A 57,083-nucleotide genomic window follows, 5' to 3' on the forward strand; every position below is an offset into this window, starting at 1 on the left:
ATGCAGGCAAGACCATCATGCTGCCCATGCAACACCACCGTGAACCGGGCGCCCGGCTTGCCAGAGCGGCGGTGCGCTCCGACTGGATACTGAGGAAACATGCTATGCAATCCGAAAAAGTCGTGGTCAGAAACCTGTTCAAGGTATTCGGTTCACAACCCCAGGCCGCAGTCGAACGTTTCAAGCAGGGCTGGAGCAAGGAACGCCTGCTCGCCGAGCGAAACGCGGTGGTCGGCGTCGGCGATGTCTCGTTCAGCGTCATGAAAGGCGAGATATTCGTACTGATGGGGCTCTCCGGCTCCGGCAAATCCACGCTTATCCGGCTGATCAACCGGCTGATCGAGCCGAGCGCCGGCGATGTCTTCATCGATGGCCAGAACGTCGCCAAGCTGTCCAGGGAAAAACTCATCGAGCTGCGCCGCCGCGACATGAGCATGGTATTCCAGTCGTTCGCCCTGATGCCTTCGCGCACCATCCTGGAAAACGCCAGCTTCGGCCTGGAAGTGGCCGGCGATGGGCGCAAACTGCGCGAGAAGGTCGCCATGCAGGTGCTCGAACAGGTCGGCCTGGCCAGCTTCGCCCACAAGTACCCGCATGAGTTGTCCGGCGGCATGCAACAGCGGGTCGGCCTGGCCCGGGCGCTGGCCGTGGACCCTTCGCTGATGATCATGGACGAGGCCTTCTCCGCGCTCGACCCGCTCAAGCGCCGGGAAATGCAGGATGTCCTCCTGCAACTGCAGAGGAAGGACCGCCGTACCATCATCTTCGTCTCCCACGACATCGAGGAGGCAATGCGCATCGGCAGCCGCATCGGCATCATGGAAGGCGGCCGGCTGATCCAGGTCGGCACCCCGCAGGAACTGATCGAAAACCCCGCCAACGAATACGTGCGCAACTTCTTCGACACGGTCGATACCAGCCGCTACCTCACCGCCGGCCAGCTCAAGAGCGACAGCGTGCCGGTCTACGTGCACAACGGCAAGGCGCCGGACGCCGGGCAGGTCTGTCGGGAACTGCTGGCCAACGACAAGCACTACGCGTTCATCGTCGACCAGCGGAACAACTTCCAGGGCTCCATCAGCCTCGAGAGGATCGCCCTGCTGGTGAAAGGCAACGACCAACTGCGCCTGGAGGCGGACCTGCTCAAGCAAATCGAACCGGTACCCGAAGACCTGCCGCTGGACCAGGTGATCCAGCGTCTGGTGAACAACGAGGGGCCGATCCCGGTGGTCGACCACCAAGGCCTCTATACCGGCGCAATCAGCAAAGGCCGGCTGCTGAGCCGCCTGCAGGAGGAATAAGGCGATGAGTGAAAAACTGGACCTCGGCAACTGGGTCAACGAAACCGTGAACCACCTGCTGGAAAACCATAGTGCGGTATTCGATAACATCGGCGGCCTGGTCAGCGGCTTCTCCAATGGCGTCGAGACACTTCTGCTGCTACCACCCGCCTGGCTGCTGATCGGCCTGTTCACCGCCCTCGGCCTGTGGCGCATAGGCATAGGCTTCGCACTGTTCACCGCCATCGCCTTCGTGCTGATCGTGCTCACCGGCTTCTGGGAACAGACCGTGGTGACCCTCGGCCTGACCTTCTCCTCGACCCTGATCAGCCTGCTGCTCGGCATACCTCTGGGTATCTGGTCGGCCCGGCGAGAACGGGTGGCCATGGTCATCCGGCCGATCCTCGACTTCATGCAGACCATGCCGGCGTTCGTCTACCTGATTCCCGCCGCCATGCTGTTCGGCCTCGGCCGGGTGCCAGGGATCATCGCCACGGTGATCTTCGCCATGCCACCGGCCGTGCGCCTGACCAGCCTGGGCATCCGCCAGGTCAACAAGGAACTGGTCGAGGCCGGCCAATCGTTCGGCTGCGACAACTGGCAACTGCTGTTCAAGGTGCAGTTGCCCAACGCGATGCCATCGATCATGGCCGGCGTCAACCAGACCATCATGATGGCCCTGTCGATGGTCATCATCGCCTCGATGGTCGGTGCGGGCGGCCTGGGCAACGACGTACTGGCCAGTATCCAGCGGCTGGACATCGGCCTCGGCTTCGAGAGCGGCATGGCCGTGGTACTGCTGGCGATCATCCTCGACCGCATCACCGAAAGCTTCGGCACCCCGCTGACGGCCAGGCGCGGCCTGCTCGCCTGGTTCAGCGGCAAACTGCAAAACCAGTAAGTCACTGTCTCGCCCATGAGGACCCGTAGATGAAAATGATCAAGATCATAACCGCAGTCGGCTTGCTCTCCTGCGCACTCATGCAGGGTGCCCAGGCCCAGGAGCCTGCCAGTTGCAAACAGGTGCGTTTCGCCGTGATCGGCTGGGCCGACATAACCGCCACCACCGGTGTGGCCATGACCCTGGTCGAAGGCCTGGGCTACCGAACACGCCAGATCATGGCCTCGGTACCGATCGCCTTCACCGGCATAAAGAATGGCCAGGTCGACGTTTTCCTCGGTTACTGGGCACCTTCCATGGATTCGGTGATCGAGCCCTTCCTCGCCAACAACGGCGTCAAGGTGCTGGAGAAACCCAACCTGGAAAACGCCAAGTACACCCTTGCGGTGCCCACCTACAGCGCCGAGGCCGGGCTGAAGAGCTTCCAGGACATCGCCAGGTTCAAAGAGCAGCTCGGTGGCCAGATCTACGGCATCGAGCCGGGCAACGACGGCAACCTGCTGATCGCCGACATGATCAAGAACGACCAGTTCGACCTCGGCGACTTCAAGATGGTCGAGTCCAGCGAGGCCGGCATGCTGGTGCAGGTGTCCCGCGCGATCAGGCGCCAGGAGCCGGTGGTATTCCTCGGCTGGGCCCCGCACCCGATGAACACCCAGTTCGACATAACCTACCTGAGCGGCGGCGACGACGTATTCGGCCCCGACTACGGTGCCGCCAAGGTCTACACCGTGGTGCCGCCGGACTACGAGGCGCGTTGCCACAACGTCGGCAAACTGCTGCACAACCTGCAGTTCACCATCGAGCAGGAAAGCCAGTTGATGGAAAAGGTACTGAACAATGAAAACCCGCAAACCGTGGCCAGGAACTGGCTCAAGACCAATCCGGAAATCCTCGACCAGTGGCTGAGCGGCGTGACCACCTTCGACGGCCAGGACGGCGTGCTCGCGGTGAAGAAACACATCGGGCTTTAAAGCCCAAGCCTTGCAACGTGCTATCGGGCAACAACGGCCATAAAGCCGAGAACACAGGACCACATTCGAAGCGAACCAGGAACATCAATCGACCTACGGAGCAACCAATGCACAGACTCAAAAGCATCCGCCTGGGCCTCGCCGCCCTGGCCCTCGGCATGGGCACCGCCTTCGCCGCCGACAAACCCAGCCTGAAGATCGGCTACGTCAATGGCTGGGACGATAGCGTCGCCGCCACCCACGTCGCTGGCGAGATCCTGCAGAGCAGGCTCGGCTACCCGATCGAACTGAAACCGGTCGAGCCGGCCATCATGTGGCAGGGCGTGGCCCGCGGCGACCTCGACGCCACCCTCTCCGCATGGCTGCCGGCCACCCATGGCGAATACCACGAGAAGCTCAAGGACCGGATCGAAGTGCTCGGCCCCAACTACGTGGAGGCCAAGATCGGCCTGATCGTGCCCGACTACGTACAGGCCAGGAGCATCGCCGAGCTCGACACCTACGCCAAGGACTTCGGGGGGCAGATCGTCGGCATCGATGCCGGTGCCGGTGTGATGCGCCGCACCGAGGACGCCATCAAGGCCTATGGCCTCAGCGAAATTCGCCTGCTGCCCAGTTCCGGCGCAGGCATGGCCACCGCCCTGGCCCGTGCGGAGAAGGCCGGCAAGCCGATCGTGGTGACCGGCTGGATTCCGCACTGGATGTTCGCCAAATGGAACCTGCGCTTCCTCGAAGACCCACAGAAAGTCTTCGGCGAAGCCGAGCACATCGACACGGTGATCAACCCCGGCCTAAGACCCAAGGCCGCCGATGCCGTCGCCTTCCTCGGCAAGTTCTCCTGGGGCGCGGCGGACGTCGGCGAAGTGATGCTGGCCATCCACGATGGCGCCAAGCCGGCTGCCGCCGCCAAGGCCTGGGTCGAGAAAAACCCTGAAAAGGTCAATGCCTGGCTGGAATAGCGACACACCCCGGCCAATTGCCCACGGTAGGCGAAGCCCGGCCCCATCGGGTAAGCGGGCGCATGCCTCCCAGCATCGCCGAAAGACCATTATCGGGCAGAAGCATCTGGAAGCCGCTGCAGGGTGCGCCGTGCGCACCGGCAAGCGCCGCGCAGCCCCCGGTGCGCACGGCGTACCCTACGTGGAATTCCGCTTCCGCCCAACCTCCCTCAGGCCGGCATGCTCAATGCCTGGGGCGAGACGATGATGCCGTTGTTGTCAGCGTAGACATATTCGCCCGGGCGGAAGGTGACGCCACAGAAGGTGACCGCCACGTTCAGGTCGCCGATACCACGCTTGTCGGTCTTCAACGGGTGGCTGGCCAGGGCCTGGACACCCAGATCGGTCTGCGCGATCACATCCACGTCGCGCACGCAGCCATACACCAGGATGCCTTCCCAGCCGTTGCGCGCGGCCTTCTCGGCCAGCATGTCGCCCAGCAGCGCCCGGCGCAGCGAACCACCACCGTCGACCACCAGCACCTTGCCCGTGCCGTCTAGCTCGACCTGCTCCTTGACCAGAGAGTTGTCTTCGAAGCACTTGATGGTGACGATCTCGCCACCGAAGGAGTCGCGCCCGCCGAAGTTGCTGAAAATGGGCTCGACCACCTGGATCAGTTCGGGGTAAGCATCACACAGGTCGGGGGTAACGTAATGCATGGTGTATCTCCTTGGTTGAATGTGGAAACCGGCATGCGCCGATTATGCATATTGTTCTCATCGACAGACAAAGATGCCGATATGAAAAACCGGGCGACCGCCCTATGCGCTGGAAAACTGGAGGCTAGACGAAAAACACGGGATAGCCCGTACTTTCATCCAGCGCCCCGGCCTCCAGGATCTTTATCGCGGCGCCTTCGCCGCGGGTAACGGCATGGCGCGTCCGCTCTGAATCGGGTAGGAGGCGGGGTCGCCCCCGCCGTCCTCCCACACCACCGTACGTACGGTTACGTATACGGCGGTTCCCGCCTACTGATAAACCACCTCAGCGGGCTTGGTTCCGTTGATGTGTCGCCTGTGGTATCCAAGCGCCCAGGCCGGCCCTCGGAGTTTCCGACTCCTGCCTCCTGATGGTCTCGACCGCCGCTGTTCACGACGTTTCTGCTTTACGCTCCAACAGAGATCACACCTGACTATCCACTCATGGCAGGTTCAGCCCTTCGCTGCTCCGGTTTCGGGCAACTACTACGGCCTCGGCTGACTTCTGTTCGCCCATCCCGTCATCTCGCGATACCGGTAGCACATGGCAGGCCAAACAGATCTCCCTGGGTAATTCGCGCGACCTTCCTGCTTATGCCTGTCGGATTTACGTCGCAGCGTTCCGTGCAAGTATTGGGCTTTGGCAATCATGGCTACCTTACCCGCTACGCCGCCTCTATCCGCTTCCTGTTCGTCAGGCCAGCATTTTGCCTTCGGCTTCCTTCAGACTCGCAGTCACCCACGACACCCTTGCCGTTCAGCTAACACTCCCCCTTGCCGGGTGTGTAGAGGACTTTCACCTCCAAGTCACCAACGAGGCCACCACAGCCAAGCTGGTTGCGGCTCACGCGCAACGCGCCATGCCTGGCGCACCAAAAAAAAGGGGCAGCCGTCACCGGCCACCCCTTTCCTTGCCTACGGCTCAAGACTCAGTGCGAGACCGCACCTGTAGCGCCCAGCCCGGTTTGCGAACGAACGAACTGCGGGAAGAACCGCGCACGCTCCTCATTGGCAGACTGCGACTTGTCGGTGACCGAGAAGATCCAGATACCGATGAACGCAACCAGGATGGAGAACAGCGCCGGGTAGGAGTACGGGAAGATCGCCTGCTCGTAGCCCAGTACCTGTACCCACACGGTCGGGCTGAGAACGGTCAGCGCCAGCGCGGTGAACAGGCCAAGCGCACCGCCGACCAGCGCACCGCGGGTGGTCAGGCCTTTCCAGTACATGGAGAGGAACAGCACCGGGAAGTTGCAGCTGGCGGCGATGGAGAATGCCAGGCCGACCATGAAGGCGATGTTCTGCTTCTCGAAGGCGACACCCAGCAGGATCGCGACCACACCCAGGGACAGCGTGGTGATCTTGGTCACACGCATCTCGTCCTCTTCCTTGGCCTTGCCCTTCTTGATCACGCAGGCATACAGGTCATGGGAAACCGCGGAGGCGCCCGCCAGGGTCAGGCCGGCGACCACCGCGAGGATGGTGGCGAAGGCCACGGCGGAGATGAAGCCGAGGAACAGGTTGCCACCGACGGCGCTGGCCAGGTGCACGGCCACCATGTTGGTGCCACCGACGATCGCCCCGGTGAGGTCGCGGAAGTCCGGGTTGGTGCTGACCAGCAGGATCGCGCCGAAACCGATGATGAAGGTCAGGATGTAGAAGTAGCCGATGAAGCCGGTCGCGTAGAACACGCTCTTGCGCGCTTCCTTGGCATCGGAGACGGTGAAGAAGCGCATCAGGATGTGCGGCAGGCCGGCGGTACCGAACATCAGCGCCATGCCCAGGGAGATCGCGGAGATCGGGTCGCTGACCAGGCCGCCAGGGCTCATGATCGCGGTACCCTTCTCATGGATGTCGACCGCCTGCGAGAACAGCGCGCCGAAGTTGAAGCCGACGTGCTTCATCACCATGACCGCCATGAAGGTGGCGCCGGACAGCAGCAGGACCGCCTTGATGATCTGCACCCAGGTGGTGGCCAGCATGCCGCCGAACAGCACGTACATGACCATCAGCACGCCGACCAGGATCACCGCGACATAGTAGTCGAGGCCGAACAGCAACTGGATCAGCTTGCCGGCGCCGACCATCTGCGCGATCAGGTAGAAGGCCACCACGGTCAGGCCACCCAGCGCCGAGAGGATGCGGATCTGCGTCTGCCCCAGGCGATAGGACGCCACGTCGGAGAAGCTGAACTTGCCCAGGTTGCGCAGGCGCTCGGCCATCAGGAACAGGATCAGCGGCCAGCCGACCAGGAAGCCGATGGAATAGATCAGGCCATCGTAGCCGCTGGTGTACACCAGCGCGGAAATCCCCAGGAAGGAGGCGGCCGACATGAAGTCACCCGCGATCGCCAGACCGTTCTGGAAACCGGTGATGCTGCCACCAGCCGTGTAGTAGTCGGACGTCGAAGTATTGCGCTTGGCGGCCCACTTGGTAATGCCCATGGTCGCGATGATGAACACCACGAACATGACGATCGCCGTCCAGTTGGTCGGCTGCTTCTGTACGGCGCCAGTCAGCGCATCCGCCATCAGCAAAGGGGATGCAGCCATCAGGGCGGCTGCGGAGAACAGACGAGCGATCATCGCTGCACCTCATCCAGGATTTCTTGGTTGATACGGTCGAACTCGCCGTTGGCGCGATGGACGTAGACACCGGTCAGGATGAAGGCCAGGAAGATCACCCCCAGGCCCAGGGGAATACCCCAGGTAATCACGGTTCCGGAATGCAGGGGAATGCCGAACAGATGCGGCTCGAAAGCGATCACCAGGATAAAGGCCAGGTAGGCCAGCAGCATGATGGCCGACAAGGTCCAGGCAAAGCGATTGCGCTTGCCGACCAGTTCCTTGAAGCGGGGATTCTCGTAGATTTGGCGGTACACATTTTCATTGTTCATTGGATTTTTATGCTCCACACGTTCAGCCCCCCACGTTGCAGGAGAGCAGGAAGCTACTTTAGGGCCACCACCGGGCTTTTCCACACGACCTTAGTCGTCTTTTTTCGACAATTTCTTACCGACACCACACCTTCGGCAGCAACCGCTCTCGCACAATGCTTACAGATCGACGACCATAGGCCGGCAAGTACGCCCGTCATACGGTTTCCGGCCCAATGCGCCCGTTTTCGCCCCCTCTACGCCCCCTCTATTTTGTTACCTGTATTTTCACGAGCCTGCTGATGGCCTGTTTCTGGCATATGTCCGGACGAACGGTACAAATGCCGGATGCCCTGCCGGCCCAGGCAAAACTGCAGTGCGTTTCCTACAGCCCCTTCGACAAGCACCAGTCGCCATTCGAACAGCCCCTGGCACTGCGCCCCGAACGCATGGACGCCGATCTGGCGCTGCTGGCCGAGCGCTTCGACTGCATCCGCACCTATTCGACCAGCGGCCTGGAAGGCATCCCCGAACTGGCCCGCAAACATGGGCTCAAGCTGCTGATGGGCGCCTGGGTCAGCGCCGACCGGCAACAGACCCGGCAGGAGCTGGACACCCTGGTCCGCTTGGCCAACGCCAATAGCGATATCGTCCAGGCCGTGATCGTCGGCAACGAAACCCTGTTGCGCCGGGAAGTCACCGCCAGCCACCTGGCTGACCTGATCGCACAGGTCAGACAGGCGGTCACCGTGCCGGTCACCTATGCCGATGTCTGGGAGTTCTGGCTGAAACATCCCGAGATCGCACCCGCCGTCGACTTCCTGACCATCCACCTGCTGCCCTACTGGGAGGACGAGCCCAGCGCCATCGAGGACGCCTTGCACGAAGTCGAGCAGGTTCGCCGGGTGTTCGGCAACGCCTTCGCGCCCAAGGACATTCTGATCGGCGAAACCGGCTGGCCGAGCGCCGGCCGCCAGCGTGAAAGCGCCGTGGCCGACAGGATCAACCAGGCCGCCTTCATCCGCGGTTTCGTCCAACTGGCCAACGCCAATGGCTGGCGCTACAACCTGATCGAGGCTTTCGACCAACCCTGGAAACGCGCCAGCGAAGGAACCGTGGGCGGCTACTGGGGGCTGTACGACGCCGACCGCCAGGACAAGGGCATCCTGCACGGCCCGCTGTCCAACCAGCCGCTCTGGCCGCTCTGGCTGGCCGGCAGCCTGGGCCTGTGGCTGCTGGCGCTCGCCCTCGGCGGCATGCCCCGGCGCCTGCGCGACATACCCGCCCACTGCCTGATCGGAGCGGTCGGCGCCATCAGCCTGGCGCTCTGGCTGCAGGCACTCATGCAAGACAGCCGCAACCAGGCGGAACTGGCCTGGGCCCTGGCCCTCGCGGCACTCAACCTCGTGGTCTTGCTGCACACCAGCCTGGCCCACGGCAGCCGCCAGGCATGGCGAACCCCGGCCCTCGCCTGGCTCGACGCGCAAGCCCCGCGGCTACTGCTGGCCAGCGGCTTCGCCGGCGCGGTGATGACCCTGGGCCTGGTTTTCGACGCACGCTACCGGGGGTTTCCGAGCACGGCCCTGCTACTGCCGGCCCTCGCCTATGCCTACCGCGCCGTACCCGCCTACCCGCGGCAATCGTCGCTGCTGCTGGCTCTGCTCTGCGCCGGAATTACCCCGCAGCTCTACCAGGAAGGGCTGGCCAACCATCAGGCGGTGGCCTGGGCGCTGGTCAGCCTACTGCTGGCCCTGGCGCTCTGGCGCGGCCTGCGCGCACGGGAGCCTTCGTAGCAGCGCTTTGTGAGCGGCGACGGTCATTCCCAGGCAGGCAATCCCCTGTTTCAGGGGGCGATACAGTGCGAGCGGATTGGCAATCCAGTATGAGGCTCATCGTAGGCCGCTGGCGGTGCCCTGGTGGCCGGGCTCGCGGCGAATACCGAGGTGACGATGGAAAGAGCCGTCAGTGCAGTGCCGAGTCATTCGCAAGGCTTTCGGTTTCGCAGGCTGTTTCTTTCAGGCGCCGCCGAGAGTGGCTGTGCGGATGCCTGGTGGCGGGACGGGGCCTTCGCCGCCATGGATGGCGTGAAGAGCTACAGGGAGGTATTCACGCGTGCCCCGTCACGCCGCCAGGCATTCGCACAGGGACGCTGAGCCCGAGAGCGCACTCCACAATCCTGAAGCCGCACACTATTGACAATCCGCTCGCGACGAGGAGGAAACACACCACTGTGGCGTACGCCTGCTTTCCTCGCGTGCCCCCAGACTCCAGCGCCCAGTCCACCCTGTCTACTACGTGGCTGTCGCCAAAGCGTCAGCGCACCAGGCGCAACCCGGCAAGCACCAGGGCGAACGAGGCCAAGGTGGCGTTATAGAGCACCAAGGCCGGAACGGCGAATACCAGCGCCACGACAGCCAGCCAGCCGCCCATGCGCCCTGGCCAGACGAAGGCCAGCAGCGCCGCCGCCAGCCCGAGCCAGCCGGCCAGGCGCAGATGGATCGCCAGCCCCAGCAGGTCACGCAGGCGGCACGCGAACAGGCCCGGATCATCGCCGCACAGCGCCAGCCATCGGGTATCCTCCATAAGGCCCATGCGTATGCCATAGCTGCCGGCCAGCAATACCCCCACCAACGCACCAATCCATACAAACGCACCAATCCATACAAACGCCCCACCCCATACAAAAGCCGAACGATGCGGCATTCATAAACTCCAAGTAGTCTGAAAATCATCGAGGCCTGCCAATGTCAGGCAATCGCGCCATAGGGTTATGCTGTGCCAGGCGTTTTTTCCGAGCCGTACAGCGCATGACGCATCACCCTGTGGCATCCCACTGGACACCCGACGGCGCCCGGCTAGATAGTACAGCGCGCCCGTAGCCCCCATGGAGAATTAACGCATGCCCCTGTTGTTGTGCATCAGCGTGTTGGCCTCGATGCTGCTGGCCCTCCCGGGCCATGCAGCGGATATTCGCCCGGAACATTACGGATACCCACTGCACAACCCATTCGAGGCGACGATCGCCGGCACCCCCGCAGCCCTGCGTGCCGACCTGCCGGATGACGATGCCATCCGCCAGAAGGATTACAGCCTGAGGCTGCTGCCGGAACGCGAATACCGCCTGCCCGCCAACTTCTGGCCGGTGAAGCGCCTGAGCTATCGCCTGGCCCGGCAATCGGGAGCGGCGCCGCTGATATTCATCATCGCCGGCACCGGCTCCAACTACGCCACCGGCAGCAACGAGCTGCTGAAAAAGATCTTCTACGGCGCCGGCTATCACGTCGTGCAGATTTCCTCCCCCACCAGCTACGACTTCATGGCCGCAGCCTCCCAGAATGCCACCCCCGGCTACAGCCCCGACGACGCCAAGGATATCTACCGGGTGATGCAGGCCATCCGCGCCCAGCAGCACGAACTGCCGGTCACCGACTACTTCCTGGCCGGCTACAGCCTCGGTGCCCTGCACGCCGCATTCGTCAGCCAGCTCGACGAAACCCGGCGCAGCTTCGATTTCAAGCGAGTGCTGCTGCTCAACCCTCCGGTCAACCTGCATACCTCGATCAGCAACATGGACCGACTGGTGCAGGCGCAAGTACCCGACCTGGACCGGCAGACCACCTTCTACGAGCTGATCCTCGACAAACTGGCCAGCTACTACCAGCGCAAAGGCTACATCGACCTCAACGAAGCGATGCTTTTCGACTTCCAGCAGTCCCCGCAGCGCTTGACCGATGAACAGTTGGCCATGCTGATCGGCATCACCTTCCGCTTCTTCTCGGCGGACATGGCCTTCACCTCGGACCTGATCAACCGCCGCGGCCTGATCACCACGCCCGGGCAGAAGATCAGCGAAGGCACCAGCCTCGAACCGCTGTTCCGCAAGGCGCTGCAATGCAATTTCGGCTGCTACATGGAAGAACAACTGATGCCCTTCTGGCGCAAGCGGCACAACGGTGGCGACCTGCAGCAACTGGTCAGCCAGGTCAGCCTGTATGCACTGCGAGACTATCTGCACGGCAACCGCAAGATCGCCGTCATGCACAATGCCGACGACATCATCCTCGGCCCGGGAGACCTGGGCTTCCTGCGCCAGACCTTCGGCGAGCGCCTGACCCTCTACCCCTACGGCGGGCATTGCGGCAACTTCGGCTACACCGACAACGTCCGCCATATGCTGGAGTTCATGAGCGGCCAGGCACAGCCGCCAGCAACCGACATCGCCGCCGTCCAACCCTCTGCGAAGAGTAATGACCGATGAACCGCCGCCATATCCCGTTTCTCGCGGCCCTGCTGCTCACGCTGCCCTGCGCCCATGCCCACGAGGCGCAACCCGATAGCGACGGATTCAAACAGCCACTGCGCAGCCTGACCTTCAATCCAGGCCTGGACCAGCACGAATTCGAACGGGCGACCCTGCGCGCACTGAAGATTCACGACCCCTTCGAATCGTTCAACCGGCGCATGTACCACTTCAACTATCGCCTCGATCAATGGGTCATGCTGCCCACGGTGCGCGGCTATCAGGCGGTGACTCCTCGCTTCGTGCGGACCGGCGTCAGCAACTTCTTCAATAACCTGGGCGAGATTTCCAACCTGAGCAACAGCCTGCTGCAGGGCAAAGGCGTTCGCGCCATGAATGCCACTGCGCGCCTGCTGTTCAACAGCATCATCGGCGTGGGTGGTGTATGGGACCCGGCAACCCGCATGGGCCTGGTGCGCCAGAGCGAAGACTTCGGCCAGACCCTGGGCTTCTACGGCGTACCGGCCGGCCCCTATCTGATCCTGCCGGCGCTCGGCCCCTCGAATGCCCGCGATACCGGTGGCCGAGTGTTCGACTTCGCCGCCGAACGCCAGATGAACTACCTCGACTATGCCCAGGCCAGCGGCGAAGGCCTGGAACTGACCGCACTGCGTCTGGTGGATATCCGCTACAGCACGCCATTCCGCTATGGCCAGCTCAACTCCCCATTCGAATACGAGAAGCTGCGCTACATCTACAGCAAGGCCAGGGAATTGCAGATACAGGAATAAGCAGTTACAAGCGTAATCAGGGTGGAAGGCGCTCCAGAAACCCTGCCAGGCCCTTTATGGCCTGCCATTCATGGCAGCCACCCTTCGGGCCGTCGCTGCGCGACGTTAAACATGGCTCCAGGCCATTTTTCCTTGCAGCTTGTGGCTTGCCGCTAATAAAGCCCCTCCTCCCCCTCCGGCCGGGTCTTGAAGCGTCGGTGTGCCCACAGGTACTGCTCAGGCAGGGCCGTGACTTCCCGCTCGATCCACTGGTTGATGCGCAGGCAGTCCGCCGCCTCGCTCTCGCCTGGGAAATCCGCCAGGGGCGCATGCAGGGTGAGCCGGTAACCGGAGCCATCGGCGAGGCGTTCCTGGGTAAAAGGCACGACCCTGGCCTTGCCCAGGCGGGCGAACTTGCTGGTGGCGGTCACGGTGGCGGCGCTGATACCGAACAGGGGTACGAACAGACTCTGCTTGCGCCCGTAATCCTGGTCCGGCGCATACCAGATCGCCCGCCCGGCACGCAGCACCTTGAGCATCGTGCGCACGTCCTCGCGCTCGATCGCGGTGGCATCCGGGTTATGCCGCTCGCGACCGCGGCGCTGCACATAGTCGAACAGCGGGTTCTTGTGCTGGCGGTACATGCCGTCGATGGTATGCCGCTGCCCGAGCAGTGCCGCGCCGATCTCCAGCGTGGTGAAGTGCAGCGCCATCAGGATCACACCCTGCCCCTCGGCGGCTGCACGCTGCAAGTGCTCGAGACCTTCGACGTGCGCCAGCCGCTGCAACCGCCGCTGCGGCCACCACCAGCTCATCGCCATCTCGAAGAATGCAATGCCGGTGGAAATGAAATTCGCTTTGAGCAGGCGCTCCCGCTGGCCAGCATCGAGGTGGCCCAGGCACAGTTGCAGATTGCGCCGGGCGATCCGCCGCCGCGCCCCCGCCAGCCGATACATGGCCAGCCCCAGCCCGCGGCCCAGCACCAGCAAGACACGATAGGGCAACTGCACCAGCAGCCACAGCGACCCAAGCCCCAGCCAGAGCGGCCAGAAGCGCGGGTGCAGGAAATAGATACGGAAACGTGGACGCTCCATCGGCAGGCTCGCGTTCGAAAAGCCCGCATTCTAGCACTTGCTTCCCCGCTGAACGCTCTCGCCAGGCTACGCCATCGGGGCAATCGCATGAACGCTCACCTCAGCTCCCGGGCACGCATATGTCCTGCGTCAGGAGGCGAGACGGTGTGACTGGGTTGGCAATCCAGTGTGCGTTTCATCGTACGCCGCTGGCAGTATCCTGGTGTCCGTGGTGTCGCGAACCCGGCCAGTCCCGCTACGAAACACGCATGAACCCGTCGCCCATATGAATAAGGGGGTGCTCTTCGTCGACACCCCTGTCGGCGAAGGTTTCGTAGCGGGGCTGGTCGGGCGCGCGGCAAATACCGGAACGACTATGGAAAAATCCGTCAGCGCACTGCGCGATCATTGGTAGGGCTTTCGGTTTCGCCGGCGCTTTCCCACAGGCGCCGCTGATAGTGGCTGTGCGGATGCCTGGTGGCGGGGCGGGGCCTTCGCCGCCAGGGATGGCGGCGAAGAGCTACAGGGATGTATTCACGCGTGCCCCATCCCGCCACCAGGCATTCGCACAGGGACGATGTGCCCGAGATCACGCTCTACGATCCAGAAACCAGAAACCAGAAACCAGAAACACTATTGCCAATCCAGTCGCAACGAGACAGCTCACAATTACCCGGCTTCCACGGCCATGGAACGGGGTTTCATGCGATCGCCCTGGCCATGCCATCGGGGCGATCGCGCCATACGCGGGAAAGCGTCCAGAAGAACACTGGAAGACTGGATGCAAGAGCGGGGCAACAGTGTTTTTCGTCCAGCGTTCCAGCCCCCAGCGCTTTTACCGAAGCGCATTTATCCTGGATACCGACATGGCGCGCCCCTGGGTGCATCGCCTGCTTTTTGCCTGCCGCCCGAAGCCGCTCGTTGAAAAAACAGGGAACCAGTCGCTCGCGGACGCTTCCAATACCCATGCATTGAAAACGAACATTTCGCGCCTTGGCGATCTATGCTGAAATCGCGATGAATCACCGGGTAGCCATAGAGGAGAAGTACATGAAAATCGATATCGGTATTACAGAAAAGGATCGTTCGGCCATTGCCGATGGCCTCGCACACCTGCTGGCGGACACCTACACCCTGTATCTGAAGACCCATAACTTCCACTGGAACGTCACCGGACCGATGTTCAACACGCTGCACCTGATGTTCGAAACCCAGTACACGGAGCTGGCCCTGGCCGTCGATGCGATCGCCGAGCGGATTCGCGCCCTGGGCTTCCCCGCACCCGGAACCTATTCGGCCTATGCGCGCCTTTCCTCGATCAAGGAGGAAGAAGGCATTCCCAGTGCAGAAGAAATGATTCGCCTGCTGGTTCAGGGGCAGGAAGCGGTTGTCCGCACCGCACGCGGCATATTCCCCCTGCTGGAAAAGGTCAGCGACGAACCGACTGCCGACCTGCTGACGCAACGCATGCAGATTCACGAAAAAACGGCATGGATGCTGCGCAGCCTGCTGGCCAAATGATCCGGCACACCACGGTATAGCGCACCGCGGGGGGCACTTCGCTGCCCCCTGAAACATACCCTCGACAAGCTCATTTGAGCGCCAGCGCCCTTTCCTGTTAAATACGCCGCGCTGCACGCCCCCGAGACGCCTTTCCATCCAGGCCGTTTCTCTCTCGACTGATCGAGCCTCTATATCGCGCACTCGGCGGCGGCGGTCATCATCTGTCGAGTCATCAACCGTGAGTCATTGAAAATGTTGAAAATCGTTCATGTTCTGACGGGCATCGTCGCCCTGCTGCTGTCATTCATCCCCAGCCTGCGCGGGGAAATCCCACTCCTGTTGCAACCCGAAGCACTCTGCCTGTTCCTGCTGGGCCTGCTGAATATCCAGTTCATCACATCAAAACACTTGAATACCGACCGCAGGACCCGCCCGGTCATCGCTGCTGTCTCGGCTCTACTGGTACTTTCAGTCGCTATCCAGGTCCTGATCGTGCTGGTTCCCCTCGGTTTCCTCGCCGGCCAGCCGGCCACGCTCGCCAGCCTGCTGCTGGCGGTGGTCGCGACCCTGTTGCAACTGTGCGCCGACCAGATCAAAGGCCGCCGCGCCAGCGTCAATCGCACTCGCAGCGCCCCCCAGCAGGCAACCGGCAATGCCATCGGCCGGGAGCAAGGCACGGTGAAGTGGTTCAACACCTCCAAGGGCTTCGGCTTCATCTCGCGGGACAGCGGTGATGATGTCTTCGTGCACTTCCGGGCGATCCGCGGGGATGGGCATCGCATCCTCGTCGAAGGGCAACGGGTGGAGTTCACCATCATGATGCGTGACAAGGGCCTGCAGGCCGAGGATGTCAGTATCCTGTGACCGATACAGGGCAGCCCGCCGCCGCGGGCTGTCGCCCTGTCAGTAATGCGGGGGTGGCGCTTCCTCTTCCTCGCCCCCGCCTACTCTGCTCAAGAGCTCTTCCTGCCGTTTGAGCAACAACTCCATCTGTCGCCCCATACGTTCCAGTACGCGCTGCTGAGTGGCAATCACATCGCTCAGTGTCTGGAGGGTGTCGTCCTGAAACGCCAGGCGGCTTTCAAGATCGTCGATGCGGGCCTGCATATCCATTTCAGGCTCCGAAATCGAAATCGGTCAGAACCAGCCGCAACTTGTCCCTGATGCCCCGTATCTGCTCGTCCGTATAGGCGATAGGCGTCTGCCGCCCCCATACCGGGGCAGGCCAGGCGGCATCATCCCGGCGCCGGGCGATGACATGCACATGCAACTGGCTGACGACATTGCCCAGCGTCGCCACATTCATCTTGTCCGCGGCGAAGGTGTCCTTCAGCGTTTCCGCCAGGCGGCCCGCCTCCTGCCACAAGAGCCGCTGATCGGCGACATCCAACTGGAACACTTCGCTGACCTCCTCGCGCCGTGGCACCAGGATAAACCAGGGATAGTGCGCATCGTTCATCAGTAACAGCCGGCACAGGGGGAAATCGCCCAGCGATACGGTATCCCGCTCCAGGCGCGAATCGAGAATGAACATAGGCAAAACTCCTTCGGATAGCGGTGTGACATGGTGTCGCTAAAACCCACGCCAGTCAAAGCGCGGGCCACACCGCAAGACGGATCATCGCGACCAGGGTAGCGCGTCATGGGGCACGGGGCCGTGCGATGTCGTGATCCGCTGGCAAGCTGCTCCGATAAAGGCCTGGGGGCTGGAAAGCTGGACGAAAAACACCGGCGGTGGCGCTCTTTCGTCCAGCCTCCAGCTTTCCAGCGCTGTTTTCGGCGCTTGGCAGCGCATGGCGCGATCGCCCCGGGTCATGGGACGGAAGCGGAGACTAAAGTCGCAGGTATGAATATAATGCCGGCCACCTCCCGGCGTACCGGCACAGACCGACGCAGGGACGGCACACGGAATAGCTCGGACAGGACAAGGCTTTTTTTCATAGAACAAGAGCGATAAACAGAGCTACTGATTTAAACCCAATGGAGCACCCAAGATGAAACTGATGAAATGGAGCGTCATGGCGCTCGCCGTCGCAGCAGGTACCTCGCAAATCGCAATCGCCGGTCAACAATCCGAAGCCCAGGGCTTCGTCGAAGGCGCGAAAGCCGACCTGCTGTTGCGCAACGCCTACTTCCTTCGTGACCATGGCGACAGGGTCAAGGATCAGTCCCGCTGGGGCCAGGGCTTCATCGCCACCTTCGAATCCGGCTTCACCCAGGGCACCGTCGGTGTCGGCGTGGATGCCTACGGCCTGCTCGGCGTCAAGCTCGATACCGGCAAGAGCCGCAATGACGGCGGCATCGGCTTCTTCGCCACCGACAGCGACGGCGATGCACAGAAAGACGTTTCCGAAGCCGGCGCAGCCATCAAGTTCCGTGTATCCAGCAGCGTACTGAAATACGGCAACCAGTTGCCATCGCTGCCGGTACTGTCCCACGACACCACCCGCCTGCTGCCGCAGACCTTCACCGGTACCCTGCTGACCAGCAACGAGATCGACGGCCTGGAAGTCAACGCAGGTCGCTTCACCTCGCAGAACGACAAGAACACCGCAGGCTGGGACAGCAGCAACAGCCTGAAGTCCATCGACGTGATCGGCGGTAGCTACGCCTTCAACGACAACCTGAGCGCGGCGCTGTACTACTCCGACATCGAGGATGTCGCCGAGAAGAAATACGCCAACCTGGCCTATGTCCTGCCGCTGGCCGACCAGCAATCCCTGGGCTTCGACTTCAATATCTACAAGACCGACTACAAAAAAGGCTTCGTAGAGTCTTATACCACCGACGTCGACAACGGCATCCCGGGCGTTCGCGAAAGTCGTAGCAATACTATCTGGAGTCTGGCTGCCAAGTACTCGGTAGGCGCCCATGCATTCATCCTCGCCCACCAGCGTAATACCGGCGACGAAGGCTACAAGTACGACATCGGCGACGGCGGCAATGCCATCTACCTGGCCAACTCCTTCCTGTCCGACTTCAACTCCAAGGACGAGCGCTCCTGGCAGGCCAGCTACGAGCTGGACTTCTCCGGCTACGGCGTACCCGGCCTGTTCTGGAAATCCGCCTATATCCGCGGCAGCAACATCGACCGCGGCGCAGACCGGAGCGCGGGCAGCGAGCGCGAGTTCTTCAACCAGGTTTCCTACGTTATCCAGGACGGCCCGGCCAAGGACCTGTCCTTCAAGGTCCGCAACTCGATCCTGAAAACCAGCAATGGCTACTGGAACGATATGAACGAAGTCCGCGTATTCGTCGAATACCCGCTGAGCATCCTGTAACCCGGGACGCCTGATCGTTCGTAACGAGCAAAACCCGGCATCCGCCGGGTTTTGCCCTTTCAGGGCGGGCGCTTTCCCCGTATCGCCTCCTGTACGCACCCCGAGCGGGGCCGTACAATGCCGTCCATTCCCATCCGCCTTCCTGCAAGGACATCCCGGACAGCCATGCGTACCAGCCAGTTCCTGCTCTCGACCCTGAAAGAAACGCCCTCCGACGCCGTCGTCATCAGCCACCAGTTGATGCTGCGCGCCGGGATGATCCGTAAACTGGCGTCGGGGCTCTATACCTGGATGCCGATGGGCCTGCGCGCCCTGCGCAAGGCCGAAGCCATCGTGCGCGACGAGATGAACAAGGCCGGCGCCCTGGAAGTGCTGATGCCCGCCATCCAGCCCGCCGAACTGTGGCAGGAATCCGGCCGCTGGGAACAATATGGCCCGGAACTGCTGCGCGTGAAGGACCGCCATGACCGCGAGTTCTGCGTCGGCCCGACCCACGAGGAAGTCATCACCGATCTGGCGCGCAACGAACTGAGCAGCTACAAGCAGTTGCCGATCAATTTCTTCCAGATCCAGACCAAGTTCCGCGACGAGATCCGCCCACGCTTCGGCCTGATGCGCGGCCGCGAGTTCCTGATGAAGGATGCCTACTCCTTCCACCTGGACCAGGAATCCCTGCAACAGACCTACGACCGCATGCACCAGGCCTACTGCAACGTGTTCACCCGCCTGGGGCTGAACTTCCGTCCGGTGCAGGCCGATACCGGTTCCATCGGCGGTACCGGCTCCCATGAATTCCACGTCCTGGCCGACTCCGGCGAGGACGATATCGCCTTCAGCGACAGCTCCGACTACGCCGCCAACATCGAAAAGGCCGAAGCCATCCCGCGTGAAAGCGAACGTGGCGCGGCCAGCGAAACGCTGCGCCTGGTCGATACGCCGAATACCAAGACCATCGCCGCGCTGGTCGAGCAGTTCGGCCTGCCGATCGAGAAGACCATCAAGACCCTGGTCGTGCATGGCGTCGAGCAAGGCCAACTGGTTGCCCTGGTGATTCGCGGCGACCACGAACTGAACGAAATCAAAGCCGCCAACCTGGAGCAGGTCGCCAGCCCGCTGGTATTCGCCAGCGAAGCCGAGATACGCGCCGCCATCGGTGCCGGCCCTGGCTCCCTCGGCCCGCTGAACCTGCCGATCCCGGTCATCATCGACCGTTCGGTCGCCCTGATCAGCGACTTCGGCGCCGGCGCCAATATCGAGGACAAGCACTATTTCGGCGTCAACTGGGAGCGTGACCTGCCGCTGCCACAGGTCGCCGACCTGCGCAACGTGGTGGAAGGCGACCCGAGCCCGGATGGCCAGGGCAAGCTGGTGATCAAGCGCGGCATCGAGGTCGGGCATATCTTCCAGCTCGGCACCAAGTACAGCGAAGCCATGAACTGCACCGTCATGGGCGAGAATGGCAAACCGGCCACGCTGACCATGGGCTGCTACGGTATCGGCGTATCCCGTGTGGTCGCGGCGGCCATCGAGCAGAGTCACGACGCGCGCGGCATTATCTGGCCGGATGCCCTGGCGCCCTTCCAGATCGCCCTGGTGCCGATGAAGTACGACAGCGAAGTGGTACGCGAAGCCACCGACAGGCTCTATGCCGAGCTTGCCGGCGCAGGTTACGAAGTCCTGCTCGATGACCGTGACAAAAAGACCAGTCCGGGCGTCAAATTCGCCGACATGGAACTGATCGGCATACCGCATCGCATCGTCGTCAGCGAGCGTGGCCTGGCTGAAGGTGCCCTCGAGTACAAGCACCGCCGCGATGAACAACCCCAGAGCATTGCACTGGCCGATATCCTGTCCTTTATTCAATCGCGAGTTCAACGCTGACAGGAAATCATGCCTACCCGACGTTCCATTGCATCACTCTGCGTGGCGCTGGCCCTGGCCGGTTGCGCCAACCAGTTGCCACAGCGCAGCGAGCTAGAAGCCCGCGCCGAACGGACGCTGGTCGATCACAACCTGCGCATCGAGGTCGGCGAACCGGTGCTGCAGTTGCCGCAGCGGCGTATCCGTATCCAGGACCAGAAGACCTTCGAGGTCACCGACTTCGAGGTCACGCGCCGCTATGACCGCTACACACCCTACCAGGCCTGGCGCGAACTCTACGAAATCCCGCTGGGCGCGGTCGCGGTGGTGGCGGGTGTCGGCGCCAACATCCTCAACGTGCTCCTGCTCGGCAGCCTGCCGGAAAGCGTCACCCGCGGCTGGATCGACTATGGCTTCGCCGGGCTCAATCCATTCATGAACGTGGAGTCCAACGGTCGCTCGCAGCAGAACCTGGCCAGCCTGGAAGAACAACGCCGCGCCGCACGGCTGGAATACTCCAGCCTGCCCTGGGCGGAACGCCCGGTGGCCGTGAGGGCCGCCTCGCAGCACCACGAACTGCTCACCGACCGCAACGGCATCCTGCACCTGAACCTGCTGGACGAAGACCTCGGCAAGGCCGACCGGCTGCACCTGAGCGTCGAGGACCCCCAGGATCACGTCAGGGCCGACGAAGTGCTGCTCGTCAGCCGCGACCTGCAGCAGACACTGCATGAAGCCCACGAGCTGATCTTCGGCGACCTGGAAAGCGACGATGTCGGCCAGTGGGTACAGCGTGTCGAGCGTCTGGAACAACTCGGCCTCGAAGAGGAAGCCAGCGAACTGGAACTGAGCCTGATCGAACTGACCCGCGACGACCCGGAATTGCAGCGGGAACTCCTCGACCGCCTGCAACAGGCGCGCTGAGGCGACAAGCGGCAAAGCATGACAGGTGCTCACTCCATGGATAACGGGGAGGCCACTCGCCTGCTCTGCTTGCCGCTATCGCTCCTCCCGCCAGATACCCAGGATGCCGTCGCGGGTCTGCTCACCGACCAGCGTCCTGCGCAACGCCCCCTTGTCGTCGATCAGGTAGCTCACCGGCAGTACCTCGCTGCGTGGCAGTTGCAGACGTTCTGAAGGGTCATCGCCCAGTACGGTGAACTCGATCCCCAGCACCTGCGCCGCGGCGCTCAGTTCATCGCCTTGCAAACCATCGAAATTCACCCCGAGCACCTGCAACCCGGTATCGGCGGCGGCCAGCTCATTCAGCTCGGGGATCTCGGTCCGGCACGGGCCGCACCACTCGGCCCAGTAGTTGACCAGCAACCAGCGCCCTTCCAGTTCCGACGACTCGACCGTGCGGCCATGCTGGTCAGGCCCCCAGTCCGCGCCACAGGCACTCAACAGCAGTGCGGCGCCAAACCACAGCCCCTTGAAAGCATTTCCAGACATCGACTTCTCCCGTGCCCCGTTCCAATGAAACAAGAACTATCCCGTTGCTTGAAAGCTGTCTCTCGCAGCGTAGGAGCGGGCCTCGGACATAAAGCGCCGGTGCCCAGCGGCACCCCATTGGCGGGCGCCCCTCCTACGGGCTTTCGGCCCTTGTCCATGATCCACCCGACACCTGCATGCCGGGCGATCGCGCGATGCCGTTATTCACTGGCAAGGGGCTTCGATAAAGCGCCGGAGGCTGGAAAGCCGGACGAAAAACAGCGATTGCCACGCTCTTTCATCCGGCCTCAAGCCTTCCAGCGCTGTTTTCGGCTGTTTGCCGTGCATCGCGCGATCGTCCTGCCACCTGCATGGCATGTCATTCAGGCAGCGGCGCATAACGGCTAGAATACCCGCAGAACTGGCCAGAAGTGGACGATATGACCGAACTCATCCTTTATCACAACCCGCGCTGCTCCAAATCCCGCGGCGCGCTCGAACTTCTGCAGGCCCGCGGCCTGCAACCACGCATCGTGCGCTACCTGGAAACCCCGCCAAGCCCGGCTGAGCTGACAGACTTGCTGGCCAGGCTGGGCATCCCCGCCCGCCAGTTGCTGCGCACCTCGGAAGAAGAATACAAGACCCAGGGGCTGGACGACGCAAGCCTGGACGACGAGAAAATCATCGCCGCCATGGCCGCGCATCCCCGCCTGATCGAGCGGCCGATCCTCGTCGTCGGCAAGCGGGCGGTGGTCGGCCGGCCGCCGGAGCGTGTACTGGAGATACTGTCGTGAGCGCGCCCTATGTGCTCGTGCTGTATTACAGCCGCCATGGCGCCACCGCGGAAATGGCCCGCCATATCGCCCGTGGGGTGGAGATGGCCGGCCTGGAAGCGAGGCTGCGCAGCGTGCCGGAAGTCTCCACCGAATGCGAGGCCGTGGCCCCTGCCATTCCCGAACAGGGCGCGGTCTACGTCAGCCCGGATGACCTCAAGCACTGCTCGGCCCTGGCGCTCGGCAGCCCGACACGCTTCGGCAATATGGCCGCGCCGCTCAAATACTTCCTCGATGGCACCAGCAGCCTGTGGCTGACCGGCGAGTTGGTCGGCAAGCCGGCGGGTGTCTTCACCTCTACCGCCAGCCTGCACGGGGGCCAGGAGAGCACCCTGCTGTCGATGCTGCTGCCACTGCTGCACCACGGCATGCTGGTGCTGGGCCTGCCCTACAGTGAAAGCGCCCTGCTGGAAACCCGGGGCGGCGGCACGCCCTATGGGGCCAGCCACCACGCCGGGGCCGACGGCAAGCGCCCACTGGACGAACACGAAATCGCCCTGTGCCGTGCCCTTGGGCAGCGCCTGGCGCGGACCGCCAGAAGCCTGGAGAACGACCTTGGCTAGAAAGCCCCGCCCCCTGCCTTCCCTGCAATGGCTGGCTCCCAGGGTCAGCTTCAGCCGCTGGCTCAGCCTGCTCAGTTTCGCTGCCCTGGCTGTGCTCCTGCTGGCCTGGAACCTGCTGTTCGCGGACCTGCACGGCGCCCGTACCTGGGTCGTCCTGAGCATCCAGTTGCTGCCCCTGTTGCTGATGGCGCCCGGCATCATTGCCGGTAGCCCGAGGGCGCATGCCTGGACCTGCTTCATCGTCAACCTGTACTTCATCCAGGGCGTACTGGCCTGCATCGACCCGGCCCGTCAGTTCTATGGCGCGCTGGAGGTGCTGTTCAGCCTGGCACTGTTCATCGCGGCACTGCTCTACACACGCTGGAGCTACCAGTACCAGCGCAAACTGAGCGGAGAGCTGTAAAGCCTGGCGGGACCACGCAAAACGGCCAGCCTTTTCCGCGCTCAAACCATAGAAAATTGCGCCATATGGAATTTATTGGTCAAAAATACCAATTTTCAAACAGCTATTGCCATGCATATCCGCAAGGCACTAGATTCCGACCATAAATTCTTCACACACCCTCTACCACGACCTTGCCCGCTACGGCACAAGGCCGCCAGGAAATCGACGATGAGCATGCTCAAAGACCCTTCGAAGAAATATCGCCCCTTCACCCGGATCAGCATCCCCGACCGCACCTGGCCGGACCAGGTGATCGACCACGCGCCGATCTGGCTCAGCACCGACCTGCGCGACGGCAACCAATCCTTGATCGAACCGATGGATGCCGAGAAGAAGATGCGCTTCTTCAAGACCCTGGTGCAGGTCGGCCTGAAGGAAATCGAAGTCGGCTTCCCCTCCGCTTCGCAGACCGACTTCGACTTCGTGCGCGAACTGATCGAAGGCGGCCATATCCCCGACGATGTCACCATCCAGGTGCTGACCCAGGCCCGTGACGATCTTATCGAACGGACCTTCGAATCGCTCAAGGGCGCCAGGCAGGCCATCGTCCACTACTACAACGCCTGTGCGCCGAGCTTCCGCAAGATCGTCTTCAACCAGGACCAGGCCGGTGTCAAGGCCATCGCCGTGGCCGCCGGCAAGACCATCAGGCGCCTGGCCGAAGCCGCGCCGGAAACCCGCTGGAGCTTCGAGTACTCGCCGGAGGTGTTCAGCTCCACCGAGACCGATTTCGCCGTCGAGGTGTGCAACGCGGTGATCGACGTGTTCCAGCCGACCCCGGAACGCAAACTGATCCTCAACCTGCCCGCCACCATCGAGTGCGCCACGCCGAACAACTACGCCGACCAGATCGAGTGGTTCGGCCGCCATATCGATCGCCGCGACAGCGTACTGCTCAGCGTGCATACCCATAATGACCGGGGCACCGGCGTCGCCGCCTCGGAACTGGCGCTGATGGCCGGCGCCGACCGCGTCGAAGGCTGCCTGTTCGGCAATGGCGAGCGCACCGGCAACGTCTGCCTGGTGACCCTGGCGCTGAACCTCTACACCCAGGGCGTGGACCCGCAACTGGACTTCTCCGATATCGACGCCGTGCGCAAGGTAGTCGAGGAATGCAACCAGTTGCCGGTGCACCCGCGCCACCCCTATGTCGGTGACCTGGTGCATACCGCCTTCTCCGGCTCGCACCAGGACGCCATCCGCAAGGGCTTCGCCCGCCAGCAGGCGGACGCATTGTGGGAAGTGCCCTACCTGCCGATCGACCCGGCCGACATCGGTCGCGACTACGAGGCGGTGATCCGCGTCAACAGCCAGTCCGGCAAGGGCGGTATCACCTTCCTGCTGGAACAGGAGTACGGCATCAACCTGCCGCGTCGCCTGCAGATCGAGTTCAGCCAGGTGGTGCAGAAGGAAACCGATCGCCTTGGCCTGGAGATGAGCGCCGCGCAGATCCACGCCCTGCTCGACAGCGAATACCTGCAGGCTAGCGCGCCCTATGCGCTCAAGAGCCACCGCCTGCAGGAGGAGAACGGCACCAGTGCGGTCGATGTCGAAGTCATCGGCCAGGGTGAGAGCCAACGCTGGAGCGGTATCGGCAAAGGCCCGCTGGAAGCGCTGGTGGCCGCCCTGCCGGTCAAGGTGGAGATCATGGATTACCATGAACACGCCATCGGCGCCGGCAGCAATGCCAAGGCCGCGGCCTATATCGAGATCCGTGCGGAAGGCGGTCGCCCGCTGTACGGCATCGGTATCGACGAGAACATCACCACCGCCAGCTTCCGCGCCCTGTTCAGCGCGCTCAACCGCACCCTGCGCGAGTCGGCGCAAGCCGCCTGATCGCAGGCGGGGTCCCCCGGCCCCTGGCCGGAGGGGCCTCATCCCTCCGTCGGAGCGGGCTTGCCGGCGAAGCAACCGCCCGCCTCGCGCGCCCAGGGCCGCCACTACGCCCGGGCAAATCGTCCACTTCACGGTCGTACCAATGGCCGTGGCTCAGTCCGCCTCCAGGCCAACCCGCAACACTTTTCCCTGCGCCTCGTCGGTCAGCAGATACAGATAACCGTCAGGCCCCTGGCGTACATCGCGGATGCGCACCTTCAGCTCCTTGAGCAGGCGCTCCTCATGCACGATGCGATCGCCATCGAGTTGCAGGCGGATCAGCGAGCGGTCGGCCAGGGCGCCAACGAACAGGTTGTGCTGCCAGGGTTCGAAACGGCTCGCCTGGTAAAACGCCATGCCGCTGATCGCCGGCGATTTCTCCCAGACGTAGTGTGGCGGCTCGGTACCTTCGAGCGCTTTGCCCTCGGCCTCCGGAATCGGCAGGAAACTGTAGTTGATGCCGTGGGTCGCTTTCGGCCAGCCATAATTGCGCCCGGGCTGGGGAATATTGATCTCATCACCGCCACGCGGACCGTGCTCGTGGGTCCATAGCGCCCCACTCCAGGGGTTGATCGCCGCCCCCTGTTGATTGCGATGCCCATAGGACCAGATTTCCTCCCGCGCCCCGTCCTTTCCGACGAAGGGATTGTCCGCCGGCACCTTGCCATCAGCCTGCAGCCGTACCAACTTGCCCTGTAGCTTGTCCAGATCCTGTGCCGTTGCCCGTTCGTTGTTTTCCCCCAGCGCGATGAACAGCAGGCCATCGGCATCGAAGACCAGGCGTGAGCCGAAGTGCAGCCCCGTGGACAGTTTCGGCGTTTGCCGGAAGATCACCTGAAAGTCCTCCAGAGCGCGCAGATCATCGCTCAGGCGACCACGGCCAACCGTCGTACCGGCCTTGCCATCGCGCCCCTGCTCGGAATAACTGAGATAGACCAAGCGATCCTGGGCGAAAGTGGCCGACAGTTGTACATCCAGCAAGCCGCCCTGCCCCCTGGCGAATACCTCGGGCAGGCCCCGCAGCGGTTCCGACACCCCGCCATCGCCCTGCAACAGCCGCAGGCGCCCCGGCCTCTCCGTCACCAGCAGCCGCGACTCGCCATCCACGGGTACGAAAGCCAGGCCCCAGGGATGCTCCAACCCCACCGACAGCTCCTCGACACTGATGCGCCCCTGCTCGCTGGCGTAATAACGGACCTCGCCCGTACTGGCCAGCCCAGCCGACGACAGGCCAAAACAGCACACAAAAGCCAATGATTGGCGCAGCATGAATCACCTCCATGAGTCAATGGACCAGGCAACGGTACCAGTCCATGTGTCTCAGACAACCCGGGGTTGTTGCCGTTTCCTTCGCGCCCGGCCAGCAGGCATACTGGCGCCACGACAATGGAGGGAACACCGATGAAGAGAGCCTGTCTGGTGGTACTGCTGGCAACCCTTGGCGGATGTGCTTCGCAACCCTGCACCCTCGATGCAGGCGATGCATCCAGCCGGACCGAGCGGCTACTGTTCCAGAACGACCTGATGCAGGCGAAAATACTCGCCTCGCTGGGCGACGAGGAAGGCTACGAACTGGCCCAGGCCCTGCTCGAACGCAGTGCCCGACTAGACCAGCGCGGCGAGGTCGAGTTCTACCGCGCCATCCTGCTGATCCGCCAGGAGGCGTCGGCAGGCGATATCCTCGGCCTTCTGCAACAGGCCGCGGGCAAGGGCCACCCCCACGCGACGGCACTGCTCTACAAGATGCATGAACAGCCCTACCTGTTGGCCGAAGCCGACCCTGACCAGGCAGAACACTACCGTCTGGCCTACAGCCAGTTGGACGTGGCGCGTAGCGGTTACCCCTCCTTCGAAAAGGCACTGGAGCTGGTCAGCCAACTGGTGGTACCGCCCCCCAGCCGCGACCCCAGCCTGGCGCCGCTATGCCTGCAGTATTGCCAGAACGGCATGCCGCAGCCCTGACCTCAGCATGTCTGCCCGCACGCACTCGTGGCGGGCAACGGCCATACGTCTCCTGCGATGAACCAAAAGCGCCTCGTGGCAATCCACCGCAACAGGCGCCTTGCACAAGGCCATCGCCCTGACTCACCCGCCTGGGCTGGGTTCAATGGAGAAAACCGCATGAGAATCTTCACCTGCACGCTGCTCGCCAGCCTTCTGGCCAGCCCACTGGCCCTTGCCTGTACAGTGGATGAGGCAAACGAAAAAGCCGCGCACCTGGCCGAGCGAATCAGCCAGCTCACCCAATCCGATCCGCAACGCGCCAGTGAAATAAACGAAGAAATGCACAAGATGGACCTCGAGCGCAGTGGAGAACAACTGGGCGACGAGTGCCAGGCCTACGATATCCGCCTCAAACACCTGGAAAATGCCGAACGACGGGCCGATATTCCTTCCGTCGGCGAATGACACCAGCCCCTGGCAACCCATACGAGTACAATAGCGGCACTACGCCGGCCATCATCGGCAGAGGACTGCTATCGGCTCGCGAAGATCGTCATGTCGAATACGCAGGGTCAGGATATCCAGTGTTCACCTCGACAGCATGCCAACAGACAATCCAGCGCAAGACTCTCAGCAACAGGAAATCCGCCGCCTGCGCGAACTCATCGCGCACAATTCCGACTGGCTGTGGGAAGTCGACACCCAGGGGCGCTATACCTTTTGTTCCCCCCTGTGCCTGCAACTGCTCGGCTACACCCCCGAGCAGTTGCTCGGGCGCACGCCATTCGACCTGATGCCTGTCGAAGAGGCGCAACGGGTAGGCGCGGAATTCAACGCAATCATCCAGGCCCGCCGCCCTTTCAATGGCCTGGTCAATCGCAACCTGAAAGCCGATGGCAGCCTGATCATACTGGAAACCAGCGGTATTCCGCTCTTCGACGAACGGGGCGAGTTCGCAGGCTACCGGGGAATCGACCGGGATATCTCGCTGCAAGTCGTACCGCTGGGTATCCGCTCAGTGCAACTCGAAGCCCTTTACGCCGCGGCACCTGTCGCGCTGGGCCTGCTGGGCCGCGATGGACGCTTCGTCAATGCCAACCAGGCAATGGCCACCTTGCTGGGGAGCGATCCGGGGCAGTTGATCGGGCAACCCATCGAGCAGTACCTGCCCGCCACCCTGCTCGATAGCCGAACCTGCCTGGAACGCCTGCAGCGGGGAGAGGAGCGTTTCAGCCAGACGCTGGACTGGCGCATGCGCCACTACCAACTCACGCTGCAGCGGGTAACCGACGGGGATGGACAGGTCATCGGCATGACCCTGGCGCTGAGCGACATGACCGAGCAGCACGTCATACGCCAGCAACTGGCGCAGGCCTACCGGCAACTGGAGCAGGCCAACAAGCGCCTCAACGAACTGGTGGAGCGCGACCACCTGACCGACCTGCACAACCGCCGCCGCTTCGACGAAAGCCTGCAACGGGAAGTCGCCCTGGCCTTGCGTGAGCGCCTGCCACTCTCGCTGTTCATGCTGGACATGGATGGCTTCAAGACCTACAACGATCACTACGGACACCAGGCCGGCGACGAATGCCTGCGCCTGCTGGCCGAGATATTGCGCAACGGGCTGCTGCGCCCCGCCGACCTGGTCTGCCGCTATGGCGGTGACGAATTCGCGGTGATCCTGCCGCAGACCGATGCCAGCGCGGCCCTGCTGGTCGCCGAGCGCTTGCGTCAGAGTGTCCAGCAAGCCAATCTGCCCCATGCATTGAACACGTCGGGATGCATCACCATCAGTATCGGTTCCGCCAGCCTGGCAACGGAGACAGAGGGCGCCTCGCTCAACGAACATTGCGTGAACCTTCTACTGGCCGCCGACGCGGCGTTGTACGGGGCCAAGCGCAATGGCCGCAACCAGGTCAAGGGCTCGACCGTGGCATGAAGGGGCTGTATCTCGACACTCGCCAGCGCACCCCTGCGAAGCGGACGACGACACCACCGTGAACCGACCCGGAATCCCGCACCTGCTGATCAAGACCGTCCTGCTGCTGGCCAGCAGCCTGGTGTTGCTGCTGGCCTACCTGTACTGGGCCCAGGACAAGCGCAGCGGCCCCTTGCTGTCGGACCTGCGGCTACGGCCCATCGCCAGCGAGGGCACGCCCGCTCAGGCGGGCAACCTGCTCGCCATCGAGGCCCGCCTGCAGCCCGCCGACTACCAGAGCAGGGAACGCCTGCGGCTGAAATTCTCCACCTACCTGGAGCAGGCCCGGGAAGCCGGCCTGCTCTCCTCCTCCAGCATCGTCGCCCTGCCCGAGCATGTCGGCACCGGGCTGTTCGCCATCGGCGAAAAGGCCGAGGTGCAACAAGCACGGACCTTGCGTGACGCCATGCAGTGGATGGCCCTGAGCAACCCCTGGGACTACCTGCGCGAGCAGTTCGACAACAGCAGCGACGACCGCCGCACCGAAGCCGTACTGCGCAGCAGGGCCAAGGACATGGCCAAGGCCTACCAGGCGATATTCTCCGGCCTGGCCAGGGACTATGGCATCACCCTGGTGGCAGGCTCCATCGTACTGCCCGAACCCTATATCGAACAGGACCGGTTGCGTATCGGCGACGGCCCGCTACGCCAGATCAGCCTGGTATTCGATCCCGAGGGCAAGCTACTGCCGCCCCTGCACCACAAGCAGCGACTGAGCCGCTACGAGCGTCGCTACAGCGAAGCCATTGCACAAGCCCCAAGACAGACCAGCGCCACGCCCGCAGGCCGCCTGAGCGTGACATTCGGTTGCGAGAACGCCGCGCCCGAAGCCGAACTGGTCGTGGCACTGGGGGGGCCGGAGGATGGCTGCCGACGCTCCCGGGATATTCCACTGCTCAGCGTGCGAACGCTCGGCCTGCCCTGGAACCTGGTCGGTTCGCCGCGCCGCGCCGAGCCCGTTGGCCAGCGCATACCGGTCCGCCTGCACAACCTCTGGTTGCCTGGCTCATGAACAGGCAACGCATTCGCCTGGGCGATCTTTCCGTCGGCTTCACGCTCGGCCTGGCCCGGGCGCTGGAAGAAAAGGGGCTGGATGCGCAAGCATTACTGACAGCCTATGGCCTGGATGCGCAACGCCTGGCCGAACCCCGTGCGCGCCTGTCGATCCCGCGCTTCATGCGCCTGGGCCACGCCGCCATCCAGGCCAGCCGGGACCCGGCGCTGGGACTGGCCATGGGGCGGCTGCGCCAGGCCGCCCACCTGGGGCTGGCCGGGGTGACGGCAGCGCTGTCTCCCAACGTACGCGAAGCCGCCCGCACACTGATCCGCTTCGAACCCCTGTACGCCAGCAACTACCGCGGCAACTCCAGCCTGCACGAAGACGCGGGAGGTGCCTGGCTGCGCTTCTACTCCATAAGCCCCTACAACGCCTACAACGAATTCGTCGTCGACAGCGTGCTGGCCGGCTGGCTGACACAACTACGCACCCTGGCCGGAACCCGGCTGTCCCCGCGCCGGGTCGAGATCGAATACCCGCGGCCGGCCCACGCCGAAGAGCACGAAAGACTGTTCGACTGCCCGATCCACTTCGCGGCCACGGACAACCAGTTGTACCTGGACAGGGACAGCCTGGCACTGCGCAACCCCCACCACTGCCCGGGCACATGGCGGGAACTGCTGCAGTTGTGCGAAGAACGGCTTGATCAGTGCCTGCGCGCGCACAGCCTCGGCGAGCGCGTCAGCACCCTGCTGGGTCCACTGCTCAAGGGCGGGGAGCCGGAGCTGGCACAGATCGCCCAGCGCCTGCGCATGCCGGCCTGGACACTCAGGCGCCGCCTGGCCGGCGAAGGCACCAGCTACAGGGCGCTACTCAATGCCACCCGCCAAGACCTGGCAGTGGCCTATATCCGCGATACCGAGGCATCGTTCGGCGAAATCGCCTGGCTGCTCGGTTTTTCCTCCGCCGAAGCCTTCCAGCGGGCCTTCAAACGCTGGGCCGGGCAAACGCCCGGGGAGTTTCGGCGCAATGCCGGATCGTCACCGACATCGGAGCATGGGCACGTCCGCGAGCCCCCTTGAGGCCCTGCACAGACGACGGCCCAGGCCTACAGCTCGAACGCATCCTCGCCCGCCTCCTGGCAGTCCTGCTCCGCCGCGTGCCACTCCAGTACTTCGTCCTGATAGTCATCCATCTTCATAGGCTCTCTATATCGTTCACAAGTACCGTATCGACTGCATATGACAGAAAAAGGTTCGCTTGGCCGCTAAGCCCTTATGCCCAGTAGCCCCTGTTCGCGAACAAGCATATGCCCTGTTTCAGGGTCGGGACAGTGCGACTGGATTGGCAATCAAGTCTGCGGTTTGTCGTACACTGCTGGCGGTGTCCTGGTACCCGTCGTGCCGCCGGCTCTTTCCCACAGGCACCGCCGATAGTGGCTGTGCGGATGCCTGGTGGCGGGACGGGGTCTTCGCCGCCAAGGATGGCGGCGAAGAGCTACAGGGATGTATTCACGCGTGCCCCGTCCCGCCACCAGGCATTCGCACGGAGGCGGTGAGCCCGAGATCGCGCTGTAGCCAAACACTCTATTGCCAATCCGCTCGCAACGACACTGCGCACGACCACCCGGCTTCCAGGAGCGTGGACCAGGATTTCATGCGAGCGCCCCGGGTGGCGAAACGGCTCACTCGCCTCTAAACGCCATATGGCAAAACGCCCGGCGATTGCCGGGCGTTTTGTTTGCCTTGAGACAGGCAGGATCAGTTCTGCGAAAGCACCAGTTGCCCATCCTTGACGGGAATCTGGCCGCCCGGATCACGCTCCATTCGCACACTGCGCGTCTGGCCGTCCAGTTCATAGCGCACGTTATAGCCAACGACCTTGTCATGGGTATCGGTCACCGTGCTGCAACGGGTCTCGGTGGTGGTATAGGTGCTGTTGGCCTGCATGCGCTCCTGCACCTTGTTGCCGGCATAACCACCACCGACAGCTCCCGCGACCGTGGCAATCTTCTTGCCGTTGCCGCCACCGACCTGGTTGCCCAGCAAGCCACCGACCACCGCGCCGACAGCGGTGCCTGCCAACTGGTGCTGGTCCTGCACCGGCTTCTGGCGGGTAACGGTCACATCCTTGCAGACTTCACGCGGCGTCCTGATGGTTTCCTTTATCGGCTCGACACCCACCACCTGCGCGAACCGGGGACCCGAATCGACCAGGCTGTATGTCGCGAAGGCACCGCCCGCGGTAACGACTACAGCACCCAACACACTACCGACCAACATGGACTTGTTCACTGCGACTTCCTCCGACATCCGGGCCTCGGCCCAATCTGTGCCGTTCGACAGGCGGCCATCGCTGGAGTTCCCGCCCGGAAAACGGCACACAGAGGTCTATCAGGGGCGCTCGTCGACTTCGGTGGCCACCGGTGGGATCAGGTCGTCGGAGGTCAGTTTCAGCCAGACCAGCACGGTCGCGCCGATATAGACCGACGAATAGGTACCGACGAAGACCCCGATCAACAACGCCAGGGCGAACGACGCCAGGGTATCTCCACCGAACACCAGCAGCGCGATCAACGCCAGGGCGGTGGAAAGGGACGTGGCGATGGTACGCAGCAGCGTCTGGGTCACCGAGACGTTGATGTTCTCGATCAGGTCGGCCTTGCGCATCACCCGGAAGTTCTCGCGGATACGGTCATAGATGATAATGGTGTCGTTGAGCGAATAACCGATCATCGCCAGCACCGCGGCCAGCACCGTCAGGTCGAAAGGCACCTGCAGGAAGGCCAGGATACCCAGGGTCAGGATGGTATCGTGGGCCAGCGAAGCCACGGCGCCCACGCCGAACTTCCACTGGAAGCGGAACGCCAGGTACAGCAGGATACCCCCCAGCGCCAGCAGCATCGCCAGGCCGCCCTGGTCGCGCAGCTCCTCGCCGACCTGCGGGCCGACGAACTCGACGCGCTTGATCTCGAATGCCGTATCCGGATCGATCTTGCGCAGCGCCTCGCCGACCTGCACGCCCAGTTGCGGATCGTCCCCGGCCATGCGTATCAGCACATCCGTAGTCGCGCCGAAGCTCTGCACCACGGCGTCGGTATAACCCGCCTGGCCCAGCTCCGACTTGATCAGTTCCAGGTCGGCCGCCCGCTCGTATTGCAGCTCGATCAGCGTGCCACCGGTGAAATCCAGGCCGAAGTTCAGCCCCTTGGTGAACAGGCTGACCAGGCCGACCACGGTCAGCAACACAGTGATGGCGAACGCAATATTGCGGATCGCCATGAACGGAATGGTTTTCTTGATCATGGCCTATCCTCAGATCCAGAGTTTCTTGAAGTTGCGGCCACCGAAGATCAGGTTGACCATGCCGCGGGTAAACATGATGGCGGTGAACATGGAAGTGAGGATCCCCAGCGACAGGGTGACGGCGAAACCCTTGATCGGCCCGGTGCCCAGGGCGAACAGGATCACCCCCACCAGCAGGGTGGTCAGGTTACTGTCGATGATCGCCGTATAGGCGCGATCGAAACCCTCATGGATGGCCCGCTGCACCGACAGCCCGCCCTTGAGCTCCTCGCGAATGCGCGAATAGATCAGTACGTTTGCATCCACCGCCATCCCCAGGGTCAGCACGATCCCGGCAATCCCCGGCAAGGTCAGGGTGGCGCCGATCACCGACATCAGGCCGACCAGCAGCACCAGGTTGAAGATCAGCGCCACGGTGGCCAGAACACCGAAGAACTTGTAGATCAGGATCACGAACAGCGACACGAAGATCAGCGCCCACCAGGTCGACTCGACCCCCTTGGCGATGTTCTCGGCACCCAGGCTCGGGCCGATGGTGCGCTCTTCGGCGAAGTACATCGGCGCCGCCAGGCCACCGGCACGCAACAGCAGCGCCAGCTCGGACGACTCGCCCTGGCCATTCAGGCCGGTGATGCGGAACTGGCTGCCCAGCGCGGACTGGATGGTCGCCAGGCTGATCACCTGTTTCTCTTCCTTGAAGCTCTGGATCGCCACTTCCTTCTCGACGCCATCGACTTCCTGGATGACGTAGCGGGTCAGCGGGCGCTGCTCGATGAAGATCACCGCCATGCTGCGCCCGACATTGTTGCGCGTGGCACGGTTCATCAGGTCGCCACCATGTCCATCCAGGCGGATGTTGACCTGCGGGCGGCCATTTTCGTCGTAGCTGGCCTGGGCATCGGTCACCTGGTCACCGGTGATGATCAGGCTGCGCTCCAGCGCCACCGGCGGACGGCCCGGCTCGCGGAACTCGAAGTTCTCGGTGGTCGCGCGCGGCGCATCGGCCTCGGCGGCCAGACGGAACTCCAGGCTCGCGGTCTTGCCGAGGATACGCTTGGCCTCGGCGGTGTCCTGTACGCCCGGCAACTCGACGACGATACGGTTGGCGCCCTGGCGTTGTACCAGCGGCTCGGCGACGCCCAGTTCGTTGACCCGGTTGCGCACCGTGGTCAGGTTCTGGCGGATCGAGTATTCGCGGATCTCGACCAGCTTGGCCTGGCTCAGCGCCAGGGTGAGCACCTGCAATTCGTTGCGGGTCGCGGTGCTCAGCTCGAAATCGGTGAAGTCCTTGCGGATCAGCGCCTGGGCCTTGCGCAGCGACTCTTCGTCGCTGAAGCCGATCTGGAAGGCGTTCTCGCTGCCCGGCAGGCTGCGGTAGCGCACGCGCTCCTTGCGCAGCAGGGTCTTGACCTCGCCTTCGTAGACCTTGAGCCGTGCGCTGACGGCCTTGTCCATATCCACTTCCAGCAGGAAGTGCACGCCGCCGGAAAGGTCCAGCCCCAGCTTCATCGGGCTGGCACCCAGGTTGCGCAGCCATTGCGGCGTGGTCGGGGCCAGGTTGAGGGCAACCACATAGTCATCCCCCATGGCCTTGCGCACGATATCCTTGGCCGGCAACTGGTCCGCCAGCCGGGTCAGGCGGATCAGCCCGCCGCGCTCGCTCAGTTCGCTCGTCTTGACGGCGATACCGGCCTCCGCAAGCGCCTTGCCGGCCTTGTCCAGGGTGCTCTGGTCCAGTTGCAGGGCGGTACTGGCGCCCGTGACCTGGATGGCCGGGTCGTCCGGATAGAGATTGGGTGCGGAATAAACCAGGCCAATGGCCAGGACGACCAGGATCAGCAGGTACTTCCACAGGGGGTATTTGTTCAGCATGGTGCCGCCCACGTAATGACGCGGGGCGCCTTTGCGCCCCGTCGTTGCTATGAAATCGAACCGACTCAGATGGCTTTCAGCGTGCCCTTGGGCAGCGTCGCGACAATCGCCACCTTCTGGAACTTCAGTTCGACGGAATCGGAAACCTCGATCACCACAAAGTCATCGGCCACCTTGACCACCTTGCCGACGATACCGCCGGAAGTGACGATCTCGTCGCCCTTCTGCAGATTGCCGATCAGGTTCTTGTGTTCCTTGGCACGCTTGGCCTGGGGACGCCAGATCATCAGATAGAAGATCGCCAGGAAGCCGACCAGGAAAATCCACTCGAAGCCGGAACCGGCGGGGGCGGCGGCAGGCACATCGGCATAAGCGGCAGGAATCAGAAAACTCATGTAGCACTCCAGTTGCGGAAGGAAAGTGTATGACGGTAACTCATTACGCCAGTGGCGGCGTTGGCAGGCCGCGTCTGGCATAGAAGGCATCGACAAAGGCGGCCAATTTACCCTGTTGAATGGCATCGCGTAAACCGGCCATCAAGCGCTGGTAATAGCGCAGGTTGTGAATTGTATTCAACATGCTGCCCAGCATTTCGCCGCACTTGTCCAAATGATGCAGATAAGCGCGCGAGAAGTGTTTGCAGGTGTAACAATCGCACTCGGCTTCCAGGGGCGAGTCGTCGTGGCGATGGGTCGCGTTGCGAATCTTGATGACACCGTCCGCGGTGAACAGATGGCCGTTGCGCGCATTGCGCGTCGGCATCACGCAGTCGAACATATCGATGCCGCGGCGCACGCCTTCGACCAGGTCTTCCGGCTTGCCTACCCCCATCAGGTAGCGCGGCTTGTCGTCCGGCATGCGCGGCGGCAGGAAATCCAGTACCCGCAGCATTTCCTCCTTCGGCTCGCCGACGGAAAGCCCGCCGATCGCCAGGCCATCGAAACCGATCTCGCACAGGCCCTCCAGGGAGCGCATGCGCAGGTCCTCATGCATGCCACCCTGGACGATACCGAACAACGCCGCCGGGTTATCGCCATGTGCCGTCTTGGAGCGCCCGGCCCAGCGCAGCGACAACTCCATGGAGCGCCGCGCCACCTCCGCATCGGCCGGATACGGAGTGCATTCATCGAAGATCATCACCACGTCCGAACCCAGCTCGCGCTGGACCTGCATCGACTCCTCCGGCCCCATGAACACCTTGGCGCCATCCACCGGGGAGGAAAAGTACACGCCCTCCTCCTTGATCTTGCGCATCGCGCCCAGGCTGAACACCTGGAAACCGCCCGAATCGGTCAGGATAGGCCCCTGCCACTGGATGAAATCATGCAGGTCGCCATGCTCGCGGATCACCTCGGTGCCTGGCCGCAACCACAGGTGGAAGGTATTGCCCAGGATGATCTGCGCACCGATACCCTCGATATCCCGCGGCAGCATGCCTTTGACCGTGCCATAGGTCCCCACCGGCATGAAGGCTGGAGTCTCCACCACACCACGGGGGAAGGTCAGGCGCCCGCGCCGCGCCCTGCCCTCCTGCGCCAGCAGTTCGAAGCTCATGTGGCAGGTGCGACTCATACGGACTCCTCGGGCCCGCGTGCGGCGGGGTTGCGTGTAATGAACATGGCATCGCCATAACTGAAGAAACGATAGCGTTGGGCAACCGCCTCGGCATAGGCCGCCATCGTCTCGGGATAGCCCGCGAATGCCGACACCAGCATCAGCAGGGTCGACTCGGGCAAGTGGAAATTGGTCACCAGGGCATCGACGACATTAAACGCCTTGCCCGGATAGATGAAGATATCGGTGTCGCCACGGAACGGCTCGAGCACGCCGCCACGGGCGGCTGTCTCCAACGAACGCACACTGGTGGTACCGACCGCCACCACACGACCGCCACGTGCCCGGCACGCCGCCACCGCGTCGACCACGTCCTGGCCGACCTCCAGCCACTCGCGGTGCATGACATGCTCTTCGATCCGCTCGACCCGTACCGGCTGGAAGGTGCCGGCCCCCACATGCAAAGTGACGAATGCCGTCTCCACGCCCTTCTCGCGCAAGGCATCCAACAGTGCCTGGTCGAAATGCAGGCCCGCCGTGGGCGCGGCCACGGCGCCAGCGTGCAGTGCATAGACCGTCTGGTAGCGCTCGCGATCGGAGGACTCATCGGCACGGTCTATATAAGGAGGCAAAGGCATATGGCCGATGCGCTCCAGCAGCGGCAGGACATCCTCGGGAAACTGCAGTTCGAACAGGCTATCGTGCCGCGCCAGCATCCCTACTTCGCTGCCGTCGTCAAGGATGATCGTCGTACCTGGCCGCGGCGCCTTGCTGGAGCGCACATGGGCCAGCACATGTCGCTCGTCCAGCAGCCGCTCCACCAGGATCTCCAGCTTACCGCCGCTATCCTTCCGCCCGAACAGGCGTGCGGGAATCACCCGTGTGTTATTGAAGACCAACAGATCAGCGGGCTCGAGCAGATCGAGCAGATCGGCAAAAGAACGGTGCGCCAAACGCCCCGTTTCACCCTCGAGTGTCAACAGGCGGCTTGCCCGACGTTCGGCCAGTGGATGGCGAGCGATCAGCTCATCAGGCAGCTCAAAAGAGAAATCAGCAACTTGCATGTGAAAAAGCCGACACGTGAAAGGTCGCAGAGCTTAGCCGATAGCCCGGAATCTGACCATGACAGAACGATTGACCGCCTGTCCGCCCACCTCTATACTGCGCCGCGCTCAAGCCTCGATGGCGGAATTGGTAGACGCAGCGGATTCAAAATCCGCCGCTGGTAACAGTGTGAGAGTTCGAGTCTCTCTCGAGGCACCAGATCGACAGGTATGGCCATGGCTGTCATACCGAGCGCAACATCGGCGCCCCGCCATATCGGCCGCGCCACGCTTCCAGCGAAGTATCAACAGTCCGCAACGCGGATTGCCACAGGATCGGCGGCAGGCTGCAACGCGACATGCCACGATCGCAGCACCGAACGACAGAACAACAACACAGAAATATCGCGTCAAACATGGCGCCAGATGTGGACAGACTCTATGACTTTCAGGGGTTGGCATTCCCCGGCGAGTTATCGTAGAGTGTGCCCACTGTGTTTGCATGGGTCGCAGTTGATGGTGACCTGATGCGGTAGATCTCTCGATCCGCTGGATTCCCGTTCGGCTATTAAGCTCCTTGCAACCAGTTCCAGCTTCCCGCCATGGCAGGGGCAATTCTACTTTTGAGCTTCAAGGACACAAAGATATGTCGAATCGTCAGAACGGTACCGTCAAGTGGTTTAACGACGAGAAAGGTTTTGGTTTCATCACTCCCGAGAGCGGTCCGGATCTGTTCGTGCACTTCCGCGCAATCGAAGGTAACGGCTTCAAGAGCCTGAAAGAAGGCCAGAAAGTCAGCTTCGTCGCCGTGCAAGGTCAAAAGGGCATGCAAGCCGACCAGGTTCAGATCCTGGGCTGAGCCGAAACCGCTCGAAAGCCCCCGCTGTCGCCAGCGGGGGCTTTTTTGTGGTCCGCCATCCGTGACGGCCAACCTGCGCACCGTCGCTCCGCGATGTCGAAAATGGCGCCCGGCAATTTTTTGTGCCCGAACACGCCGCCCCGCCGCTCGACACCCCCGCATGCAATTCCTAGAATGCCGGTCCGCACCACCAGCGAGACGACCGATGCGCACGCGCAAGCACATGCTCCACCCGCAAGGCCAATACCAGCCCGCAGGACTGCCGCGGCGGCTGGCTGCCATTTTCTACGACAGCCTGCTCTCTATCGCACTGATGATCGTGGTGACGCTCTTCTATCAGCAAGCGATCCTGCGCCTGATATACGGCAGTGAAAAGTTGCAGGCCATGGCCGAAAGCGGAAACCTGGATATCGACCCCCTGCTCTCGACCCTGCTGCTGTTCAGCCTGTTCGGCTTCTTCGCCAAGTTCTGGACGCACAACGGCCAGACACTGGGCATGCAGGTATGGGGCGTGCGTGTGCAAAATGCGGACGGCAGCGCCATCGACCTGTGGCAGGCCCTGCTGCGCTTCCTGATCGCCATCATTTCCTGGCTAGCGCTGGGGCTTGGCTTCTGGTGGAGCCTTTGGGACAAGCAGAAACGCACCTGGCACGACAGGTACTCGGAAACCCGTACCGTGCAACTGCCCAAGAACATACACAAGAAATAGACCGGCCACAGGCCGCCCCGCACGCAGGAGCAGCCCTGGCCGCAAATAGCGCCGCCCGAAGCGCTTTGCGGGCGGAAACCTACTGCAGGCCCTTCAACCCGCTCGCCGCAGCAGCCAGATCCCGATCAACGCGCATACCCCGGCAGGCAGAACCACCGCCAGCAGGGGCGAGAAACCGAATACCTGGCTGGCCGGCCCCAGCAGATCCTGAATGATGCGGAAAACGAAACCGACCACCACACCGGTAAAGATCCGTTGCCCCAGCGTCACCGAACGCAGCGGGCCGAAGATGAAGGATATCGCCATCAAGACCAGGGCAACCGTCACCAACGGCTGCAATGCCTTGATCCAGAAGGCCAGCCAGTAGCGCGCATTATTGAGCCCCTGTTCTCCCAGGTAATGGATATAGCTCCACAACCCGGAGATGGACAACGCCTCCGGCTCCATTATCACGGTCCCCAGCAACTGCGGAGTCAACTGCACATCCCAACGCTCCTGCGTTGCCTGCAGCACCTCGGTGTGCTCGCCACGAAAATGCGTCGTGGCGATATTGCTGAGCAGCCAGCCATCATCCTGATACTCGGCCCGACGAGCAAAACTCGCGGACAAGAGATGCCGATCCCCATCGAACCGGTAGCGAGTCACACCGAGCAGGACGCCACCCGGCTGCACCGAGTTGATATGAACGAACTCGTCTCCCTGGCGATGCCAGAGACCGCGCTTGCTACTCTGCGCCTCTCCCCCGCCTTGAGCCATCGAGCGCCTGGCCTGGGCGACATCCTCGGTCCAGGGCGCCAGGTACTCGCCAATCAGCACACCGGCAAGCATCAACGCGATCATCGGCTTCATCACCGCCCAGACGATACGCCCAAGCGAAACACCCGCCGCCCGCATGATGGTCAGTTCACTGCTGCTGGCCAAAGCGCCCAGGCCGACCAGGCAACCGATCAGCGCTGCCATCGGCAACATCTCGTAGAGGCGGCGGGGGCCTGTCAGCAGGACATATTCGAAGGCATCGAACAGCCCGTAGTTTCCCTTTATGTCCCCCAGCTCATCGATGAAAGCGAACAACAATGCCAGGCCGACGATCACACCAAGGACACCCAGAATGGCCCAGAGAACATGAGCGCCGATATAGCGGTCAAGCTTGCCCATTCATCACCTCTCGTAGCGCACGGCGCCGCTTGAACCACAGGAGCAATGACTCCCAATACACCAGCGACAGACCGATGACGGCAAAAAGACCATGCACCCACCATAACCCCAGGGCGGCCGGAATCCGCCCCTTGTCCAGCGCCCCACGCGCAGCGATCAGCAAGGCCAGGTAAGCCATGTAGAGAAATATGGCCGGCAACAGCTTGAGAAAGCGTCCCTGGCGAGGATTGACCCTGGCCAGGGGCACGGCCAGCAAGGTCACGATGAAAACCAGCAGCGGCAGGGAAAGCCGCCACTGCAACTCGGACTGGTAACGAATGTCCCGATTGCCGAACAGCTCCCGGGTGGCCGCCGCTTCACGCTCGCTGGCCTCACCGGAGACTTCCGGCTTGGGCAGCAACACCCCATAGGTTTCATATTCGATGGCACGGTAGTCCGCCTGCCCCGGACTGCCATCGTAGCGATAGCCATTTTCCAGAATCAGGTAGCGACTGCCATCGGGCTGTATTTCCTGCCGCCCATTCTCGGCCACCAGCACCGAAACGCCCCGGTTCTTGCCAGACTGGGAGAGGTTGGTCTCGGAAATGAATATACCGCCCAGTTCGCTACGATCTTCGGACAACTCACGCGTGTAGGTCACCCGTGTTCCACCGCGCAGGGTCTGGAAGCGCCCGGGAATCAACGTATCGAACTCGGTCAGGGAATCCTGCTGATTGAGTATCCGCTCGACCTCGGCGATCCCCTGCGGCGTCAGCCCCAGGCTCAACCAGCCGACCATGGCGGCAACCAGGGCCGCTGGTGCCAGGGTATAGGCCAGCAAACGCCGCGGGCTTATGCCGGTGGCGGAAAAAACCGTCATTTCACTATCGAGATACAAACGGCCATAGGCCAGCAAAATCCCGAGAAAGAGCCCCAAAGGCAGGATCAGTTGCAGGAATCCGGGCAGCCGAAAACCCATGATCATCAACAGCACGCCGGGGTCCAGCAAGCCCTGCGCCGCCTGAGCCAGATACTTGATGAAGCGGCCACTCATGATGATCACCAGCAGCACCGCACTGACGGCGGCAACAGTGACCAGCAACTCACGGGCCAGGTAGCGGAAAACAATCAAACCAGGCACTCCAGGATCGACTCACCCAAGCCTTGGCTCGAGCGCAGCCTTCGAAAACAAAGGCACCATTATCCAGCGATTGAAAGAAGCTGTCACGAAAGCCGCCATCAGCGCCAGCGCGATCGAGCCATGCACGGCAAAGATCCAAAAACAGCGCTGGAAAGCTGGTGGCTGAACGAAAGAGCGTGGCAACCGATGTTTTTCGTCCAGCCTTCCAGCCTCCAGCGCCTTGATCGAAGCACTTTGCACGCTGGATCGGGCCAACAGTGGCTCCCGCAACGCCAGCAAAAAGGCCCACACCTTTCGATGCGGGCCTCCCATCAGCGCTCCGGGCACTCAGGCCCGGACCAGCCAATCAACCTTGGAACGCTGGATCAGCGAACTTCGGCTTCTACTTCAGCTTCAACGCGACGGTTGATCTGACGACCTTCTTCGGTAGCGTTGTCGGCAACCGGACGGGACTCACCGTAGCCGACGGAGCTTACGCGACCGCCTTCAACGCCGTACTGGTTGACCAGTACGTCACGAACGGCGCTTGCACGGCGCTCGGAGAGTTTCTGGTTGTAGGCATCGGTACCAACGGAGTCAGTGTGACCTTCCACGGTAGTGGTGGTCTGCGGGTACTGATTCAGGAAGTCGGCCAGGTTCTTGATATCGCCGTAGCTTTCTTCACGTACACGGGACTTGTCGAAGTCGAACTTGACATCCAGCTCGACACGAACCAGTTCCGGTTCCGGCTCGGGCTCGGTATCCACGATCGGAGCAGGAGCCGGCTCGGGAGTCGGTTCTACAGCGGCTACGGTGCGAGCACCGCCACCGAAGTTCAGGCCCACGCCAACACCAGCGCTCCATTCGGATTCGTTGGCATCGATGTTGTACTGGCCGTCGACACCCGCACGGGCGTAGAAGTTTTCGCTGAAGTAGTACTTCAGACCGGTACCGATGTTGGCGAAGGTGCTGTGGTCACGACCCGAACGCTCGGCCTGGCCGATGCTCTGATGAGCGACACCAGCGGAAACGTAAGGACGCAGGCCGACACCTGGCTGACCGAAGTGGTACAGAGCATCCAGGGAAGCCAGGCTGCCCTTGATGTCCTTGTGGCCACCGTTGGGCTGGACACGGTCCTTGGAGTTCAGGTTGTGGTACTCGCCATACGACAGAGCCAGTTCGACATCGTCGGTCAGGAAGTAGCCGATGCTGGCGCCGTACAGCTCGCCGTTTTCCAGTTTACGCGAGCTGTCGGTGAAATAGTGCTTGCCGAAAGCTTCCACCTCGACAGCGCCCTGGCCCTGGGCCAGCGCGCTGACAGAAGTGGCGGCAACCAGCGAACCAATTACGACGCCTAAGGTGTTTTTCAGTTTCATCCGTAAATCCCCATCTGGTGGTTAGTTATCAGAACAATCTAAGGATACCGGCTGTCTGCATGCCCAAGCTGTTCACCTGGCATTAGGACATTGAGCGCCGATTAAGTTTCCATTTCCTCAGAAAATTTTTCCCGCAATTTATCAAGGGCGCGCTTGTAGCGCATTTTTGTCGCACTAAGCCCCATGTGCATGATGTCCGCAATTTCCTGAAATTCCAGTTCTGCGACAAAACGCAACACAAGGATCTCCCGATCGATCTGGTTGACGTGTACCAGCCAGCGGTCCAGGCCGCCTTTGTCCTCCAGCTTCGGCGACTTCTCTTCGGAAGCCTCTTCAATCGGGTCCAGACTCAAGGCATCGAGCAGTCGGCGCTTGCGCCGTTCCTTGCGGTACTGCGTGATGCACTCGTTATAAGTAATGCTGTACAGCCAAGTCTTGAACTTCGATTTTCCTTCGAAGTTCTTCAGGCCATAAAGCACCTTGAGCATAACCTCCTGGCAGACATCATCGGCATCCCGATCATTACCCAGGTACCGCGCGCACACGTTGAACAATGTACGCTGATACCGCCGCATAAGCTCTTCGTAAGCCCGTGTGACATGAAACAGCTCCCCATGAGCACGCAAGACCAGCTCTTCATCCGAAAGCTCGCGCGGGTTGTAACGCATGGAGGATGAATGGGATTTAGTCAAAACACGTCAAACCGGCAGAAAGCACGCAATCGTCGGCCACAGGGCCGGAATCGAATGGCGATTTTACCAGATAAGCCGCCCTAGCGACTGCCAACATGCTGCTCCAGCAGGACCTTGTTGGCGATCGACAGCAACTCGTCATCGTCTGTCAGCAACAGGGTCTTGACCGTACCGATTTCCTCGATCTGTCCTTCCAGCTCACCGAGCCGTATACGCTGGCCGACCTCGTATAGTTCACGCACATAGATACCCGCCAGGATCTGCCCGACCAGTTCGCGGCTCCCCAGCCCCAGCGCCAGCGCGACCGCCAGCCCCACGGAAATCAGCACGATGGCGACCACGTAATTGAGCAGCTCGGTCTTGACTTCCAATTGGCCGATGGCCACCGAGATGCTGATGATGATCACCAGCCCCTGGGCGATACGCCCCAGCCCGCCGGCGTAGTCGAGCCCGACACCTTCGGCGGCACCGCGCACCAGGCCGCTGAGCAACTGCGCCAGCAGCACGCCGCCGAGCAGGATCAGGGCGGCGCCAAACACCTTGGGCACGTACAGCGCCAGCATGTCCAGTGTTGCCGACACCCGCTCCAGGCCCAGGGACTCGGCTGCCGAGACGAGGAAGATCAGCAGGACGAACCAATAGACGATCTTGCCGATCAGTGCGGACAACGGCACCCGGATGCCGACACGGCTCAACAGCTTGTTCAGGCCGGTACCGGTCATGAGCCGATCCAGGCCGAGCTTGGCCAGCAGCTTGGACAGCAGGGTATCCAGCAGCCGCGCCACGACGAAACCGATCAGGACCACGATCAGCGCGCCGAACAGGCGGGGAATGAATGCGGCCACGGAGGCCCACAGGGAGCTCATGGCGGAAAGAAGACTATGCGTCCAGGGATCGAATTCCATGGTCAGTCGGCCTTGTCGAACGAGGTGGACGGGGAATGACGCCGGGAGGCCGGCATGACATGGCGAGAACCGCCACTCAGGGCAATCAGCAGTGCCTGCAGCCAGCACCCGATCAGGCTGAGTATATCACCGGCACCGACCTGGCGATTCGCCGTCTTCAGCACCCGGCCAAGACGGGCATCGTCATCGCGTATCGAGGGTTTGTTGAGCAGGTCACGCAAGGACTCTTCAAAGGGATCGCGCATACGCACCTCACCGATTCATGACAGATCAGACGGAAGCAGCAGCCTCCAGGTCACATCCGGGTGAAGCCCCATGCGCGAAAACGACCAGATACCGGGAACGACGAAAAACACAGGAGGCTCGCGCCCCCTGCCAATCGTGGGAAAACTCGTATGACGCTTACCAGCTGACGACAGCCCCTACCGCAAAGGTCTTGGTCTCCACGTCCGGAATGCTGCCCGCGCCCGCCGCGGCGCCTACGTAGACATCCTTGGCATCGGTTTCATGCACGTTGTATTCGGCGACCAGCTTGAGGTTGTCGTTGATGGTGCGGAAATAGGCGATGCCACGGGTCTCGTAATCGGCCTTCGCCCCCAGGCCATTGCCATCATCCTTGGTCTGGCCGTAGGACAGTGCGATACGGTTCTTGCCGAACGTGTAGGAGCCCTGCAGCAGGTAACCGTCGCTGTCGGTATCGCGCAGGATCGCCTGCCCCGCGTTATTGCTGAAAAACGGGTTGATGCCCTTGGCCTGGAAGCCCGATGCGGTCAGCGACAGGCCACCCAGCTTGGCCTGCACGCCATAGCCGAGCCCCTTGCTGGTCAGGTCGTCGTCATAGGCGCCAGGGTTGTCGACGCTGTTCTTCGAATTCTGATAGGTACCGTTGACCCAACTGTAGATCTTCGAACCGCCCAGTTCGAACTGGTAACTGATCTCGGACTCGAAGCGCGGCTTGTCCTGGTAGGCCTTGTCGTTCACGCCGCTGCTGTCGAGCTGGTTGGAGTCGAAGGTATCCATGATACCGACGGCGACACGCAGGCCCTCGGCCAGGTTGTTGTTACGGTAGGTGATCTGTGAAGTCGGGAACGCATACACATAGCCCGTACCGATATTGCCGAAGGAGACGCCATTGCCATCCACCAGGCCCAGACTGTCGCTGACGTTACCGTAACCGGCCAGCAATTCGTCGAGGAAGATATTGGAGCGGCCGAACAGGCCGAAGTCCTTGCCGACCAGCACTTCCCCCCATTGCGGGCTGGAAACGGTGCCATAGAACTGACGTACATCGATATCGGTACCAGTGCCGTTGTCGTCACTGTCGTTGATGGTGACCCAGAAGGAAGCACGCCCTCCCAGTTGCAGTCCGTCGATCTGCTTGCCGAAGTTGAAACCTATCCAACTGGGCAGAAAGCCCATCTTCACGCGCGACTGGTTACGATCCCGCACATCGTTGTCGCTGTCGACGTTGCTGTGCACATAGAAGGCATTCATATAGCCATCGGTGGAAAAGGTCGTGTCATCCTTGTCGTAAAGAACGATCTCGGCGTTGGCGGTCTGGCTCAGGGCCATGGCAACGGTGCTGGCAAGAGTCAGGGGAATCAGGGCTTTCTTGTTTTTGTACATGGCGCTCTCCGCTGTATTGACGACGGCAGTCGTGTCGGAGTCGATTATCGAAAGCCCCATGCCCTCCTCATACGATGCCATGGCCTCGGACGGCTACTCCTTTGGCATCCGCCACCGGCCAGCAGACCAAGAGGCCGGGCACCAGCGCCTAAGTAGTAACGCCTTGGTATCGCTCCCGACGCCAAGGCCCGGAGCAGAGGCTGCGTAGCCTCAACGCGCATTCACCAGCACCCGCCAGCCGCCCGCCCGCAATTGCCGCAGGCTGTCACGTAATGCCCCCGGCTCCAGCGCCGGGAGCGCCTGGGCCACCCGCGCCGGGTGGTCCAGATCACAACCAGCCAGGCATGCCTGCCAGAGCAGGTCGGCACGCTCGGATACGGAGGAATACGGATTGTCCAGTTGCCGTGCGACAGCCTGGGCCTGTTCCTGCAGGCCAGCCCGGACCATTCGCTCAAGCGAGGCATCGAAGGTTTGCAGAAACGCGTCTATGTGCCCAAGGATCCGCTCGGCGTCGGCGACCGGCGACTGCACACCGAAAACGATCCCGCCCCGCTCGCCGAACTGACGAAAGCCGGCGAATACGCCATAGCCCAGTTGCAACTCACTGCGCATCCTGCGGAAGAACGCCCCCTCGAGCAGACGCGCCAACAGACGCCAGGCCGCTTCGACGGCCGGCAGCCGCGACGGCAGCGGGCAGAACAGCAGCAGCGCCGTTTCGCTGGCGGGCAATCGCGCATCGAACCAGCGAACCCCGGATTCGGCGACCGTGCCCGGCGAAAAACGCTCGCTGGCCGGCCCCCCGGGCAACGCCAGCAGGGCCGAGCCCAGCGCCGAAGGAACGCCAACCGCCAGTGCATCCCAGCGGGCCGCTTGCCATAGCGCCGGAAATCCCAGGCCGGAGTGTGGCGCCCCCTCATCCAGCACGGCCGGCAGGCGCTCCAGCAAACGCCCGAGCAGCATCCGCTCATCCGTGGGGGAATACAGCCCCTCGGGTTCCGGCGGCTCGTGCAGAGCGGCAGCGACCTCCTTCGCCACCCCCACCATGCTGTCCGCCACCCCACGCAAAGTCAGGCACCAGGCACTACCGAAGTTCTCCAGCCGCCACTGCACCCCGGCTTCCTTGGCGGCCCAGGCACGCGCGCGCAAGACTGCGTCCAGGTACTGCCAGTGGACGCACGCTGGGCCACCGGCGACAAAACGCCAGCGGATATGCAGGCTACCAAGCCCGTCGCGCTGCGCCAGCTCCACTCGCTGCAAGGCAGCCGGCATGGATACCTCGGCGATCGGCGCAGGCATCCGCAACCAGGGATTCGGCAACGGCTCGCGCCACTGCCATCGCTCACGGCAAGGCGCCACATCGGCCTCCTCGCACAGACGCAGCTCGAAACCCTCGCCAGCGAGCCGGGGGGCGCTGCGGCAGTCCGTCAACAGATGCAATGGCCGCCGATTCGCCATGCTCGTCATCAGCCCCCGCCAGGCACGCTGCAACGTCTCATAGGTGCACTGCTCGCTCCAGGCATGGGGCTCGACCCAATGCCTCAGGCGCTCCAGAGGTGTCATGTTGCGCAGGGCATTACGGCGGATATGGCCATGATCCCGCCAGCTCTGCACAGCCAGCCCCTGGCCCGCATTGAAAGCCAGCCAGCTCGATAACAACGCCTCAATCCGCGCAGGATCGGCCTGCCCCCTCTTGCCCAGGGCCGCCTCGATGACCACCAGCGCCTGCCCGGCATGCCAGTAGGGGCAACGCAGGCGCAGATCCAGGCACAAGCCTTCGCGTAACAGGCGCTCGTGCAAGCCGTCCCGCGCACGGGATGCGATACGCGTGCCGAGCAAGTCCAGGGCCAGTGGCGCATCCGCCGCCAGCCCGTGCAGATAGAACGCCAGATGCAGGAATGCCTGCGGCCTTTCAAGCTGCAAGCGTAGCGCTCGGCGACGGCCCACCCGCAACGGCGCAACCCGCCGCTCCCCGGCGCCGCCTCCGCCCAGGCGGGCAGCGAAAAGTCGTGCATAGCGCTCGAATTCCCGCCGAGGAAAAGGACCCGCCAACAGCAGTTCCATCGTCCCCTTGTGGTAGAAGCTGCGGTGATACTCCGCCAGCGCCTGTTGAAACTCCGCCTCATCCACCGGCAGGGTATCGCGCTTGCCGGCATGGAACCCGGCCAAGGGATGCCCCGTCACCAGCACGCCCAGGGCGGCGTCACAGAGCGTTTCGGCATCCTGTGAACGGGCCAGGTATTCGGCATGCAGCACTTCCCGCTCGCGCCGCTGCGCCTCGATATCCAGCAAGGGCGCCGCCAGCATATCCGCCAGCCGCACCAACCCATCCTCCAGCCGCTGCTGCGGCACCTGAAAGAAATAATCCGTATGGCGCTCGCGCGTCGAGGCATTGAGTTGGCCGCCACACCTCTGGACGCAGGCCATCAAGCCATCTTCGACGGGATAGCCGGCACTGCCCAGGAACAGCAGATGCTCGAGAAAATGCGCAAGCCCCGGATACGCCACAGGCGCATCATGGGAACCGCCGTGCACACGAACCAGGGCAGCCCCCCGCGCCGAATCCGGCACCTCCAGGAAGCGCACCCGCAGCCCGCAATCCAGCGCGGCATCGACAGGAGAACGACTGGCAGCGCATGTCATAACGGCACTCCGCATTACAGAGAGAACCGGCGCCGACAGAAAGCTCGATCAGGCGTCCGTAACGTCCTCGCACATCCCTACCAGGGCCTGCACCCAGGCCGGGTGATCGTTCAAGCACGGCACGAGAAGCAGCTCCTCGCCACCGGCAGCCAGGAATTGCTCGCGGCCACGGTCACCGATTTCCTCCAGCGTCTCGATGCAATCGGCAACGAACGCCGGGCACATGACCAGCAGACGCTTCACGCCACGCGCCGCCAGGGTATCCAGCATGCCCTCGGTGTATGGCTCGATCCATTTGTCGCGCCCCAGGCGCGACTGGAAGGAAACCGACCATTTGTCCCGCGCCAATCCGGCCAGGCCGGCGAAATCGGCGGCACTTTTCAGGCACTGCGCCCGGTAACAGCCTGCGATGACATCATCAGAGGCCCCCAGGCAGCAATCATCATTTCGCAGGTATTGCTTGCCCTTTGGGTCCCCCCGGTGCAGATGCCGCTCCGGCAGACCATGGAAACTCAGCAGCAGGTGATCGAAAGGCTGTTGCAGGTAAGGCTCGGCACTGGCCAGCAGCGCCTGCAGATAGGCGGGATGATCATAGAACGGCGGCAGCGTCGAGACCTCCAGCGCCAGGCCATGCCGCGCGATCACCCGGCGGACTTCCTGCACTACCGTGGTCACCGTACTGTCGGCGAAATGCGGATAAAGGGGCGCCAGCGTCACACGCTGGATACCCTGGCCGGCCATGCGCAGCAAGGTGCTTTCGATGGATGGCTCACCATAACGCATCGCCAGTTCGACCGGGCCATGCGCCCAGTGCGGCGCCAGCGCCTGCTGCAGCGCCCGGCTCAGCACCAGCAGGGGCGAGCCGTCCGGCCACCAGATGGAAGCATAGGCGTGCGCCGACTGCGCCGGACGGCGCAGCAGGATCAGCGACACCAGCAGGCGCCGCAGCGGCCATGGCAGGTCGATGACGTAGGGGTCCATCAGGAACTGATTCAGATAACGGCGCACATCCGCCACCGAGGTGGAGGCCGGAGACCCCAGATTGACCAACAACAACGCCTGCTCGGACATGCCCGACTCCCTGCAACCAATGAAAAGGCCCTGGCGGGCCTTGGCGTATTCTGGCATAGCGCGGCCCTGTCGGCGCCTTCCCGGGATGAAAGGCGACGATCAGGCCGGTGGTATGCGGGCAGTGGCGGGCTTGAAACCAGCATCGCGCTGCCTGATGGGTATCGTCGCCATGCTCCTCAACCCACCCTTGTATGGACTTGCCGGCGAGCCCATCGCGTTACACCGCTTCAGCGATAGACCTCGCGGCGGAAGATCAGCCGCTCGGGCCCACGATAGACACCAAAGGAAGCCGAACTGCGGATTTCAGCCGGGCCGGCAGCGTTTGTATAACTGCATACGCCTCCCAATGGTGCCTCTACTCCGCTACGCGACTGACAAAGCCAGATGGCCGGCTGATTGGCCGCGCCAGCATTCGGGCCGGTCAATAGGTGCTTGAGCAGCACACTGCCGTACGGGGCAGCAGGCTGTACAGTGATGCCGAGACTAGTCCTGTTCCAGGCCGCTGCATTGACCGTGGCATTGGTAATCGGGCTGCTATAGACAAGCTCATCGGTTGCCGGGGTCGGAGCGAGCAGCGTGCTGCAAGTATCCGTCGCAGGCTGCCAGCCATTGGCACCCCAGTGCTCCAGGCGCAAGGGAATGATGCCTGCATTGCCAACCGGCACGTTGATGTTTTCACTGATGACACGACCGAGATGGACCGTTCCTCCGCTGTCGAGGTTGGCCGTAAGCCCCTGGCAATCCGTCGCCCCCATGCAGATACCGTCATCATCCGTCAGCACCGTCTCCGAGAAAAAGTGGCGATACCTGAAAGGAATATCCGTAGCGTCCGGCGAGACGCTGCGACTGTAGTTGACGCGGCCATCCCGCCACATCAGCCAACGCCCATTGCTCGCTCCACTGCTGGTCGCCCCCTCATGCGCCCAGGTCCTGGAAGCAAGCGTCGTGCTCAACCGACCTTGCGCGATCGCCACATTATCCTTGCGTTGCCATTCCGGGTCGCGTTGCGGCAAGCGGAAAAAGTCACCCAGGCGATAGTTTCGGGTAACCCCGCCCGCGCTGTTTCTACCCGCTACATACAGATCGAACTCGTAAGGTACATCCTGTCCCTGGTAGGCCGTGCCGGAGCAGTTATCCACCAAGCTGCCGGTGCCGCTCACATGCAGGTAGGCAGGGATAATGCGACCCACCAGAGCACTGGTACCGCCGCTGACGGTTTCACCATCCAGATAGCCTCCCGCTCCCGGTGTAGCCTCTATCTCGAAGATGCCCACTTCGGACAAGGACACGGACGCCACTGTAAGGTCGCCGAGCACATGATCATAAGTACCCGGGGAAACCTCGGCAGCCTCGCCACCATCGGGCGCGACCAGGCGAGTGGCCAGGCTTATCCCCGCAAGTGCGAAATTCGGCGTCGGGGCATTATTCGCGAGATCCGCCGCCGTCAGGCTTTCCCCATCCTTTTCCCAGGCGACCGCCGTGATACGAAGAGGGAAGTTCTCCCCAGCCTTTTTGAAAAGCACGCAATCCTTGCTGACGGCTGCCTTGCTACAACTGGAGTCGGTTTCCAGATAAAGACCGTACGGCTTGCTGACGAAATCCGTCGTGCCCGTCATCAGCAGGCCACTGTCACCACTCTCGACACTGCCGGTATAGCTGGCATTCAGCGTCATTTTCCCGGCATCGTCATAGCGCACCTCAAGTAGTGCACTTCCGTTCGAATCAAAAATGAGATTCTGCTGAACAGGGTCACTTTTCACTCCCTGGTCATTGACCACGACAGCCTGGGTCCCGCTTGTCGGCGTGTGATATGCCGATGTGAAACTGACCACTCTGGCGACATCGGCAAAACCAGGCACGCATTGCTCCGACTCATCCGATTTGCGCACGGCCCTGATATAAGCCTGGCCCGGCTTGGCGGCGACCATATTGGGCACATCGAGCACGAAGCCGCTATCGAGGAATTCGACCTGACAATTGCTTCCCAGATTTCCCGTGCCAATCCGGCATAGCGTCTGGCTCAATGGCTTCACGGAAGGCGAGGAGCCGTTGATCCCCAATACCGCAGTCCCTGCCGTGGTCTTTCGAAGCTGGAATACGCCCTCTCCCCCTGTAAACCCCTTGGTCTGGGAGCCTACGATCGACGAGCCGACCGATAGCGTCGCGTTGGCCGTAACCGGATCGGTGAAGCGATTACAGGCCGCATCCAGGCAGGCGCGAACAGTGATATCCAGCGGGTTGCAGGTCAGCCCCTGGGCAGGTGAGACTATCTCGAAATGGTCGATCAGTTGCTCGACCTCTCCCCATTTATAGGCGCAGACCGTTACGTCATCCAGCTCATGGATATTGGTCGAGTCACCGGTAGAGCCGGTAAAGCTCAGGTAGAAGTTCTCGGGAAGCGCCGTCTGACTGGAATGGCTCAATACATCGAACTCGCTGATCAAGGCGACATAGCCAGACCCGCTTTTCCTTTCGACCTTGACCTTGGCCTTGCCGATGACCGTACTATCGATGGTGATCCGATATATATCGCCACTCGATATCCTGTTCGCGGCTGTCCCTGCCAGGTAGGCATACCCTGTGGTTCCTGAGCCGGCCCCACGGATGGCTATTGCGTTTTTCCTCTGGCCCGGACCTCCCACTCTGTTTTCAGAGGCGCGGGAAAAATTTCCATACTCATCCAGACCGACCCCCAACCAGCCACCCGCGAAACCACTGGTCAGGACACCATCGTATTTCTGCGCATAACCAAGCGACCCACCATAGCCCCCGGGTTGCGGCGTGATAGCAGCGTCGGAAAGGATAACGGCCATACCATCCGCCGGATTCCAGCTACCGCGATGGGCGTAATACCTGAACTCAACCTGCACGATGTTCCCGGCGGCAGGCAGCAAGCGCTGCAACGTGGCACCAGTGGCGACCTTGTTGCTGTTATCGGTCAGACGCAGGCGTCCACCGACGATTCGAGGAGCACCGAAACTCCCACTACGGCTGGTCACAGCCCAGTCACTGCTGTTCAACGCCGAACTATTGAAGTCATCCGTGAAACAGGTCTGTACCGGCTCGGGATCGCACAATGACCCCAAGTCCACCGGATCGAGATACTCGACGATACTGCCCTGCCCTATATATATATTGCGCCCAGTGATCCCTCCCTGATAGCGACTACCCGAACTGAAATTTATCCTCACATCACCCGCGGCATAGACGAATGCCGGCAGGTCCCTCTGGCTGTTTATTTTCACATCGCCCGTGGCGTACATCAGCAACTCGCCACCGGCGAAGTCCTGAAACGAGGCCGCATACTCGATATCGATATTGCCACGAACGAACAACCTGACCTTGCCCGCCCCTGAAACCTTGCGAAAAACCGATTCGACATTGGCCGTAAGATTGCCGTCTATATAATAATCGCCCGGCCCGAACTCATAGACGGATTGATAAGCCGCAGTCAGCGTTCCCATGGAGCGCTCGCCGCCATCGCCCAAATAGCTGATCAATACCGAATTGCCAGTAGACAGCGCACTGGAATATACGCCCCCGGAAACTTCCGCATACTGCCCAAGGGATACAGCCCCCGCGGCATGAATGGCGCCTGGCACTCGGACCTGTGCCCAGTTGGTAAAATTGACATTGCCCGTCACATACAATTCGAACTGGCCATCGGAGAAACCCGAGAACTGCAACTGGGCAGCGTTCACATTGCCACTTACATACAAACGAACCGGGCCACTGGCGCTACCGACCCGGCGCAAGACCGACCCGCCGGCAGTCAGGTCAAGATTGCCATTGATCCAGTAGTCTCCCGCCTCCAGCTCCAGGGCGGACTGATAACTCGTCTTGACCTCTTTCATATAATAAGTACCGCCAACGCCACCGGAGCTGAATCGAATGACGGAACCCTGGCCAACCGTAACGGTACCGTAATCGCCTACAGGCTTGACTAGCGTGCCTGAGTTGTAGCCATTGGACACGTCACCGTCACTGGCCGTGCCTGTCTTGAACTCACTGGGCACCTTCGACTCCGTCTTGAACTCAGGGGAAGAAGTACCAGCGTGGGTACCGCTGGCCTTGCATCTTGCCCCATCGCACAAGGGATTCTGCTCCAGGTAATACCACTCATCAGCCTGCGTGACCCTTGGGGCGATAAGGGTATCCCCCCCTCCATAGATCCTGGATTGATACCCCAGGTCAATAAACCCCGTGGCAGAGTGGCTTTGCACTCCCCCGGGGAAAACCACAGAGCACAATTCCGCAGCCTGCATGAGCGAAGACGGCAGGATAAGCATTGCGCAAAGCAGACGCCCCAGGGAAATGCCAATAATATCTCGCATGCTCATTTAGACCTCGATAACCACCTCAAGCTGCCGATATGCGTAGTCCAGACTACCGGGCAGCCCGTATTGGGCAGTAGCCGTCAACTGGTAAAAGACCGGAGGCACCGCTCTTGCACTTTCCTCCGGTAATACTGGTGCTGCCGTTCTCACGCATGTGACATTGACGGTGAAACCAGACAAGCCCCCAAGCGGCAGATTTGTATTAGCGGGGCAACTGCCCAAAATGGCGTTGGCAATCCCCCACTCCACCCCTGCCCTCGCCGCCTGGTAGGCGCGGGCCTGTTGCAGGGCCATGCTGGTGGTGGTGTGCTGGACGCTGGAGAGGTGCACCATCGCTGCGATGGCACCGCCGACCACGATCATTACGAACATCGCCGCGACCAGGCCGAAGCCATGCTGGCCGGTGCCGCTCGGGCAGCATCGTGGTTTGCACACCCCCTCCCCCAGCTCCCTCCCGCGAGGGGAAAGGGGGTGGGTTGCATGTCTGTCAGGGCGCATTGTTCACCTGTACCTGGCGATAGAGGGTTATCGACTCGCCATTGTGGGTCAGACTCAACTGGATGGTGGCCAGGCCATTGCGGGTCAGGGTACCAGGGTCATAGGCAAAGGCGCAGGCATTGCCAATACGGTTGCTGATGACATTCTGGGTCCAGTTGTCTTGAGTGAAATCCCCTGTATTCACGGCACGTATGAAATTGCCTGCCGCACAGCTATAGCGCACGGCCTCCCTTGCCAGATAGAAGCGGTGCTGCGGGGACGCCTGGGGAAAGCTCAAGCCACTGGCGTTAGTCCTGAAGTCCCCTGTCAATGTGCCGTTGCCATCGGCCCAGTCACCGGCGTTCCAGGTGAAAACCTTCTGCGCCACCCCCTGCGACCAGATATCGTTCGGGCTGGTGTTATAGATCACCAGGTAGTGAGGGAGATTGCTATTCGTCGTATCGACCGGACCGAGGATCGGGATATTGCACAGCGCATTCGCCGCGCAGCGTGGCGGGTCGAAGCGCTCAGCGGAGCCGGCCAGGGTATTGGCCCGGTAGCGCCCCGCTGCCGCGATGGAAATCAGCTCCAGGGTCTGGCCGTTATTGCCGAGCCGAACGGAATTCGGTAGCGCCAGGTGAATATCCCGGGTAATGCGGTCCAGCACCACGGCCGCCTGGTCGGTCAGTTCGGCTCGGTTACGCTGGTCGACGAAGGCTTGCAGCGGGCGGTTGAGGGCCGTGCCCACCAGCACCGCGACGGTGCCGGCCAGGGCGATGACCATGATCAGCTCGACCAGGGTGAAGCCTGCCTGACGTTGTCCATTCCGACCGCACTGCATCATTAAAGCCCCCTGTAGCCGGCCAGGGTCACGGCCGAGCCCGGCTGGACATTGGGCGTCACCGTCACCGTTATACGATTCAGGTTCTGCCCCGCGACACTCTCCACCACTACCACGGCGGTGACGGTATAAGCGGCAGCCAGCGCGGCCGGTAAAGGCAGGCTCTGGCTGTTGTTCGCATAGAGGGCTGCCTCGGCCTGCATACCAGCGACAGTGGGCATGGCCTGCAGGGTTTCCAGCACGCTATCGGCGATATAGAGCGCCTGCTGCACCAGCAGCGGGTCGGCGGAGCGCCCGACGATACGCGCCTGGGCGCTATAGAGCGCGACCAGCACGATAGCGAGGATCACGATGGTGATCACCAGTTCCACCAGGGTCATGCCGCGCTGGCGCGGGCTGAAGCAGCGGTTCGCTCGAGGTGCCTGTGGCTTATCGAAATCCGCTTGCTTTCGCATCTCTATATCCTGATATGACCATTACGCTGGACGTTGAATTGCACGCCACCGCCACCGCTGGAGCGGCGGATGGCGACATTGGCGTCTGCGTTCCCAGCCGGCACTATGCGCTCACCGATCGAATCGAATACCAGCGAAAGATTACTGCCGCTTCCGGTAAGACCAGAGGGCGCCGCGGCCCGAGAATAGTTACCGCCGGTTGGCGACTGTACGGCGGTACCGGCCTGCGGGCAGTTCGCCGGCTGGCCGTTATAAAGCAACTGGTAGCCGCCCCCGGCAGTGACAACGGCATTGACCTGGCAACCACTGGCCAGGGCCAGCTTTTGCGCATAGCGCACGGCACTCAGCAACTCTTCGAGGTAGAGCCGCTCGTCGAAGTCACGCCGGTCGAAAAAGCGCGGGATGGCCACGGCGGCGAGGATGCCGAGGATAACGATCACCATGACCAGCTCGACGATGGTGAAGGCCTTGCTGTATCCGTGCATCGCAACCTCCAGCCGGAATCCATCAGTGTGTAGATACCCATCATCGTTGACTGTCGATGATGG

General features: G+C 62.2%; 53 protein-coding genes and 1 tRNA gene. 24 read left to right on the forward strand and 30 right to left on the reverse strand.

Features of this window, described 5'->3' with window-relative positions; all coding sequences use genetic code 11:
- The first annotated feature begins 104 nt into the window (after positions 1-104).
- The 4 genes from DNJ95_RS01640 to DNJ95_RS01655 all read left to right on the forward strand — a co-directional run bounded on the left by DNJ95_RS01640 (position 105) and on the right by DNJ95_RS01655 (position 4,114).
- Positions 105-1,301, forward strand: coding sequence for a quaternary amine ABC transporter ATP-binding protein (locus DNJ95_RS01640; protein ID WP_131182990.1), 1,197 nt, complete (start codon positions 105-107; stop codon positions 1,299-1,301).
- A gap of 4 nt (positions 1,302-1,305) precedes the next feature.
- Positions 1,306-2,181: an ABC transporter permease gene (locus DNJ95_RS01645; RefSeq protein ID WP_131182991.1), complete on the forward strand. Its 876-nt coding sequence runs from the start codon at positions 1,306-1,308 to the stop codon at positions 2,179-2,181.
- A 29-nt stretch (positions 2,182-2,210) separates the two neighbouring features.
- On the forward strand, positions 2,211-3,155 hold the full coding sequence (locus DNJ95_RS01650; protein WP_131182992.1) for a choline ABC transporter substrate-binding protein: 945 nt from the start codon (positions 2,211-2,213) through the stop codon (positions 3,153-3,155).
- 107 nt (positions 3,156-3,262) lie between these two features.
- A complete protein-coding gene (locus DNJ95_RS01655; RefSeq protein ID WP_131182993.1) occupies positions 3,263-4,114 on the forward strand; it encodes a glycine betaine ABC transporter substrate-binding protein in 852 nt (283 codons plus the stop codon).
- Positions 4,115-4,323: 209 nt separating this feature from the next.
- Here DNJ95_RS01655 and rraA read toward each other — a convergent pair whose 3' ends face one another.
- The 3 genes from rraA to DNJ95_RS01670 form a co-directional block, all read right to left on the reverse strand.
- Positions 4,324-4,812: a ribonuclease E activity regulator RraA gene (rraA, locus tag DNJ95_RS01660; protein WP_131182994.1), complete on the reverse strand. Its 489-nt coding sequence runs from the start codon at positions 4,810-4,812 to the stop codon at positions 4,324-4,326.
- A gap of 968 nt (positions 4,813-5,780) precedes the next feature.
- Complete coding sequence (locus tag DNJ95_RS01665; RefSeq protein ID WP_131182995.1) at positions 5,781-7,436, reverse strand: cation acetate symporter; 1,656 nt, start codon at positions 7,434-7,436, stop codon at positions 5,781-5,783.
- On the reverse strand, positions 7,433-7,747 hold the full coding sequence (locus DNJ95_RS01670; RefSeq protein ID WP_131182996.1) for a DUF485 domain-containing protein: 315 nt from the start codon (positions 7,745-7,747) through the stop codon (positions 7,433-7,435). The genes DNJ95_RS01665 and DNJ95_RS01670 overlap by 4 nt, the downstream gene beginning before the upstream one ends.
- A gap of 215 nt (positions 7,748-7,962) precedes the next feature.
- Between DNJ95_RS01670 and DNJ95_RS01675 the strand changes: the two genes are divergently transcribed.
- Positions 7,963-9,519, forward strand: a complete 1,557-nt coding sequence (locus DNJ95_RS01675) for a glycoside hydrolase family 17 protein (protein ID WP_420824372.1) — start codon at positions 7,963-7,965, stop codon at positions 9,517-9,519.
- A 520-nt stretch (positions 9,520-10,039) separates the two neighbouring features.
- Here the strand turns inward: DNJ95_RS01675 and DNJ95_RS01680 are convergent.
- A complete protein-coding gene (locus DNJ95_RS01680) occupies positions 10,040-10,309 on the reverse strand; it encodes a hypothetical protein (protein WP_420856754.1) in 270 nt (89 codons plus the stop codon).
- A 316-nt stretch (positions 10,310-10,625) separates the two neighbouring features.
- Between DNJ95_RS01680 and DNJ95_RS01685 the strand changes: the two genes are divergently transcribed.
- Together DNJ95_RS01685 and DNJ95_RS01690 are read left to right on the forward strand one after the other, a co-directional pair.
- On the forward strand, positions 10,626-11,984 hold the full coding sequence (locus DNJ95_RS01685; protein WP_242671848.1) for a serine/threonine protein kinase: 1,359 nt from the start codon (positions 10,626-10,628) through the stop codon (positions 11,982-11,984).
- On the forward strand, positions 11,981-12,757 hold the full coding sequence (locus tag DNJ95_RS01690; RefSeq protein WP_131182998.1) for an MlaA family lipoprotein: 777 nt from the start codon (positions 11,981-11,983) through the stop codon (positions 12,755-12,757). The genes DNJ95_RS01685 and DNJ95_RS01690 overlap by 4 nt, the downstream gene beginning before the upstream one ends.
- A gap of 152 nt (positions 12,758-12,909) precedes the next feature.
- Here the strand turns inward: DNJ95_RS01690 and DNJ95_RS01695 are convergent, their stop codons facing one another.
- The gene (locus DNJ95_RS01695) at positions 12,910-13,830 is read right to left on the reverse strand and encodes a lipid A biosynthesis lauroyl acyltransferase (RefSeq protein ID WP_131182999.1); all 921 of its coding nucleotides are present in this window, start codon (positions 13,828-13,830) and stop codon (positions 12,910-12,912) included.
- A 1,029-nt stretch (positions 13,831-14,859) separates the two neighbouring features.
- Here DNJ95_RS01695 and DNJ95_RS01700 point away from each other — a divergent pair.
- Together DNJ95_RS01700 and DNJ95_RS19625 are read left to right on the forward strand one after the other, a co-directional pair.
- Positions 14,860-15,330 carry a Dps family protein gene (locus DNJ95_RS01700; protein ID WP_131183206.1) on the forward strand — a complete coding sequence of 157 codons (471 nt, stop codon included), beginning with the start codon at positions 14,860-14,862 and terminating at the stop codon, positions 15,328-15,330.
- Between the two features lie 234 nt (positions 15,331-15,564).
- Positions 15,565-16,176, forward strand: coding sequence for a cold-shock protein (locus DNJ95_RS19625; RefSeq protein WP_131183000.1), 612 nt, complete (start codon positions 15,565-15,567; stop codon positions 16,174-16,176).
- 39 nt (positions 16,177-16,215) lie between these two features.
- Here DNJ95_RS19625 and DNJ95_RS01710 read toward each other — a convergent pair whose 3' ends face one another.
- Positions 16,216-16,425, reverse strand: a complete 210-nt coding sequence (locus DNJ95_RS01710) for a SlyX family protein (protein ID WP_131183001.1) — start codon at positions 16,423-16,425, stop codon at positions 16,216-16,218.
- 1 nt (position 16,426) lies between these two features.
- On the reverse strand, positions 16,427-16,846 hold the full coding sequence (locus DNJ95_RS01715) for an HIT family protein (protein WP_131183002.1): 420 nt from the start codon (positions 16,844-16,846) through the stop codon (positions 16,427-16,429).
- Between the two features lie 460 nt (positions 16,847-17,306).
- Here DNJ95_RS01715 and DNJ95_RS01720 point away from each other — a divergent pair, with 460 nt between their 5' ends.
- The 3 genes from DNJ95_RS01720 (at position 17,307) to DNJ95_RS01730 (ending at position 21,377) form a co-directional block, all read left to right on the forward strand.
- The gene (locus tag DNJ95_RS01720) at positions 17,307-18,593 is read left to right on the forward strand and encodes an OprD family porin (RefSeq protein ID WP_131183003.1); all 1,287 of its coding nucleotides are present in this window, start codon (positions 17,307-17,309) and stop codon (positions 18,591-18,593) included.
- 165 nt (positions 18,594-18,758) lie between these two features.
- Positions 18,759-20,474: a proline--tRNA ligase gene (locus tag DNJ95_RS01725; RefSeq protein WP_131183004.1), complete on the forward strand. Its 1,716-nt coding sequence runs from the start codon at positions 18,759-18,761 to the stop codon at positions 20,472-20,474.
- Positions 20,475-20,483: 9 nt separating this feature from the next.
- Complete coding sequence (locus tag DNJ95_RS01730) at positions 20,484-21,377, forward strand: hypothetical protein (protein WP_131183005.1); 894 nt, start codon at positions 20,484-20,486, stop codon at positions 21,375-21,377.
- Positions 21,378-21,452: 75 nt separating this feature from the next.
- Here DNJ95_RS01730 and DNJ95_RS01735 read toward each other — a convergent pair whose 3' ends face one another.
- Positions 21,453-21,905 carry a TlpA disulfide reductase family protein gene (locus tag DNJ95_RS01735; protein WP_131183006.1) on the reverse strand — a complete coding sequence of 151 codons (453 nt, stop codon included), beginning with the start codon at positions 21,903-21,905 and terminating at the stop codon, positions 21,453-21,455.
- A gap of 419 nt (positions 21,906-22,324) precedes the next feature.
- On the opposite strand from DNJ95_RS01735, the gene arsC reads away from it, so the two are divergent.
- The 4 genes from arsC (at position 22,325) to leuA (ending at position 25,561) form a co-directional block, all read left to right on the forward strand.
- Positions 22,325-22,678, forward strand: a complete 354-nt coding sequence (gene arsC / locus DNJ95_RS01740) for an arsenate reductase (glutaredoxin) (RefSeq protein WP_131183007.1) — start codon at positions 22,325-22,327, stop codon at positions 22,676-22,678.
- Positions 22,675-23,280 carry an NAD(P)H:quinone oxidoreductase gene (wrbA, locus tag DNJ95_RS01745; RefSeq protein WP_131183008.1) on the forward strand — a complete coding sequence of 202 codons (606 nt, stop codon included), beginning with the start codon at positions 22,675-22,677 and terminating at the stop codon, positions 23,278-23,280. Before arsC ends, wrbA begins: the two co-directional genes overlap by 4 nt.
- Positions 23,273-23,683: a DUF2069 domain-containing protein gene (locus tag DNJ95_RS01750; RefSeq protein ID WP_131183009.1), complete on the forward strand. Its 411-nt coding sequence runs from the start codon at positions 23,273-23,275 to the stop codon at positions 23,681-23,683. Before wrbA ends, DNJ95_RS01750 begins: the two co-directional genes overlap by 8 nt.
- A gap of 210 nt (positions 23,684-23,893) precedes the next feature.
- Entirely contained in the window at positions 23,894-25,561 is a 1,668-nt protein-coding gene (leuA, locus tag DNJ95_RS01755) for a 2-isopropylmalate synthase (protein ID WP_131183010.1), read from the forward strand.
- A gap of 153 nt (positions 25,562-25,714) precedes the next feature.
- Here leuA and DNJ95_RS01760 read toward each other — a convergent pair whose 3' ends face one another.
- Positions 25,715-26,869: a PQQ-dependent sugar dehydrogenase gene (locus DNJ95_RS01760; protein WP_131183011.1), complete on the reverse strand. Its 1,155-nt coding sequence runs from the start codon at positions 26,867-26,869 to the stop codon at positions 25,715-25,717.
- A gap of 132 nt (positions 26,870-27,001) precedes the next feature.
- Between DNJ95_RS01760 and DNJ95_RS01765 the strand changes: the two genes are divergently transcribed.
- The 5 genes from DNJ95_RS01765 to DNJ95_RS01785 all read left to right on the forward strand — a co-directional run bounded on the left by DNJ95_RS01765 (position 27,002) and on the right by DNJ95_RS01785 (position 31,601).
- The gene (locus DNJ95_RS01765; protein WP_131183012.1) at positions 27,002-27,562 is read left to right on the forward strand and encodes a hypothetical protein; all 561 of its coding nucleotides are present in this window, start codon (positions 27,002-27,004) and stop codon (positions 27,560-27,562) included.
- A 159-nt stretch (positions 27,563-27,721) separates the two neighbouring features.
- The gene (locus DNJ95_RS01770; RefSeq protein WP_131183013.1) at positions 27,722-28,009 is read left to right on the forward strand and encodes a hypothetical protein; all 288 of its coding nucleotides are present in this window, start codon (positions 27,722-27,724) and stop codon (positions 28,007-28,009) included.
- Between the two features lie 136 nt (positions 28,010-28,145).
- Positions 28,146-29,483, forward strand: a complete 1,338-nt coding sequence (locus DNJ95_RS01775) for a sensor domain-containing diguanylate cyclase (protein ID WP_131183014.1) — start codon at positions 28,146-28,148, stop codon at positions 29,481-29,483.
- An 88-nt stretch (positions 29,484-29,571) separates the two neighbouring features.
- Positions 29,572-30,534, forward strand: coding sequence for a carbon-nitrogen hydrolase family protein (locus tag DNJ95_RS01780; RefSeq protein WP_420824375.1), 963 nt, complete (start codon positions 29,572-29,574; stop codon positions 30,532-30,534).
- Entirely contained in the window at positions 30,531-31,601 is a 1,071-nt protein-coding gene (locus DNJ95_RS01785) for an AraC family transcriptional regulator (RefSeq protein WP_131183015.1), read from the forward strand. The genes DNJ95_RS01780 and DNJ95_RS01785 overlap by 4 nt, the downstream gene beginning before the upstream one ends.
- 678 nt (positions 31,602-32,279) lie before the next feature.
- Here the strand turns inward: DNJ95_RS01785 and DNJ95_RS01790 are convergent.
- The 6 genes from DNJ95_RS01790 to queA all read right to left on the reverse strand — a co-directional run bounded on the left by DNJ95_RS01790 (position 32,280) and on the right by queA (position 38,314).
- Positions 32,280-32,813, reverse strand: a complete 534-nt coding sequence (locus DNJ95_RS01790) for a glycine zipper 2TM domain-containing protein (protein ID WP_131183016.1) — start codon at positions 32,811-32,813, stop codon at positions 32,280-32,282.
- 99 nt (positions 32,814-32,912) lie between these two features.
- The gene (secF, locus tag DNJ95_RS01795) at positions 32,913-33,824 is read right to left on the reverse strand and encodes a protein translocase subunit SecF (protein WP_131183017.1); all 912 of its coding nucleotides are present in this window, start codon (positions 33,822-33,824) and stop codon (positions 32,913-32,915) included.
- A gap of 9 nt (positions 33,825-33,833) precedes the next feature.
- The gene (secD, locus tag DNJ95_RS01800) at positions 33,834-35,696 is read right to left on the reverse strand and encodes a protein translocase subunit SecD (protein ID WP_131183018.1); all 1,863 of its coding nucleotides are present in this window, start codon (positions 35,694-35,696) and stop codon (positions 33,834-33,836) included.
- 65 nt (positions 35,697-35,761) lie between these two features.
- Positions 35,762-36,091: a preprotein translocase subunit YajC gene (gene yajC, locus DNJ95_RS01805; RefSeq protein WP_131183019.1), complete on the reverse strand. Its 330-nt coding sequence runs from the start codon at positions 36,089-36,091 to the stop codon at positions 35,762-35,764.
- A gap of 43 nt (positions 36,092-36,134) precedes the next feature.
- The gene (gene tgt, locus DNJ95_RS01810; RefSeq protein ID WP_131183208.1) at positions 36,135-37,250 is read right to left on the reverse strand and encodes a tRNA guanosine(34) transglycosylase Tgt; all 1,116 of its coding nucleotides are present in this window, start codon (positions 37,248-37,250) and stop codon (positions 36,135-36,137) included.
- 14 nt (positions 37,251-37,264) lie between these two features.
- Positions 37,265-38,314 (reverse strand): tRNA preQ1(34) S-adenosylmethionine ribosyltransferase-isomerase QueA, encoded by a 1,050-nt coding sequence (queA, locus tag DNJ95_RS01815; protein ID WP_131183020.1) that lies wholly within the window; start codon positions 38,312-38,314, stop codon positions 37,265-37,267.
- Between the two features lie 112 nt (positions 38,315-38,426).
- Here queA and DNJ95_RS01820 point away from each other — a divergent pair.
- From DNJ95_RS01820 to DNJ95_RS01830, 3 genes are all read left to right on the forward strand, one after another.
- Positions 38,427-38,513 (forward strand) — tRNA-Leu (locus tag DNJ95_RS01820).
- 426 nt (positions 38,514-38,939) lie between these two features.
- A complete protein-coding gene (locus DNJ95_RS01825; RefSeq protein ID WP_003298189.1) occupies positions 38,940-39,152 on the forward strand; it encodes a cold-shock protein in 213 nt (70 codons plus the stop codon).
- 205 nt (positions 39,153-39,357) lie between these two features.
- A complete protein-coding gene (locus DNJ95_RS01830) occupies positions 39,358-39,861 on the forward strand; it encodes an RDD family protein (protein ID WP_131183021.1) in 504 nt (167 codons plus the stop codon).
- Between the two features lie 93 nt (positions 39,862-39,954).
- Here DNJ95_RS01830 and lptG read toward each other — a convergent pair whose 3' ends face one another.
- From lptG to DNJ95_RS01905, 15 genes are all read right to left on the reverse strand, one after another.
- Complete coding sequence (gene lptG / locus DNJ95_RS01835; RefSeq protein WP_131183022.1) at positions 39,955-41,016, reverse strand: LPS export ABC transporter permease LptG; 1,062 nt, start codon at positions 41,014-41,016, stop codon at positions 39,955-39,957.
- Positions 41,003-42,127 carry an LPS export ABC transporter permease LptF gene (gene lptF, locus DNJ95_RS01840; protein WP_131183023.1) on the reverse strand — a complete coding sequence of 375 codons (1,125 nt, stop codon included), beginning with the start codon at positions 42,125-42,127 and terminating at the stop codon, positions 41,003-41,005. The genes lptG and lptF overlap by 14 nt, the downstream gene beginning before the upstream one ends.
- A gap of 21 nt (positions 42,128-42,148) precedes the next feature.
- Positions 42,149-42,391, reverse strand: a complete 243-nt coding sequence (locus tag DNJ95_RS01845) for a hypothetical protein (protein ID WP_131183024.1) — start codon at positions 42,389-42,391, stop codon at positions 42,149-42,151.
- A gap of 110 nt (positions 42,392-42,501) precedes the next feature.
- Complete coding sequence (locus tag DNJ95_RS01850; RefSeq protein ID WP_131183025.1) at positions 42,502-43,491, reverse strand: OmpA family protein; 990 nt, start codon at positions 43,489-43,491, stop codon at positions 42,502-42,504.
- A gap of 101 nt (positions 43,492-43,592) precedes the next feature.
- A complete protein-coding gene (gene sigX, locus DNJ95_RS01855) occupies positions 43,593-44,159 on the reverse strand; it encodes an RNA polymerase sigma factor SigX (RefSeq protein WP_420824374.1) in 567 nt (188 codons plus the stop codon).
- Between the two features lie 104 nt (positions 44,160-44,263).
- Positions 44,264-45,088 (reverse strand): mechanosensitive ion channel family protein, encoded by an 825-nt coding sequence (locus DNJ95_RS01860; RefSeq protein ID WP_131183027.1) that lies wholly within the window; start codon positions 45,086-45,088, stop codon positions 44,264-44,266.
- Between the two features lie 2 nt (positions 45,089-45,090).
- On the reverse strand, positions 45,091-45,333 hold the full coding sequence (locus DNJ95_RS01865) for a CrfX protein (RefSeq protein ID WP_131183028.1): 243 nt from the start codon (positions 45,331-45,333) through the stop codon (positions 45,091-45,093).
- Positions 45,334-45,490: 157 nt separating this feature from the next.
- A complete protein-coding gene (locus DNJ95_RS01870; RefSeq protein ID WP_131183029.1) occupies positions 45,491-46,714 on the reverse strand; it encodes a porin in 1,224 nt (407 codons plus the stop codon).
- A gap of 210 nt (positions 46,715-46,924) precedes the next feature.
- Positions 46,925-49,354 carry a pyrroloquinoline quinone biosynthesis protein PqqF gene (gene pqqF / locus DNJ95_RS01875; RefSeq protein ID WP_165491541.1) on the reverse strand — a complete coding sequence of 810 codons (2,430 nt, stop codon included), beginning with the start codon at positions 49,352-49,354 and terminating at the stop codon, positions 46,925-46,927.
- Positions 49,355-49,402: 48 nt separating this feature from the next.
- Complete coding sequence (gene hemH / locus DNJ95_RS01880) at positions 49,403-50,425, reverse strand: ferrochelatase (protein ID WP_131183031.1); 1,023 nt, start codon at positions 50,423-50,425, stop codon at positions 49,403-49,405.
- Positions 50,426-50,652: 227 nt separating this feature from the next.
- The gene (locus tag DNJ95_RS01885) at positions 50,653-54,765 is read right to left on the reverse strand and encodes a DUF6701 domain-containing protein (RefSeq protein WP_131183032.1); all 4,113 of its coding nucleotides are present in this window, start codon (positions 54,763-54,765) and stop codon (positions 50,653-50,655) included.
- A complete protein-coding gene (locus DNJ95_RS01890; protein WP_131183033.1) occupies positions 54,766-55,134 on the reverse strand; it encodes a pilus assembly protein MshP in 369 nt (122 codons plus the stop codon).
- Positions 55,135-55,249: 115 nt separating this feature from the next.
- Positions 55,250-56,083, reverse strand: a complete 834-nt coding sequence (locus DNJ95_RS01895) for a PulJ/GspJ family protein (protein WP_131183034.1) — start codon at positions 56,081-56,083, stop codon at positions 55,250-55,252.
- Positions 56,083-56,535 (reverse strand): type IV pilus modification PilV family protein, encoded by a 453-nt coding sequence (locus DNJ95_RS01900; RefSeq protein ID WP_242671849.1) that lies wholly within the window; start codon positions 56,533-56,535, stop codon positions 56,083-56,085. Before DNJ95_RS01900 ends, DNJ95_RS01895 begins: the two co-directional genes overlap by 1 nt.
- A gap of 2 nt (positions 56,536-56,537) precedes the next feature.
- Positions 56,538-57,020, reverse strand: a complete 483-nt coding sequence (locus DNJ95_RS01905; RefSeq protein ID WP_131183035.1) for a prepilin-type N-terminal cleavage/methylation domain-containing protein — start codon at positions 57,018-57,020, stop codon at positions 56,538-56,540.
- Positions 57,021-57,083 lie beyond the last annotated feature (63 nt).

It is taken from the genome of Stutzerimonas kirkiae (genome assembly GCF_004327335.1).
Lineage (GTDB): Bacteria > Pseudomonadota > Gammaproteobacteria > Pseudomonadales > Pseudomonadaceae > Stutzerimonas > Stutzerimonas kirkiae.

Coding starts and splice junctions, on each gene's coding strand:
- DNJ95_RS01640 (WP_131182990.1), top strand. CDS start 105: ATGCAATCCGAAAAAGTCGTGGTCAGAAACCTGTTCAAGGTATTCGGT.
- DNJ95_RS01645 (WP_131182991.1), top strand. CDS start 1,306: ATGAGTGAAAAACTGGACCTCGGCAACTGGGTCAACGAAACCGTGAAC.
- DNJ95_RS01650 (WP_131182992.1), top strand. CDS start 2,211: ATGAAAATGATCAAGATCATAACCGCAGTCGGCTTGCTCTCCTGCGCA.
- DNJ95_RS01655 (WP_131182993.1), top strand. CDS start 3,263: ATGCACAGACTCAAAAGCATCCGCCTGGGCCTCGCCGCCCTGGCCCTC.
- rraA (WP_131182994.1), bottom strand. CDS start 4,812: ATGCATTACGTTACCCCCGACCTGTGTGATGCTTACCCCGAACTGATC.
- DNJ95_RS01665 (WP_131182995.1), bottom strand. CDS start 7,436: ATGATCGCTCGTCTGTTCTCCGCAGCCGCCCTGATGGCTGCATCCCCT.
- DNJ95_RS01670 (WP_131182996.1), bottom strand. CDS start 7,747: ATGAACAATGAAAATGTGTACCGCCAAATCTACGAGAATCCCCGCTTC.
- DNJ95_RS01675 (WP_420824372.1), top strand. CDS start 7,963: ATGCGCCCGTTTTCGCCCCCTCTACGCCCCCTCTATTTTGTTACCTGT.
- DNJ95_RS01680 (WP_420856754.1), bottom strand. CDS start 10,309: ATGGAGGATACCCGATGGCTGGCGCTGTGCGGCGATGATCCGGGCCTG.
- DNJ95_RS01685 (WP_242671848.1), top strand. CDS start 10,626: ATGCCCCTGTTGTTGTGCATCAGCGTGTTGGCCTCGATGCTGCTGGCC.
- DNJ95_RS01690 (WP_131182998.1), top strand. CDS start 11,981: ATGAACCGCCGCCATATCCCGTTTCTCGCGGCCCTGCTGCTCACGCTG.
- DNJ95_RS01695 (WP_131182999.1), bottom strand. CDS start 13,830: ATGGAGCGTCCACGTTTCCGTATCTATTTCCTGCACCCGCGCTTCTGG.
- DNJ95_RS01700 (WP_131183206.1), top strand. CDS start 14,860: ATGAAAATCGATATCGGTATTACAGAAAAGGATCGTTCGGCCATTGCC.
- DNJ95_RS19625 (WP_131183000.1), top strand. CDS start 15,565: ATGTTGAAAATCGTTCATGTTCTGACGGGCATCGTCGCCCTGCTGCTG.
- DNJ95_RS01710 (WP_131183001.1), bottom strand. CDS start 16,425: ATGGATATGCAGGCCCGCATCGACGATCTTGAAAGCCGCCTGGCGTTT.
- DNJ95_RS01715 (WP_131183002.1), bottom strand. CDS start 16,846: ATGTTCATTCTCGATTCGCGCCTGGAGCGGGATACCGTATCGCTGGGC.
- DNJ95_RS01720 (WP_131183003.1), top strand. CDS start 17,307: ATGAAACTGATGAAATGGAGCGTCATGGCGCTCGCCGTCGCAGCAGGT.
- DNJ95_RS01725 (WP_131183004.1), top strand. CDS start 18,759: ATGCGTACCAGCCAGTTCCTGCTCTCGACCCTGAAAGAAACGCCCTCC.
- DNJ95_RS01730 (WP_131183005.1), top strand. CDS start 20,484: ATGCCTACCCGACGTTCCATTGCATCACTCTGCGTGGCGCTGGCCCTG.
- DNJ95_RS01735 (WP_131183006.1), bottom strand. CDS start 21,905: ATGTCTGGAAATGCTTTCAAGGGGCTGTGGTTTGGCGCCGCACTGCTG.
- arsC (WP_131183007.1), top strand. CDS start 22,325: ATGACCGAACTCATCCTTTATCACAACCCGCGCTGCTCCAAATCCCGC.
- leuA (WP_131183010.1), top strand. CDS start 23,894: ATGAGCATGCTCAAAGACCCTTCGAAGAAATATCGCCCCTTCACCCGG.
- DNJ95_RS01760 (WP_131183011.1), bottom strand. CDS start 26,869: ATGCTGCGCCAATCATTGGCTTTTGTGTGCTGTTTTGGCCTGTCGTCG.
- DNJ95_RS01765 (WP_131183012.1), top strand. CDS start 27,002: ATGAAGAGAGCCTGTCTGGTGGTACTGCTGGCAACCCTTGGCGGATGT.
- DNJ95_RS01770 (WP_131183013.1), top strand. CDS start 27,722: ATGAGAATCTTCACCTGCACGCTGCTCGCCAGCCTTCTGGCCAGCCCA.
- DNJ95_RS01775 (WP_131183014.1), top strand. CDS start 28,146: ATGCCAACAGACAATCCAGCGCAAGACTCTCAGCAACAGGAAATCCGC.
- DNJ95_RS01785 (WP_131183015.1), top strand. CDS start 30,531: ATGAACAGGCAACGCATTCGCCTGGGCGATCTTTCCGTCGGCTTCACG.
- secF (WP_131183017.1), bottom strand. CDS start 33,824: ATGATCAAGAAAACCATTCCGTTCATGGCGATCCGCAATATTGCGTTC.
- secD (WP_131183018.1), bottom strand. CDS start 35,696: ATGCTGAACAAATACCCCCTGTGGAAGTACCTGCTGATCCTGGTCGTC.
- yajC (WP_131183019.1), bottom strand. CDS start 36,091: ATGAGTTTTCTGATTCCTGCCGCTTATGCCGATGTGCCTGCCGCCGCC.
- tgt (WP_131183208.1), bottom strand. CDS start 37,250: ATGAGCTTCGAACTGCTGGCGCAGGAGGGCAGGGCGCGGCGCGGGCGC.
- queA (WP_131183020.1), bottom strand. CDS start 38,314: ATGCAAGTTGCTGATTTCTCTTTTGAGCTGCCTGATGAGCTGATCGCT.
- DNJ95_RS01825 (WP_003298189.1), top strand. CDS start 38,940: ATGTCGAATCGTCAGAACGGTACCGTCAAGTGGTTTAACGACGAGAAA.
- DNJ95_RS01830 (WP_131183021.1), top strand. CDS start 39,358: ATGCGCACGCGCAAGCACATGCTCCACCCGCAAGGCCAATACCAGCCC.
- lptG (WP_131183022.1), bottom strand. CDS start 41,016: ATGGGCAAGCTTGACCGCTATATCGGCGCTCATGTTCTCTGGGCCATT.
- DNJ95_RS01850 (WP_131183025.1), bottom strand. CDS start 43,491: ATGAAACTGAAAAACACCTTAGGCGTCGTAATTGGTTCGCTGGTTGCC.
- sigX (WP_420824374.1), bottom strand. CDS start 44,159: ATGCGTTACAACCCGCGCGAGCTTTCGGATGAAGAGCTGGTCTTGCGT.
- DNJ95_RS01860 (WP_131183027.1), bottom strand. CDS start 45,088: ATGGAATTCGATCCCTGGACGCATAGTCTTCTTTCCGCCATGAGCTCC.
- DNJ95_RS01865 (WP_131183028.1), bottom strand. CDS start 45,333: ATGCGCGATCCCTTTGAAGAGTCCTTGCGTGACCTGCTCAACAAACCC.
- DNJ95_RS01870 (WP_131183029.1), bottom strand. CDS start 46,714: ATGTACAAAAACAAGAAAGCCCTGATTCCCCTGACTCTTGCCAGCACC.
- pqqF (WP_165491541.1), bottom strand. CDS start 49,354: ATGACATGCGCTGCCAGTCGTTCTCCTGTCGATGCCGCGCTGGATTGC.
- hemH (WP_131183031.1), bottom strand. CDS start 50,425: ATGTCCGAGCAGGCGTTGTTGTTGGTCAATCTGGGGTCTCCGGCCTCC.
- DNJ95_RS01885 (WP_131183032.1), bottom strand. CDS start 54,765: ATGAGCATGCGAGATATTATTGGCATTTCCCTGGGGCGTCTGCTTTGC.
- DNJ95_RS01890 (WP_131183033.1), bottom strand. CDS start 55,134: ATGTTCGTAATGATCGTGGTCGGCGGTGCCATCGCAGCGATGGTGCAC.
- DNJ95_RS01895 (WP_131183034.1), bottom strand. CDS start 56,083: ATGATGCAGTGCGGTCGGAATGGACAACGTCAGGCAGGCTTCACCCTG.
- DNJ95_RS01900 (WP_242671849.1), bottom strand. CDS start 56,535: ATGCGAAAGCAAGCGGATTTCGATAAGCCACAGGCACCTCGAGCGAAC.
- DNJ95_RS01905 (WP_131183035.1), bottom strand. CDS start 57,020: ATGCACGGATACAGCAAGGCCTTCACCATCGTCGAGCTGGTCATGGTG.